This is a genomic window from [Flexibacter] sp. ATCC 35208 (assembly GCF_001975825.1).
In the GTDB taxonomy this organism is placed as follows: Bacteria; Bacteroidota; Bacteroidia; order Chitinophagales; family Chitinophagaceae; genus Chitinophaga.
This window is the reverse complement of sequence record NZ_MTKN01000055.1, coordinates 1,496-54,466: the sequence shown is the minus strand read 5'-3', so window position 1 is coordinate 54,466 and position 52,971 is coordinate 1,496. Positions and strand designations below refer to the sequence as shown.

Genomic DNA, 52,971 nt, shown 5'->3' with positions numbered 1-52,971 from the left:
ACTCGAAAAAGAACTAAGCTGAAGTTGCTGTTGATGAGGTAACATGCTATGATATATTGCTGATACCTCTAAGATAATTGAAAGGGAGCAGTAAACTTGCGTTTGCTGCTCCCTTTAATATTTAAGCATCTTGGGACTTTTTCAGTGCCCTCGTCTGCGACTGCCCCCTTTTTGTTTAAAATCAATAGCCTGCTAACAAAGACAGCAGGCTATTGATTTTATCTTACGTCGAACCAAAGACGCGTAATCAACTGATCCGCTCCCTGATGTGTAACTGCTGCTTTATAATTTACTCCATTCAGCGCCTGCTCTGCCGAAGGATAGGTAAGCCTCAAAGGAATCTTTCCACTCAGTACACCTGAGTAAGCAGGTGTCAGTACCGGGTAATCCAGTCTTCTCCACTCTGCAAATCCTTCCAGCCCTTCGCCAAACAGCGCCAGCCATTTCTGCTCACCAATTGATTTTCTGTAATCAGCGGCATCATATGCTACTGAAGTCTGCGCCAGGTAAGTCGCTACCGCTGCATCACCAATACTATACTGTTGCAGTGCCGCTGTGACCGCCTGCTTGTACAGATCTGCCGCATCGCCGCTCAGCAAACCTCTCTGTGCTGCTTCTGCCTTGATGAACAATAACTCAGCATAGTTGAAGATCACTGCTGGTGCTGTCGTAGCAGTGAACACCGCACCTACATCTGAAGTTTTGTTGAAACCCAGTTTGGATGCTGAATCCGTAGGCAAACCATTGGTAATACCTACTACTGCATTTGTATCTTTAGGGATTGCACCATATACACTCAGACGAGGGTCATTGAACGTATGGAGTAAATCAACCACGCTCTTGCTGATGCGGTAGTCACTACGCGTTTCCCTGTTCTTTGCTACCGGGTTCTGATTTGGAGAAGCCAGGTATGTTAGTTGTGCATTCTCACTATTTGCAGCAATCAATCCACTGTTGTCCGCACCGATTTCATCGAACACGGCTTTTGCTGCATCAAACTCCTGATCGGCTATTCTCAGTGCAATACGCAGACGCAATGAGTTTGCAAACTTCTTCCACTTATTCATATCACCATTATACAGCACATCGCCGCCGATGGCATCACCATTCGTATTGATCACGCTTACCGCTGCTTTCAGTTCGGCCAGTAATCCGATGTAAATATCACGCTGGTTATCGTACTTAGGGGTCAGGTATTTTTCAATATTTGCAGCCTGTGAATAAGGTACATCGCCATACAGGTCAGTCAGCACCTGGAAAATCCAGGACCGCATGATGACACCTACTGCACGATAATTCGGATTGTGCAGGGTATCGCCCAGCTGAATCAGCGTAGTGAAATCCTGTACACCCTGTGCATAAAAGTTATTCCAGATAGTCTGGATGCTGGTAGAAGCAGGAATGTATTTGTCCGGATCCGTGTATTGGATCTTTGCCCAGTACTGTACATACAGCAAACTTGTTTCCATAGCAGCATCTGTACCCCAGTAAGTATCTACATTCGCTTTGATACCATTGGTGAGCAGATAATCCGGCTGTGCAGATTCTGATTCATTCGGATTCTTGTTAATTTTTTCCAGCTGTTTGGAGCAGGATGTGAGCACCAGTGCAATACCAGATACCCATAGTATATATTTGAATAGTTTCATAATCTGATTTTTTGATGGTTGAATTAGAAGGATACTTTCAGGTTCACACCAATGCTACGTGTAGTAGGAATCTGCAGTGTTTCCAGTCCCTGTCCGTTACCAGTATTGAAGGCCGTTTCCGGATCAATGTTTGGTACCTTTTTGTCGATGTAGAAAAGGTTACGTGCAGTTACAGTCAGGTTCACACCCTGTAACCCCCACTTGTGCGCTATTTCCAGCGGCAGTGCGTATCCTACTCTTACCTCTCTCAGTTTGATAAAGCTGGCGCTGTACACACTGCTTTCGTTCAGTGAGCTGCTGTATACAGCTTTATAATAACGCTGTGCAGGCAGGATCGCTTCATTCTTTTTACCATCGGCAGTTACACCGTCGAAGATGATACCATCATGATATACAGTCTCGCCATTGGGTGCTGCAGATGTATGATTCTCCAGGCGAACCGCTGTACCCTGCTGGTTATTGTTAGTATAGTAATAAGGTAAACCACCATGTTCCTCATCTCTGCCCGGCATACTTGCTGCCAGTACACCTGTGTAGATACCGGTGTAGTTAGTACCTGACCAGATCTGGCCACCCTGGCGGGTATCGATCAGGAAGCCGACAGTGAAACCTTTGAAAGAGAAGTTATTGTTGATACTACCTGTCCACTTTGGCGTATAGTAACCCAGTACTTTTTTATTATCCGCTACCACTGGTGCACCACTTGCGCTTACGATAATTTCACCTTTGTCATTACGCTTATAAGCTTTACCATACAGGGCGCCATAGCGCTTTCCTTTGGATGCCAGTACCTGCATATTGCCTGAGCTACCCAGTACATAGTCATTCAGGAAACCTTCTTTGTCCAGCTCTATTACCTTGGAGATATTCTTTGCGTAGTTGATATTTACATCCCAACGAAAACCGGAGGCAGTCGTGATAGGTGTAGCACCCAGCATTACTTCCACACCATGGTTATTGATCTTACCAGCGTTCAGGATCTTCTTCAGATCACCGGTAGTGGCGCTTACATCAGCCAACAGGATCTGGTTGTAACTGCTGGAAGCATAGTAAGTCACATCTGCACGGAGGCGATCTTTCAGGAAACCTGCTTCGATACCGAATTCAGTAGATTGTGTTAATTCTGGTTTCAGATCTTTCTTCAGGTATTTATCATTCACAGTCTGCAACGGTAAGCTACCGAATGGCTGGCTGAAAGGATAGGTATTGATCAGGCTATAAGGATCGGTATCCTTACCAACCATTGCCCAACCACCTCTTACTTTCAGGTTAGAGAGTACATCGCTCTGAATGTGCAATGCATCGCTCAGTACCACACTTGCATTCACAGATGGGTAGAAGTAAGAATTATTTGCCGCAGGCAATGTAGAAGACCAGTCGTTACGCGCAGTCAGGTTCAGGAATGCCCAGTCCCTGTAAGCTACCTGTGCAGAAGCAAAAGCACTGTACACTCTCAGTTGGTTAAAGACATTTGTAGATACCAGTGGATCGCGGGAGTTATTCAAGGTATACAGATCTCTCACTGCCAGCTTAGGGGCCTGCTGAAAGTTGTTTTCATATTGATTGTTGCGGACGTTGCCACCCACCAAACCATCAATGGAGAAGTTTTTGTTCAGTTTCTTCCTGGCATTCAGGGTAAACTCAGCGTTGGTTTCGGTCACCTGATAGGCGTCTTCAGTATAAGAACCATAAGGCGTACCATTTGTATAGTACGCTACTCTGTACTTACGTCTATCATTATAGGTATCCGTACCAATGCGGAAGTTAGCAGAGAGCCAGCTGGCGATCTCATAGCTCAGACGGGCGTTTCCGAAGAAACGGTTACGTGCCTGACCTACTGTGTTTTCATACTGTATCCAGTATGGGTTACTATAGTAGCTATGGTTCCAGTTGAAATCTGTACCATCTGCATTTTTATAATTTCTGAGGAGACGGGTATCTACCTGACGGCCAAACCAGGTGAACTGCAGCGTCACACTGTTTGCACGTTTACCATCTATACCGGGCAGGTTGTCTGCATCAGCTTTTACATAGTTAGCATAGGTGCTCAATGTCAGCTTTGGTGTAAGGCGGTAAGTAGTATTCAACGCAAAGGAATTGCGGGTGATACCCGTGTTTGGCATAATGCCGGTTTGCTTTGTATTATTATAAGAGAAACGGTAATCTGCTTTGTCGCTACCACCGCTTACTGATATACCATTGTTCAGGGTATAACCGGTCTGATAGAAATCCTTTACGTTGTCAGGATGTGCAACGAAAGGCACTGCTTCACCATTGGAGAAGAACTGCGGAATGAGGCGGCCATCCATTTTAGGCCCCCAGCTTTCATCCACACCGTCGTTCACTCCACCTCCTTTACCATCTACATAGCTGAACTGTCCGCTGGAACCCTGTCCATAGCTGTTCTGGTATTTAGGCAGTACAAGTATATTTTCGAAGGTAGCGCTGCTGTTTACAGTTACGCCATACCCTTTCATGCCTTTACCGGTTTTGGTTTTGATAACCAGTACACCTCCAGCGGCGCGGGAACCGTACAATGCTGCTGCGTTCGGACCTTTCAGTACGTTGAGCGATTCGATATCGTCTGCGTTCAGATCGGCAATGGCATTGGCAAAGTCGCGGGCGGTACCGATACCTACACCAAGCTGACTATTATCAACAGGGATACCATCTACGATAAACAAAGGTTGGTTGTTACCCGCGATAGAGGTTTCGCCCCTGATCACAATACGGGAAGAACCCATACTACCCTGGCTACTGGTAACCGTCACACCAGCGATCTTACCAGTCAGCGCATTGACAAGGTTCGACTCACGGGCCTCGGCTATATCTTTGGATTTGAGTTCCTGTACGGCATATCCCAGGGAACGCTTTTCACGGCTGATACCGAGGGCGGTGACCACTACTTCCTGCAATTTGCTTTCGTTGTTTTCCAGCGCGAAATTCAGGGTACGGCTGGTGCCGGCAACCTGCTCAACAGGGGTAAATCCGATAAAAGAGATGCGGAGAGTATCTTTTGGAGATACGGTAATGGAATACTTACCATCAGCATCGGTTTGTGTACCATGATTTGTGCCTTTTACAGAAATGATAGCTCCTGGAATAGGTGTGGCATCGGTACGGGATGTGACAACCCCGGTGATTCGTGTATTTTGCGCCTGCCCCCATTGATATGCGAGTAGGAGAGCCAGTATGATACCGGCGATTCTGCGTAGTTGGTTATGCATTTTTGTATCAGATTTCAGGTAATTAATGGACATGACAATGCCTGGCCGGTTAGGAACCAGCAGTTGACATGACTCACAATAGCGTTGACTTAATTAATAATGAGTAGGAAAAATTGCTACTACTTATACAGACATTTAATCGACGATTGTTAAATACAGGGCGAAATTAAGAAGGATTCTATTAACCTACAAGTTTTATAGACTAAGTTGTTAAGATTTTTATAAAATTCATTCGCTTTTCAGGAATCCGGCTGACTCTAAAAGCTTACGGATATTGGGATTGTTGCTATAATTAGCAATAGGGGTTTTCAATTCTTTAGTGATCAGGCTCAGTTTGCTATACTTATTCCCAAATGCATTGGCGAAGGCATTTCCATAGATCAGGTTCATAAAACCGTGGTAGGGTTCAAAATGTCCATATCCCCTGTCCTGCCAGAATTTATCCATCTTGTCAGTGAAGGTTTGCAAGGCGGTGCCGAATTCGGACCCGGTAATTTTAGATACGGGCACTTTGCGTTTCTCGGCATCAATAACTTCTTTTTTAAATAGGGTGATATAGAAGTTGGACCCGTTATCTTTTTTAATTCCGTCCAGGGCCTCGTTCAATCCTTTATATCCATCTTCTATGCCATCGGCGCAATACATGAATACAGAATCGCCGGATGGACTTTTCTGCAGGGTCGTTACGAAGTACAGCCCATCAAATGACTGAAAGATCAGGTAGGTCCGGTCATTTTTCTCTACTTTTTTGATGATTTTCAGGTGTTCGGCTTCCAGATCGTTTGATTTTCGGCCACTGATGCCACCTTGTTTGGTAGCCGGATCGGTACGATCCAGTACAATTTCATCTCCGTTGATGGTCACATGGACCGCAGGCGTGGTGCCTGTGCTCCATGTATACCAATCCCCTTTTTGGGCCATAGCGGCCGATATAAAGAAAAATAAACCCAGACAGCTACTGATTATCTTTTTCATATCAGTTATTCACTTTTTTGCATGAGGTTATAGAGTATTTTCTTCTCTCCTTCATCCAGTTTTATGCCGGTTAATGAATCGGCGGGTACAAAGTGTCTTTTAAACGCAATGATTGCGGCACTCGTATCTTTCACATCATAACCAAAAAGACGCAGTGCTTGTTTAGTATTAAAATCCGCTGGCAGGGTTACGCCGGTAGTATCGTACCAGAGCCCAAAGCCTTTTTCGGCCAGTTGCTGCCAGGGGAAGTACCGGTTGGGGTCATTTTTGCGGGTAGGAGCGATATCACCATGACCAATAAAGTTGGCTGCCGGGATATTGTACCTATGTTTTAAAGTATCCAGTAAAACCATCAGACTATTGATTTGCTGAGGCTGGAAAGGTACGAATCCATTGTTATCCAGTTCGATGCCGATAGAACAGGAGTTCATATCAGTCACATTTCCCCATTTTGACAAGCCGGCATGCCATGCCCGGAGGTAATCATTCAGCATTTGCACCACAGTACCATCTTTACAGATCACGTAATGTGCACTCACGTTCGTGCGGGTCAGGGTAAAAGTTCTGAAAGTACTATCGCAGGTACCCTGTGCCGTATGGTGAATGATCACGTAATTAGGTTTACGCATATTGAAATTGGTGGTACCAATCCATTGTCCCGTAGGTTCTGCACGTAAGGTGCGGGCATAAGTTTTGGCTTGCTTGCGGTATACCTTGTTGGTAGCACCGTATGGAGCATGTGCGCAGCTGAATAAAATAGCCGGTAGGGCTAAGCATAGTAATAGTCTGACCTGTTTCATAGCTAACAAACATACAATTTAATTACCACGTTCTCTTAGTGCGTCTTCGCTATGATACCGATACTAAAAGGGTACCAAAAGGGCACTTCATTATCCTTAGGATATTGAGGTGCCCTTTTGGTGTTCTTTTGGTGACGAAGTAGTGTCGAACAAGCGTCGAAGACGCGTCGAACAAGCACTATAAAAAAAAGCCCCCTCAGTTGAGGGGGGCTTCCTATCTGTAATGATATTATTTTATCTTATTTAACCTCCTGGGTCATGGAATAAGGCACATCTTTATCAGAGATACCTCTGCTCTTATTTGGTGTAGCATCCATATCGAAGTCGATAGTTGCCCCCTTCATCAAAGCATTGTAATCCAGCCAGTTGTTAGTCAGGTTGGCACCATTGAAGGTGGCAGATCTGATATAACGGTTTTCTTCGCTGTTTCTTGGTGCATTGATCACGATCTCTTTTCCATTTTCCAGCTTCACGGTTGCTTTTTTAAACAAAGGCGCACCTACTACATACTGTGGCGCACCAGGTGTAACCGGGTAGAAGCCCAGTGCACTGAATACATACCAGGCAGAAGTCTGGCCATTATCCTCATCACCGCAATAACCATCAGGAGTAGCTGAATACAGGCGGTTCATGACCTCCCTCAGCCAATACTGTGATTTCCATGGAGCACCTGCATAGTTGTACAGGTAGATCATGTGCTGGATAGGCTGGTTACCATGTGCATACTGACCGAAGTTCATGATCTGCATTTCGCGGATTTCATGAATGGTGAAGTGGTAGTAGCTATCGTCAAATACCGGAGGCATAGCGAATACGGAATCCAGCATCTGAACGAAGGTTTCTTTACCACCCATCAGGTTGATCAGGCCCTGTACGTCGTGGAATACAGACCAGCTATAATGCCAGCTGTTACCCTCCGTAAATGCATCTCCCCATTTGGTTGGATTGAAAGGAGTCTGGAATTTACCATCCTCATTTTTACCACGCATTAATTTGCTCTCTGCATCATATACGTTGCGGTAGTTACGCGCCTGTTTAGCAAAACGTTCGATTTCTGCCTTTGGACGGTTCAGGGCAACTGCCAGTTTCCAGATAGTCCAGTCATCGTAGCTATATTCCAGTGTACGGGCAGTGTTCTCATTGATCTTCACATCATAAGGCACATAACCCAGTTTATTGTAATATTTTACGCCTTTACGGCCTACTGATTCCAGCGGACCTTCGTTGTTAGAGTTTTTAATGATCGCTTCGTACGCGGTGTTGATGTCGAAACCTCTTACGCCTTTCAGGTAAGCATCTGCAATCAGGGAAGCAGAGTTGGAACCGATCATACAATCGCGGTGACCAGGGCTCGCCCATTCAGGCAACCAGCCACTTTCTTTGTAAGCGTTCACCATACCTTCCATGATGTGAGCGTTCATAGAAGGGTACATCAGGTTGAAGAAAGGGAACTGGGCACGGAAAGTATCCCAGAAACCATTATCGGTGAACATATAGCCTGGCAGTACCTGGCCATTATAAGGGCTGTAGTGTACCACTGCACCTTTGGCATCGTACTCATAAAATTTACGCGGGAACAGCATAGAACGGTACAGGCAGGAATAGAAGGTACGGGTCTGGTCAGATGTACCACCTTCTACCTTGATACGGCTCATCTCGGTGTTCCAGGCAGCTTTTGCCTTGTCTTTGATAGCGTCAAAAGTGCTGCTGCCGATCTCCTGGTTCAGGTTCAATACTGCCTGCTCAGGGCTGATGAAGGAAGATGCCACTTTTACGTTTACCTGCTCACCTTTCACGGTAGAGAAGCCGATTACGGCACCTACGTGATTTTCCTGTGCTTCCGCAACACCTTTGCTCAGTACATCGTTCTTGAAGGTAGCAACATAAGTGAAAGGCTTGTCGAAAGTGAGTACGAAGTAGTTTTTGAAATTAGCAGGTACGCCACCGCTGTTTTTAGTGGTATATCCGATAATTTTGCGCTCTGACTGCAATACTTTGATGTAAGAGCCTTTGTCCAGCGCATCGATCACTACGAAAGCACTGTCTTCCTTACCATAGGTAAAACGGATAGCGGCAGCTCTTTCAGTTGGAGTGATTTCCGTGGTCACGTTGTGATCGGCCAGGTATACACTATAATAGTATGGTTTGGTTACTTCCGCTTTGTGCGAGAACCAGCTGGCTCTGTCATCTTCTTTGAATTTTACGGATTTCGTTACCGGCATGATAGCAAACTGGCCGTAATCGTTGATCCATGGGCTTGGCTGGTGGGTTTGTTTAAAACCACGCAGTTTGTCCGAATGGTAGGTGTACGCCCATCCGTCGCCCATTTTGCCGGTCTGCGGCATCCAGAAGTTCATACCCCATGGGCAGGCAATGGCTGGATAGGTATTACCAGTTGACAAGGAACCCTTTGAATCGGTTCCCATAAGTGGATTGACCCATTCTACCGGGTCTGAGACGCTGTTCACAGTCTGGGCCTTTGCAAAACAGGATGCCAGCAAAAGGGCCGGAATGATGAGTTTTTTCATGTTGAGAGTGTCTGGAATTTTAGCATGATAAAGGACGTAAAAATAAGTTTTCGCGGGGCAAAATACCATTTATTTTATAAATGGAAGAATAGCTGTACTGGCGTTCGGAGATAGGCTAAATTGTTTTAGCTAAAAAGAACTTTCTCCGGGAGAATATTAACTTTTCCTTAAAAAGTAAACTTTAAACCAACCGTATAGTCCAATATGGTCGTATTGTATAAGAGTATCAATTCATTGAAAATCCATCTTTCTCATGAATAAAAGATTTACGCTGGCCGTACTGACTGTAGGTACGCTGTGTGCAGGTTTTTTCACTGCCTGTAAAAAAGAAAGCAAATCCGGGAGTACAACAACCACGACCTCCGGCACTGCTACCTCCGACGAGGATTCGCTGAAATACCTGATGTACAACACCATGCAGGTGAGCTATGTAAATGGTGGTCGTAGTACGACGACTGACCTGCCTACCTACTACTGGTATTCCAATGTACCTACCATGAATCCACTGAGTAGCACCTATTCCACCGCTGATGACCTGCTCACAGCCATGAAAGCTTATTCTGTAGGAACGGGATCAACCGCACTGGACAGGTATAGCTTTCTGGACAGAACAGGGTCATTGTCCACCTCCCTGCAGGATGGGGTATCTGGTTCCCTGACAAAAGTGTCTGCTACCTCCGGCGATTTCGGGATGGAAGTGAGTTATGTATATGCTGATGCAAATAAGTCTACCACTTACCTGTACGTGCTTTATGCAGATAAGAACTCCCCTGCCGGTCAGGCCGGATTGGAAAGAGGCGACAGGATCACAGCGATCAACGGCGATACGGATATTGCCTATGATGGATCTTCAGGTACCAATACGACAAAAGTAACCAATGCCCTGTTTAACTCCACTTCTGTGAGTCTGACGGTGACAAAAAACACATCAAAAGTAACCGCCAGTTATTCACTGACTGCTGCTACTTACAATATTAACCCGGTGCTGTTTGATACCACTTATACCATCAATGGGTCTAAAGTGGGGTATTTTGTGTTCTATACCTTTACCAGTACCTATACCAGTAAAGGGGTGGCTTCACCGACCAAAACAGTCCTGGATGCCCTGTTTACCAAATTTAAAGCAGCGGGTATCACGAACCTGATTGTAGACCTTCGCTATAATGGTGGTGGTTCTGTCACCACGGCAGAATACCTGGATAGCGCGATTGCACCGGCCAGCGCTGCGGGCAAGACCATGTATTATTACCTGTATAATGATAAGCTGACGGCTAACCTGGATCAGGTGGGGCTGGAAGCCAGTGTGAACTTCCCGGCTACTACCGGCGGACTGGCACTGGATAATGTATTCTTTATTACATCAGGGAATACGGCTTCTGCCAGTGAGATGACGCTGAATAACCTGAAGCCTTATATGAATGTGCAGCTGGTAGGTACTACGACTTATGGTAAACCTTGTGGATTTATCACATTTACCTTGTCTGACTATGATAGTACCGGTAAAGAACAGTACCTGGCGGATCTGTATGCGATTAACTTTGCGACTGAAAATGCCAGCCATACAGGTGGGTATTATTCAGGTATTACCCCGACTGATTCCGCGGCAGATTATATCGGTGCAAGATGGGGAAGTTTGACGGGGGATGAGAATCTGTATAATATTCAGACTTATCTGACAACGGGTAGTTATCCGGCGAGTACTGGTGGCAGGTTGGCTACGGGTAGTAGTGAAGGGTTGAGGGTGTCAGGGACGTCGTTGAATACGAAGAAGTTTAGTGGGATGGTGGATTATAGGATAGGGAAGAAATTGAAATAAAAAATTATAGTTCTTTCAAAAACAAAACCGCTTTTGCCTACGGCAAAAGCGGTTTTGTTTTTGAAAGGGCCTGCGCCCGGCTAAAAAGAAGAGCTGCTTTGCTTCGGCACGGCCATGCTTTTTAACGATGCTGGTCATAGCGGTTTGGTTGGATTGACTGCTCCAGTTCCGCTATTTCATTAGGTGTCAGGGCCGCTGACTTAAATACTCCTGCCGCTTCTTCCAGTTGATTCTGTGTTCTGATCCCTACTACGGCGGCGGCGATAGCCGGCTGATGCAGTACAAACCGTAATGCCGTTTGCGCCAGTGTACGATCCTGCTGTGAGATGTTTGCAATTGCCAGCGCTGCTTTTGCCACAGCGGCAGCGTCATAGTTCAGGTACGGCTCCGGGTGCTTGCCGGCGAGTAAGCCTTTGGCCACTCCTCCCCTCGCTAATACCCCGATATTGTTTGATTTTAATAACTCTAAACAGGTCTCTTCCGGTCTGCGGTCCAGTAGGCTGTATTGCATCATTACACTCACGATATTGGAGCGGTTGATATATTCCCTGATCACATTCGGACGAATAGAAGAAATACCATAATACCGGATCTTCCCTGCCTGCTGCAATTCTTCAAAAGCAGCAATGGTCTCATCAATAGGATCCTCCATCATGCCCCCATGCAACTGGTACAGATCAATGTAGTCAGTACCCAGGCGGCGCAGGCTCTCATCTACCGATCTGAGGATATAAGCTTTGGACGGATTCCAATCCCACCCGCTTTTATCTGCTCTCCACTCGTTCCCTACCTTGGTAGCTACAACCGCCTTATCCCGTTTCCCTTTCAGCGCCAATCCCAGTTGTACTTCATTATCCCCATGATTGTAGAGATCCGCCGTGTCAAAGAAGTTAATCCCCTTGTCCAGCGCGCGGTGCACCAGGAAAGTGTTTTCTAATGTGTTCTCTCCCAGCGACATGCATCCAAAAGCGATTTCGCTGATCTGAAGGTCTGATTTACCCAGGGTATTGTATTTCATTCTACTAATTTAACTGCCCCCGCAAAAAAATAGCACCATTATTAAAAAAAATTCTACATTTTGCATATATATCCTCGGATTGTCATTCTGTCATTATATGGAACAAGTCCTCATTGGCAAGTGTGTTTATATTATCAATACAGGAAAAAACCTCTACAAGATTGGGAAAACCCAGGATCTGCAGAAAAGGCTTTCTTCCTATCATACTCACCTGCCCGTAATGTTCCGTGTGATCCGCCAATACCCTGCTGCCAATATGGATGACCTGGAAGAATGCCTACATGTAATATTCCAGCACAAAAGGGTAAAAGGTGAATGGTTCGAACTCCAACCCTCCGACCTCGTTATTTGTGACAACGTAGCCCGCAATTACGCCCTCAGCCGTATACATAAGCAAGCCAGACAATATGGACATATCCGCTACAGCGATGATCCCCTATTGCAGGTAATGGAAGCAAACGAAAAATACCTGCAGGATTATAGCCGGGTGGCACAGGATATAGACCTGGGTCTGAGTACGGACGAAGTATTTGAGCTCCACGAAGGAACTGTACCCAAAGCAGTGATAGAAACCGTACGCCGGTTATTAAAATACCGTACGCCTAACTCAGCCTTCCTGAGCAAATGGTTGCCGGTAGTGAACGAACTAAGCAAGGGTAGCTCAGAAGTTGCCATTCTGAATAAATACAAGGGACAAATAGGCCGCAATACGATCCAGATTATAAAAAGGATCCTCCGCAACCAGTTGTTTTAATGCCATTTTAAGCGGGTTTTAAGCCACACAAATTTACCTTCACATAAAATGTTAAACACGTTTTTAACGTTAAACTTATCGTATCCAGATCGATCTAATATTTAAACTCTGAGGCAAAATGAAGAATAGAATATACGTGTTGCTGACCTTGATAGCCCTGGTAAGTGTCGCAACAGTTGATAGTGCATCTGCACAACGTAGTCGTGGACATTGGGGCGGTGGCGGTGGAGGCCGTATCGCATTCGGTGGTGGCGGTGGAAGGATCGCTGTGGGTGGTGGCGCCAGGATCGGTGTCGGTATTGGTGCGGCTATTGTAGGCCCACGCATTTATGCGGGTGGTTATTACCGCTCTCCTTATTACGCGCATTATCCACGTCCATATTATCGTCCATACCGTTATTACGGCATGCCAATAGGATTCGTGGTGAATGTATTGCCTTATGGCTTCCTTTCTTTCAACACGGCATGGGGGCCTTACTACTATTCTGATGGATACTTCTATCAATCATATGTAGCCGAAGGTACTCAGCGTGAACAATACCAGGTAGTAGATCCTCCATTGGGCGTAGTGATACCAGGTTTACCAAATGGAGTAAATACGGTGGTGATTGACGGGAATACCTACTACGAAAAGAACGGTACTTACTACCAGGAAATCCTACAGGATAAACAAGTAAAATATGTGGTAGTAGGTAAGAACGGACAGCTGGATACAGGCAAAGCACAGGACGAACAACCTGCGCCTGCACCTGAGCCGGAGATATTGCAACAACTGCCAAATGGTTGCAGGGGAGTTGAAATAAATGGTCAGCAATTATACGTGTCTCCAGATGGTATGTATTACCAGGAAGTCACTAACGCAGACAGTTCCAGAGGATATAAAGTCGTTGGGAAGCTGTCAGCAGACAACTAAGTATCTGTTTACAATTTGAGACAAGTGGCATGGGTTTCCGTGCCACTTGTCTTTTTTAGTTTTATTCCCTTTCATATTTACATTAGTATTATTTACAGATATTAATTTCCTGTTACGAACTACTAATTCATCGCTAACCCCTATATTTTTTTCAAGGAAATTTTAGTAGCTTTAACATAACATTAAAGGTTTTTCCTTTGAAACATCTCAAATAACCAGATATCTTTTAAATTCTATGAAACCCACAACCAGAACACAGTACAAAACCAGGCAGGGATCTGAGAAATCAATAGTGTTGTTGCACCAATTTATCTTCGATCGTCATTAACATCGTATCAGGATAAATAACCATTACCGGAGTCGCTTTTTATTTTCACCAGGAATCGTCATAATATATTATGAGCTGCGAGAATAGATCTCTTTCAGCCATTTAACTTTCTGTAGCAGGAAGAACAGTTGTTCATGTGAGATCCAGGCCCGTTCAGCCTTTAATAAGTCTGCGCTATGAAAACAAATTCCAGTTCGTATAAACAGGATTGGATTACTATGTCCTGACGTCAACATAGTAGTCTGAAAGGCGCAACAGTCATATTAAAATAATCCAGGCACGCGGTATAGCATTACTATGATCAAACGATGATCATGGACCGGAACAGGCATGCCCGTTACCTAACTCAAATAACCTAGTATGAATATGTCTACAATTATCGGGATCACCCCGTTCGAAAACCCTGACGTTCACCTTGCCATTGCTTTGGCGAATGCGAAAGCCTTTCCTGTACTTCATTTAGGACGTAACAGACAGGTTGCGGAAACTGCATTGTCTGCACTGGCATTACAACTGTCACAACCATTCGGTGTATGTATTGTGCATACTAGTGTTGCAGATATTTCCCTCCCTGAGCAGGTATCAATGGTCATTGCACCCTATGGCATGAAATTAAAACTGCCAAAGAAAGTACAACTGTTTTACCAGGTGCATAGTCTTGCCGAAGCGAAGCTGGCAAAGAAAGAGAAGGCCGACGGTATCATCCTCAAAGGGAATGAAAGCGGTGGTAAAACAGGTGATGAATCATCTTATATTCTTTTTCAGCAGGTGGTCAAAGCAATGCCTGATGCCCACATATATGTACAGGGAGGCATCGGTATTCACACTACAGCTGCCCTTATAGCCACTGGCGCTACCGGGGTGGTACTGGACAGTCAACTGGCACTCTTTCCTGAATGTACAGCCCCTAAAGCATTAAAAAATGTATGCGAAAAACTCAATGGCAATGAGACCCGCATCATCGATCATTTCCGCGTACTGGTACGCCCCAACTCTCCGGAGCTGCCGGAAAACGCGACCATGGCCCAGTTGGAGCCACTGTTACAAACATTGGACCTGGATAAAGGTTTCCTGCCACTGGGTCAGGACATTGCCATCTCTATCGACCTTGTAAAGCGATATAAGAAATTAGGCAGACTCATCACCGGTATGCATCATGCCATTCGTGGGCATATCAGGCAGGCACAAACACAGCCTGTCATCAGTCCGAACAATGCACTGGCGAAGGAATTGAACATTACCTATCCCATTGCACAAGGGCCGATGACACGTGTGAGCGACGTGCCCGCTTTTGCTGCGGCTGTAGCCAATGCAGGTGCACTGCCATTCGTAGCCTTGTCTTTATTGAAAGGCGAATCAGCCAGAAACCTGATTCGCGAAACCAAACAACTTGCCGGTGACAAAACCTGGGGTGTGGGTATACTCGGGTTTGCACCGCAGGAGCTGAGAGATGAGCAAACTGCCTACATACTGGAAGAAAAACCGCCATTCGTGCTCATAGCCGGTGGCCGCCCCTCTCAAGCCAAAGCGCTGGAGCAGCAGGGTATTCAGTCTTTCCTGCATGTACCCTCAGCTTCATTGCTGGATATGTTTATAAAAGAAGGGGCCAGGAAGTTTGTGTTTGAAGGCCGCGAATGCGGAGGACACGTAGGGCCCCTGTCCAGCTTTGTGCTGTGGGAGAAACAGATTGACAGACTATTGCAGGAAGAAAGTGCGGGCCAGTTCAGTTTGTTTTTTGCTGGTGGTATTCACGATGCATTGTCAGCAGCTTTTATTGGTGTGATGGTCGCGCCATTGGCCACTAAAGGTGCGAAGGTAGGTGTATTGATGGGTACTGCTTATATCTATACGAAAGAAGCGGTAGAGACAGGTGCAATCCTGCAGCAATTCCAGGACCAGGCCATTGCACATAATCATACCGTTTTATTAGAAACTGCACCGGGCCATGAAACCCGTTGCCTGCACTCTCCTTTCGCTGATTATTTTAATAAGGAAAAAGAGCAGCTGGTAGCTGCGAATGTGGATAAAAAAGAGATCTGGACTCAACTCGAATCACTGAATGTAGGCCGCTTGCGTATAGCGGCGAAAGGTGTAGATAGAACGGATGAAGGTTTGGTAAAAATAGCGCCGAAGCAACAGCTGAGTGAAGGCATGTATATGATTGGACAGGTAGCCGCCATGCGCAATGAAACGGTAACGATGCATGCACTACATGAAGATGTGGCAGCGATGAATCAGACAATTATTGATAAAGCTATTTTGCCTGCACCGCTTACACAGCCGGAGAAAGCTCTGGATGTGGCCATCATAGGTATGGCTTGTATCTATCCGGGTGCGAAAAATATCGATGAGTTCTGGGCGAATATATTAAATGGTGTAGACTGTGTAACAGAGGTGCCGGATGAGAGATGGAACAAGGAATTGTATTTTGATAATAATTCGAATGATGGTGAGATGTCTCCTTCCAAGTGGGGAGGATTTATTCCGCGTATTGATTTCGATCCGATGGCGTTTGGGATTCCACCACAGTCATTGGCGGCGATAGACCCTACACAGTTGCTGGCTTTGCTGGTAGCAAAGCAGGCGCTGGATAATGCAGGGTATGGCGGAAAGGAATTTAATGGAGAAGATGTATCTGTGATTATAGGTGCAGAAGGAGGTACTGATCTGGCGAATAGTTATGGGTTCAGATCTACGTATCGACAGTATCTGGGTGAGCTGCCGGAGGAGTTGAAAGCAGTGTTGCCACGGATGACGGAAGATAGTTTTCCGGGCGTGCTGGCAAATGTGATCTCTGGTCGTATTACGAACAGGTTGGATCTGGGTGGACGTAACTATACGGTAGATGCAGCTTGCGCATCTTCGCTGGCGGCGATTGACCTGGCTTGTCAGGAGCTGGTATTGGGTAAGTCAGAAATGGTGCTGGCTGGTGCTGCCGACCTGCACAATGGGATTAATGACTACCTGATGTTTAGTAGTACGCATGCGTTGTCAAAGAAAGGACGGTGCGCAACTTTTGATAGTGAGGCGGATGGTATTGCACTAGGTGAAGGGGTAGCGATGATTGTGCTGAAAAGATTGTCAGATGCAAAAAGAGATGGAGATAAGATATATGCGGTGATCAAAGGTGTAGGTGGTAGCAGTGATGGTAAGAGTTTAGGATTAACTGCACCGAGAAAGGCAGGGCAGGTGAAAGCATTGGAACGTGCTTATGAGATGAGTGGAATCTCTCCGGCTACAGTGGGTTTAGTGGAGGCGCATGGTACCGGTACAGTAGTAGGTGATAAGACTGAGATCAGTGCGATCTCTGACATGCTGATTCAGAATGGTGCAGTGATCGGGCAGACCTACCTGGGCTCTGTAAAGACACAGATCGGGCATACTAAGTGTGCCGCAGGTTTAGCAGGATTGATCAAGGCTGCATTGTCAGTATACCATGGTGTGAAGCCGCCTACCTTACATATGAAGACGCCGAATAGTTTTTATAATCCGGCAAGCAGTCCTTTCCTGTTTAATGCGGAAGCCGGGTTGTGGCTGGATGATAAGCGTACGGCGGGTGTCAGCGCATTTGGGTTTGGAGGTACGAACTTCCATGCGGTGATTGAGAATGATGCCAGTGTACAGGATGCGCATACAGCGATAAAGACATGGCCGGCAGAGTTATTTGTATTCAGAGGAAATAGTCAGCCGTTGTTGAAAGCGGTGAGCAGCATACTCCAAAACAATGATAGTATATCACTGAAGGACCTGGCTTATAGTCTGGCAGTGTATAGTCAGGAGCCGGTATCCTTATCTATAGTGGCTACAAGTAGAGAAGATCTGATGATGAAATTAGATCTGGCGCTGGCAGGTGCTACTTCTAAAGATATTTATGTAACAGCGCCTGTAGAAGGGAAGGTAGCCTTTTTGTTCCCAGGGCAGGGTAGTCAGCGGATCAATATGGCGAGAGAGCTGTTTGTAGCTTTCCCTGTAATGAGACAGTTGCTGAAGAAACATCCTGCTTATGAGAAAGTGTTGTTCCCACCTGCGGTGTTTAATAATGAGGCGATCCGGCAACAGAAGGAACAGATCAAAGATACAAGGGTAGCGCAGCCTGTGTTGGGGATTGTGGATCTGGCCATGGCGCAATTCCTGCAATCATTGGGTATTGAGCCTGATATGGTGGCAGGGCATAGTTATGGCGAGTTGCCTGCGCTGTGTTTTGCAGGTGCATTTGCTGCTGAGCAGTTGGTGCCGCTGAGTGAGTTGCGTGCAAAAGCGATTTTGGGTGGCGTGATTGATGATAAGGGAATGATGGTGGCTGTGAGCTGTGGGGAAGATGTGTTGAAAGCATTTACGGGTGAGGGTACGGGTGTGTATCCTGTAAATCATAATTCGCCTGCGCAATGGGCATTGGCTGGTAAAACAGCTGATATTGAGGCGCTGATGGAAAAATTGAAAGAGGCGAAGATCTCTTACAAACAGATGGAAGTGGCTTGCGCATTTCATAGTCCGGTGATAGCGGGTGCAAAGGCGCTATATGAGACGGCGATCAAGGATGTGGATTTTGCACCTATTACAATTCCTGTATGGTCAAATACTACTGCACAGTTGTATCCAACACAACCAGCGGAGATCAGGGCTAGATTGGCGGAGCATATCGTTAAACCAGTATTGTTTGCAGAAGAGGTGGAACACATGTATGCTGCGGGTGCAAGGGTGTTTATCGAAGCAGGTCCGGGTAAGGTATTGAGTAATCTGGCAAAGTCAACTTTAGGTAAAGAGACGCTGGTGTTGCATACAGAAGATAAAGCACCGCATGCGATCACGCATTTGTTGAATACACTGGCAAAATATATTAGTACAGGTAGAGCGATCAATTTAGAGAAACTCTTTGATGGTCGTGATGTGCAGGTATTACAACTGGATAATCCTGCTCAATATAAGAAGAGTGCTACAGTATGGTTTGTAAATGGGCATATGGCAGTACCATCCGTGGGTAAGTTGCCGGCGCATGGTGCAATGCCATTATTGCAGCCATTGAAATTGAATATTGGCGCGGCGCCTGTAGTGGTAGCTCCTCCTGCTGGCAATGCAGAACATATGGTGCAGGAATATTTGAATAGTGTGAAATTGTTAGTGCAGGCACAGAGAGATGTGATATTGGGTTATTTGGGGCATACGCCGGCGGCAATGCCGATTGCCGCGTCGGTAGCGGCTGTGGCGCCGGTTACGCATGTGGCGGTTCAGGTTGCGGTACCTGCTGCGGCGGCTGCGGCTCCTGTTCCAGTTGCAACAAAGAGAGATACTAAACGCATCCTCATCGAAGTAGTCAGTGAAAAAACAGGTTATCCACACGAAATGCTCGGCCTTGAAATGGACATGGAAGCTGACCTGAGCATTGACTCTATCAAGCGCATGGAGATCATCGGGGAGCTCCGTACCAAAATGGGTGGTTTCAAATCAAGTGGTAAATCAGACGAAGCAGTTGTAGAACAACTGGCAGGTATCAAAACACTGAATGGACTACTGCAATGGATCGCTGAAAACGTAGATGCACAGAGCTTACCAGATGCTGGTGGTGTATCGCTGCAACACGCCATTGCACAACAACCTGTGGTCGATATCAAAGATACTATTTTGCAAATTGTGAGTGAAAAAACCGGTTATCCACAAGAGATGCTGGGCTTAGACCTCGACATGGAAGCGGATCTGAGTATAGATTCTATCAAGCGCATGGAGATCATTGGTGAACTGCGCACCCGATTGGGTGGTTTCAAAACCAGTGGTCAGAGCGACGAAGCTGTGGTAGAACAATTAGCGGGTATCAAAACGTTAAATGGGCTGTTGTTATGGATTTCTGGTAATATGGATCAACAACAGGCGGCTCCGGCAGCAGCTCCCTCCGCAGCTGCTGCGGCGCAAACATCGGTCACCTGGTCCGAAAGCGAAATCAAAAATATACTCCTGCTCACGGTAAGTGAAAAAACCGGCTATCCTACTGATATGCTGGGTATGGACCTGGATCTTGAAGCAGATCTCAGTATTGATTCCATCAAACGTATGGAGATACTGGGGGAGCTGAAAATAAAGATTGGCAGCTTCTCTCAGAATGGAGAAGATAAAACAGAAGCACTGGCAGGGATTAAAACGCTGAATGGTCTGGTGCGATGGATTGCTGAAAATGTAGGTGGTACTACTCCAGCGAGTCCTGCGCAGAACGTGAGTAATGCGAGTCCTTTGCACAACGTGGGTAATACGATTCCTGTGCAGAACGTGAGTAACGCGATTCCTGTATACAATACCGCCAATGCGATAGCTGCAGCAACAGCAGCAAGTCTTTCACGGTTGTGTTTCTCTTTGACACCTTCCGTTTTTTCACAGCAACCAGTTGCTATTAAAGATGCGAAGTTTGCTATCATGGACGATGGCAGCGCATTGCCTGCGGCTTTGCAAAGTTTGCTGGTTGAAAAAGGCGCCAGTGTTACGATCATAAAAGGTGAAGAATCTTTAGATGAATATCAGGGACTGATCATTCCAGATCTGCTTACAGCACCCGGCCGGCCTAACATCCTCACAGCATTTGACACCATCAAAAAGCTGAACCCTGAAAAAGCGAAATGGGTATATGCCATTTCCGGTGTACTGAATGGCGATGCCAAAGACTTGCGTAGTGTACAAGGTTATCCAGGTTTTTTAAAAAGCCTGGACAAGGAATGGGAAGCTACCAAGTGCCGTAGTATTACGCTGACAGGCCAGTTCCCGGCTGATCGCATTCCGGGTATGATCATCGATGAAATTCTACATCCTGATGAACCAGCAGAAGTAATTTATCACAATGGCAGCAGACATACTTTTAGTCTGATACCTTCACAATTACCCGTAGGTGATACTTCACAACTGCAATTGGATAAGAACAGCGTAGTACTGGTATTAGGCGGTGCACAGGGCATTACAGCAGAACTGATGATCCGCTTTGCAAAGGATTACCCTTGTAATTATATACTCGTAGGCCGCTCCGCTGACCCTCGCAATACAGTAGCTTCTCAATATGCATCTCTCACTACCAAAGATGCGATCAAAAAGCAATTGATTGCCGAAGGACAACTCACCAAACCGGCGGACATAGAAAAGAAAGCTTCCGATATACACAAAGCAAACCAGATATTATCCACTATCCATTCGCTTGAGAAAAATGGTGCGATTGTTATTTATCGCTCACTTGACCTGCGCAATGAACAGGAGATCAGTGCACTGATCGATCAGGTCTACAAAGACTATGGCCGGATTGATGGCGTAGTGCATGGAGCCGGATTATTGGAAGATAAACTCTTCCAGCAGAAGACTTCTGAATCATTCGAACGCGTGTTCACGACCAAAGTTACACCACTGAGAATACTGGCAGAACAACTGCGTCCGGATGTACAGTTTGTGATCTTCTTTTCCAGTGTCGCTTCTGTATATGGCAACCGTGGTCAAACCGACTATGCTGCTGCCAACAGTGTGATGGACCGCTATGCATGGGAGCTGCGCAACACCATCAAAGGGAAAGTAACAGCTATCAACTGGGGTCCATGGAAAGGCACTGGGATGGTGTCTCCTGCCCTGGAAAGGGAATATGAACGCAGAGGCATTGCCCTCATCCCTTTACAGGAAGGCATGGAGCTATTTGTAAACGAGCTGAAATATGGAAATGAGAGTCAGGTACTGATCATGGCTTAACCTTTAAAAACGTCCGCAGATATGAATGTAGCAATCATAGGGATGTCCGGTATCTTCCCCGGTGCGGGCAATATCCAGGCTTTCTGGCAGAACATTATACAGAAAAAAGACGCAATACAGGCGGTGCCTGAAAACAGGCTGGACGCCACCTTCTTTGATACGGAGACGATAGCGGTAGACCGTTTTTATTGTCGCAAGGGTGGGTTCATCGATGAATTTGCCACCTTCGATCCCATTCGTTTTGGCATATTGCCACTGGCGGTAGAGGGTACAGAACCAGAGCAGTTACTTACGCTGGCCCTTGCCCAACAAGCATTGCAGGATGCAGGCATATTGGATAAGCAAATCCCGCTGGAGAAAACAGGTATCATTATCGGGAAAGGGAATTATCCCGGTCCCGGTGCTACCAGAGCGATTGAAATAGTGCGTACAGGTGAGCAGATTGTACAACTCCTGCAAACTTTATTACCACATTTATCAGGTGCTGATCTTGAAAAGGTAAAGAAAGAGTTCCAGCAGAAAAAAGGTCGCTTTGGTCCGGATACAGCCATGGGATTGATTCCTAATCTTGTGGCTTCTTTGGTAGCGAATCGTTTGAACCTGGGTGGTGTAGCTTATACACTGGATGCCGCCTGCGCCAGTTCACTGCTGGCAGTAGATCATGGCCTACAGGAACTCAGCACCGGCAGAGCAGATATGATCATTGCCGGTGGGGTACATGTATCGCAGAATGCGCCATTCTGGAGCATCTTCACGCAACTGGGGGCGCTTTCAAGAAGACAGCAGATAAGACCTTTTGATCAACAGGCCGATGGTTTGCTGATAGGAGAAGGATGTGGTTTTGTCGTGCTGAAAAGATTAGATGACGCCATTGCTGATAATGACCGCATCTATGCTGTTATCAAAGGTAGTGGCATATCCAGCGATGGTGCCGGTACCAGTGTAATGAGTCCTGCTGTAAAAGGGCAAGCGGTTGCGATCAGGCAGGCATGGCAAAAAGCCGGAGTTTCTCTGGATGAAATCGGATATATCGAAGCACATGGCACAGGTACGCCATTAGGTGATAAAACAGAACTCGAAACACTGGCACAGGTGTTTGGTCAACATGCACATAAAGCAGGTATTGGTTCTGTGAAATCGATGATTGGTCATGCGATGCCGGCAGCTGGTATGGCAGGTTTGATCAAGACAGCGCTGGCATTGTATCACAACACCCTGCCTCCTACCCTGCACTGTGAAGAACCGGTAGCAGCTATGCAGAACACCCGGTTTGCACCCGTACAGGAAGCGACCGACTGGCAGGCGACAGGCTTGCCATTAAGAGCAGGGGTGAATGCATTTGGGTTTGGTGGTATCAATGCACACCTGGTGGTGGAAGGCTTTAATAGCTTACCTAAAGGCGTCTTCAATGGTATCACGCCTTCGCTGAAAGCAGATGTATTACTACTGGCAAGGAATAGTGGAGATGCATTGATCCGTGCATTGGAGAATAAAGAAACCGATCCGGGACAGGGTGATTACCGCATTGCATTGTTTGATCCTTCGCCGGAACGAATCAAAAAAGCCGTAAAAATTGTAGGCAGGAATACGCCGTGGAGAAATAAACAGGACATCTGGTTTACCAATGAGCCGTTGATTTCCAAAGGTGGAAAGGTAGCCTTCCTTTTCGCAGGTCTGGATGGATTGGGGGGCGGAGAAGTAGATAGCGTAGCAGCTCACTTTAATTTACCCGGTGCTGAGAGCAATAAAGACAGCGTATATGATTCTGCTATTACCCTGCTTGAAAGGAGCCGTATTATCGATACAGCCCTCAAACAAATGGGTATTCGTCCTGACCTGAATGCAGGACATAGTATGGGTGAATGGCTGGCTGGCCGCTCTGCGGGCATGGCTACGGAAGCTTCTATTCTTGAAATATTACAGGACCTGAACCCACAGGCATTAGAAACAGAAAATGCGAAATTTCTGGTAACCGGTATTGGATATGATCAGCTGCTTCCTTTACTGGAAGGGAAGAAAGACATCTATCTATCCATGGACAACTGTCCGCAGCAAGCGATTCTTTGTGGTACGGATGCAGCTGTTGCAGACTTCATTGAGATACTGAAAGTAAAGCAGATCTTCTATCAGGTACTGCCATTCCAGTCTGGCTTCCACTCTCCTTTTGTAGCGAAGAAAACAGATGTATTACTCGCAGGTATCAGCAAGATACAGTGGTTGAAACCTGAGATTCCGTTCTGGTCCGCTACTACGCTGGATCTGTATCCGGATACGTATGAGGCTATCAGGGATTTGAGTGTGGAGCATTTGATCAAACCGGTACGCTTCCGTGAACTGACCCGGAAATTATACGAGGAAGAAAATGTACGCGTGTTTATTCAGGCGGGTGCAGGTGGTTTGATTGGATTTGTAGACGATACATTAAAAGGTAAATCATATAGTGCGATCGCTGCGAATGTACCTACACGCGGTGGTTTGGATCAGTTACAACGAGTAATGGCTGCATTGTTTGTGGAAGGGAAAGCGGTAAATCTGGCATTTTTAGGGATTTCGCCGAAAGGCAAATCGGGTATGCCTTTGCAATTAGGCTCACCGTTTATTAAAGAACTGGATAGTTTAAAGGGATTATCCCTTCCTGCTCCTGCTATGAAGCCGGCATTTGCCACCGTTCGAAAACCTGTTTTACAGGCATTTCTCCAAAATGTAGATGAGATCACGGCTATCCAGGATGAAATCATTGCATTATTCAATGATCCGATCACTGTACAACCCATTTCTCATACACTCAATATTTCCCTGGAAAACACGCCTTACCTCATCGACCACGCATTGGTAAAACAAAAACCCGGATGGCCCATTAAAGAGGATATGGACCCCGTTATACCCATGACGATGATCTTTGAGCTATTTGGTGACGTGGCCCGTGCAAACGGACAGAATAGGGCTGTAAAACGCATTTACAACATACAGGTGTTCCAATGGATGAACGTGTCCTCTCCTTTCAAAGAAACCATTACCGGTAAGTGGGAAGGGAATGACACTGTGCACATGGACCTTCCAAATTATGCCAACGCCAGTGTGCAACTGACTAAACAATATCCGGTACCACCTGCAAGGGATTTTTCCATTGGCGCCTCATTAGGCAGTGAATTGTACAAAACACCTGAGCAAATATACGAGCGGCACATGTTCCATGGCCCCGGTTATCAGGGTATCAGGAAGATTGTGCACATGGGAGAAAAAGGTATCACCGGCATCATCGAAAGCAGCACGGGCAAAGGATCCTTATTAGACAACGCCGGCCAGTTGTTCGGACTGTGGTTACAGCTGATCTTAACGAAAGACAGGATCGCATTTCCCGTAAAGATCCATGAAATCGCTTTCTATGGTGATATGCAGGATCAATCCGGCAGCTTTGAATGCACGTGTCAGCTCACTGAACTGAATGACGAATTTGCGACTGCTGATTTTGTCATTAAAAAAGCAGGACAGATCTGGGCCATCGTTACCGGTTGGCAAAACAGAAGGCTTGAAATTGATGAAGCCCTCTGGCAGATCTCCATGGCGCCTTTACAAAATAAGCTGGCGAAAGAGATTGCACAGGGTGTATTCACTTTCAACAATGCTTACCAGCGTGTGGTATCATGGGATTTTATTCAGAAGCGCTACCTGAACCAGGCAGAAAAAGCATTTGTAAAAGGGTTGATGCCCATGAAGCGTAAAGAACGGATCATCAGTCGCGTGGCCGCCAAAGACGCTGTGCGGGCGGTGTTACAACACCATTGCTTCCCGATAGAATTTGAAATCAAAAACAATGCTGCCGGTGCACCTTATGTAGCAGGTGTGGAAGGTATTCAACTGAGTATCGCACACAAAGGCATGGAAGCCGTGGCGATTGCCCGTTATCACCAACCCGTAGGCATTGACATAGAAGAGATAAAACCACAGAGCGAAGGCTTTTGTGAACTGGTGTTCAGTGTTACAGAACTGGAGCTGTTGCCCCCTGAGAACCGCGATGAATGGATCATTCGTGCCTGGGTCGCCAAAGAAGCCTATGGCAAATACCTGGGCAAAGGGCTCCAGGGCAATCCAAAAGGATATACCATTACCGCTATCACTGGTGATGAACTGACTATTAACGATATCAACATTAAGACAATTAAACACAACAATTTTATAATCGGATGGACGCTATAGCTGCACACAAACTGAACAGCGAAGAGATCTTCGCCTTGCTGAAACAATTCATAACTGAGGTAATCGGAGAAGAGTTCGTAGAAGATATGGACATCACCAAAGAAAGCTCTTTTACACGGGATCTGGAAATGGACAGTATCGAGATCGTGTCCTTTTCAGAGAAAGTGAAGAGTCACTTTGGCGAACATGTAGACTTTACAGGATGGCTCTCCAACATGGACCTCGACCAGCTGATCAATCTCAGTCTGGGTGACATTATAAAATACATTGAACAATGCCAGTAATCAAAATCAATCACACCTCCGTTCATGTACAGGAAATGAACAAAGGTGCAAAGGAAACCATTTTGCTGATCCATGGAATGTTCAGCAATCTGTCCGTTTACTATTTCAACATTGCCCCAATTCTGGCCAAACAATTTCATGTAGTCATGTATGACCTGAAGAGTCATGGCATGAGCGGTAAGGAGAAAGATGGTTATGACCTGAACGCCCTCACCGACGATCTGTTAGCCCTGATGGAAACCTTAGAACTCAAAGCGGTACACCTGGTAGGTTATAGCTTCGGCGGACTGGTAGCCCTGCGCATGGCGAGCCGGTTCCCCGGTAGGGTCAGGAAACTTGCGGTCATCGAAGCGCCTGATCCGGGCGAAAATGAAAGACTGGGCATCATCGATATGTACAGCAAAGAGTTTCTGATCGACTACATCAACAACTTTACTGACACCACAAAGTTTAAGATGGGCAAGCGACAGCTGGAAAAAAACCATCGCATGTACGAATACCTGTTCAATGAAACATCCATCAAAGCTGACCTGCGCAAAGAACGTGGCTTCTTCTCAGGCAAAGAGATCGGGTATATCAAACAGGATACGTTATTGCTCTATGGCAAAGACTCTGACTGCGTACCCTCCGGACAAACTTTATATGACAGACTCACCCGTTCCAAGCTCGCTTTACTGAACGGGGATCATAATCTGCCGCTACAACAGCCGGAAGAAACGGCGTTACGATTAAAAGACTTCTTCGAAGGATGGCAGAGCAAATTCAGACAAATCAATAATAGAATATGGCAAGGTTTGCGTTTATAGTTCCTCCCTTACATGGGCATGTGAACCCAACATTGAGCCTCGGTGCTGAATTATTGAAAAGAGGGCACGAAGTAGGCTGGATCACCCTGGACCCCGCACTGGGCAATAGATTGCCAGCCGGTGGTCAGCTGCTGCTCGCCGAGTATAACGACGATAGCGAAGACTACCTGGAACAGATCCATAAAAAGAATGTATCCGGCATTGAAAGTATCAAGTTCCTTTACGAAGAGGTACTGATACCCCTGAACAGATTTATGTACGATGGCATCAATACCATCCTGGATAGCTTCAAACCTGATGTAGTGATCAATGACCACCAGCTATTTGCCGGTGCCATTGCGGCTTACAACAGGAATATGCCTTACGCTACTTCTGTGACTGCACCAGCAGCGATCAAGATGGTTGAAGACCTGCCCGGTGTACACGATTGGGAAGTAAAACAGATCGTAGGACTACAACAGGAACTCGGTGTACCAGGGAATACCGCTGTTGTACTTTCTGAAAAACTCACATTGGTATATACTTCAAAAGATTTCTTCGGTTATATGGACACACCGGAGCATTACAAGTTCATCGGCCCCGTGTTCAATAACCGGCATACTGTACCCCCTTTTAACTGGGAACAACTGTCGCAGATGGGTGCCCATCCAAGGATACTGGTCTCGATAGGCACTACATTCGATCACGCCTATAAAAAAGAATTCTTTGGAAAGGTCATTGATGCTTTTAACAACGAGACAGTGACAGTAATAGTCGTATCAGATGAAAGTCTCTTTGAGAGCTGGCCTTCTAATTTTATTGTGCAGGACCGCGTACCACAGCTGGATCTGTTGCCACACCTGGATGCCGTGGTTTGCCATGGAGGTCATAATACCGTGTGCGAAACGCTTTCGCATGGATTGCCACTGGTTGTGATTCCTATTGCTTATGATCAATCGCATGTAGCAGGTCAGGTCACACAGGCAGAGAGTGGTGTACGGCTGAACTTTAAACGTTTCAAGGCACCACATCTTCGTGAAGCTGTATTCGAGATCCTGAAAAACCCGGCGTATAAACAAGCCGCACAACGTATCCGGGATTCATTTGAACGTTCTGGTGGCGCCGCTACAGCAGCCGATCTGCTGGAAGACCTGGCGCCTGTCGTTCCCCCTTATGGTATGACGATGAACCAGGCATTTTACCGCAACAAAGTTTATTAATCTATCTTAAAAACCACTATCCTATGTCTAAATTCATGTTTGTAGTACCGCCCTTCTTCGGGCATATCAGTCCCACCCTCAGTGTAGGCAGCAGCCTGATTGCGAAGGGACATGAAGTGATATGGGTAGGCTTGAAAGAACTGGCTCCCGAGCATATTCCTGCAGGAGGAAAATTCATCGTACCACATGCAGAGCTGGCGGAATACCAGACTGCTATCCATCATATTTTACAAAAGCAGGACGAAGGTCCGAAACTATCTGGGGTAGAGACCCTGAAACTGGCTCTGGAAGAGACTTACCTCCCCTTCTGCCGTATTATGATCAATGGTGTAAACAGGGTAGCTGATGAGTTTCAGCCGGATGTGATTGTAAGTGATTGCATCACTTTTGCAGGTGCCATCTGTGCTCATCAAAAAGATATTCCCTGCGTAACGACTACACCTGTACCTCCTGATGTGACAGCAGATAGTATGCAGTCACCCAAGATCTTCGAATGGCAGCAGAACCTGATCAAAGGCCTGCATCATGAGATGGGCATTTACTCAGGCGAGTTTGCCATTCATTCAAGAGAGATGAATATTGTATTTACTTCTGAAGAGTTCTCAGGGTGTAAGGAACCTTTGCCACACATGCGTTTTATTGGACCTGTAAAGGGCAGACCGAATAATACACCGTTCGACTGGGATCGTTTATCAAGAGCCATCGGACCAAAGGTATTCGTGTCGTTAGGTACATTATTGGTAGATATCAGAAAGGAATTTTTTGGCAAACTGATAGAAGCATTTGCCAATGAACCATTGACCATCGTTGCAGCGACTGATCCGGGGATTTTTGAAACCTGGCCGGACAACTTCATTGTACAGGGCTATGTACCACAAACACAACTGATGCCGCATATGGATGCGGTAATCTGTCATGGTGGTTTCAACACGGTGAACGATGCTTTCCTGAATGGGTTACCTATGCTCATCACTCCCATCGCATACGATCATTTCCACACTGCATCACTCATTGAAAATGCAGGGTGTGGTATCAAGCTGCGCTACAAGCGGCTACGGGTCAGCGATCTGCGGGATTCTATGTGGGAAGTTTTACAAAATGAAAAATACAGAAAAGGCGCACAGCACATCAGAGATACATTTATACAGGCTGGAGGAAACGATAAAGCGGTAGAGCTATTAGAAACTTTTGCACAACGCACTAAAGCAAGGTTAACTGCATGAAAAGAAAATTACTCTTTCCCGAAAGGCTGATGTTGGGAGATGGCAACACACCTTTCAATGTCGTATCTGCTATCCGTATCAAAGGGTCAATCTCAGAAGAGAACCTGGTACATGCACTGGCTTGTATTCAGGCCAAACATCCTTTGCTCAGGGCAAACATTATCGATGACCACTATGTAGTGCAGGAACAACCTGGTACCATTCCTTTGAAGATCGTTCATAGCACTGATTGGATCACGGTCACTTTAGCAGAACTGGCCCAGCCTTTTGACACGGCTACCGCACCACTGGCAAGAGTGACCTGGATCAGAACACTGCATTATTCAGACCTGGTGCTCTCGCTGCATCATTGTCTTTGTGATGGCGGGGGCCGGTGGGCATTGATGAAGGAAATCATCGCCCTGCTGGATAATCCTTCAAAGGATATTGGCATGCATCGTTCTTTATTGACAATTGAAGATATTATTCCTGCAGCGCAACGTACAGGGTGGCCATTAATGAAAGCAAAGTTAGTAGGCGGCATTGTTAAATATGGTTCTCAACTACTGGCCGCGCTGGTTTCCACAAAAGGGAAGTCAAAAACCAACCGTGAAAAGGACTACCTGTTACACTGGAAACTGGATGAGGGCATGACATCCGCACTGGTACGTCAGTGTAAGGCCATGGGTGTTACCGTGAATACCGCCCTCTGTGTAGCACTGGCCAGTGCTTTCAGAAAAGTAAAGGGAGAACAGGGTGCTGCTAAGGTGACCTGTCCCGTAGATATCCGGAAGTATGTACCGGCTATTACCAAAGATTCCATCTTCTCCGTAGGTCTTTCCATTACACTGGAAATTCCGGATGAACACACCCGGCCTTTCTGGACAAGGGTGCAGCTGTTACAGCCCATCGCTACTGACAAACAGAAAAGACTGGACACTTCTATGGTACATGCCCTGGAATATGCACATTCCGCTATTCCACACATGATCAAATTCCTGACGTATGGCAAACTCAATTATAACCTGATGTTTTCCAACATGGGACAACTGGATATTGATGAGCACTGGCGAACCTTTGATATCGAAACAGTATTTAGTCCCGCCGTGATCGGTCCTTTTGCTAATCCGAATACAGTATTGACCTGTACATATAAAGGGCAGATGGATTTCACATTTATTTCCAATGATGACTTTTTAGCACTGGACGATGCCCGGGCTATTAAAGACGCTCTCCTCAAAATATTAAAAGAAGTACTACCCAGCACCACACCAATTTTAACCATATGAACAGAAAATTAACTGTTGGAGAGAGGGTCATGTATGTATCCTCTGAGGCACCTGTGAATTGTATATTTCCCGTAAAAATCAAAGGGCAGATCAATCAGGAAAGACTGGAACAGGCCCTGCTGAAGTTGCAGCTAAAACATCCGCTATTGAGAGTGGTGATCAGAGAAGATGAAAAAGGAGCGCCTTATTATGTAACAGATACGCAGATCGCGCCGATTCCTATTGATATACGTGAACGTTATACAAACGAGGACTGGCAACAGGTGAGTGTGGATGAGTGGTACCGGCCGTTCGAGGTCACTAAGGGGCCACTGGCAAGGGTGGTTTGGCTGAAATCGGATATGGTTTCGGAATTATTGCTGGTTTGTCCACATTGTATTTGTGACGGGAGTTCTATTCTGACATTGTTGCGGGAGTTGCTGATGGGGTTGGATAATCCTTTGTTGGATCTGCCGCCTTATCCTTCTTTTGAGCATATATCTGAGTTATTGCCTTTATCGCTGTTGGATAATAAAAAATTCAAACTCCGGGCCAGCGTGATTGGGAAGATAGCGGGATTGGTATTGTGGTTGAAAACGCGGGGATTAAAGCCGGTGACCAGCAGGGGGTATTTATTAAACTGGAAACTGAGCCAGGAGTTGAGTAATACGCTGGTATACCGGTGTAAGGAGGAAGGGACTTCTCTTTTTGCGGCCATTTCAGTGGCTTTTCTGGAAGCCTTTAGGCAGGTGAGAACATCGCAGGCGCATAATAAGCTCATTTGCCCGGTAGATATCAGGAGATTTGTACCTGAGATCGCGCAGGATGAACTGTTTGCATTTGCACCTATTGTAGAATTATCTGCGGATACCAGTGCCCTGAACGATTTCTGGTCCAAGACCCGGAGTTTTAAGAATGACCTGATGGCGAAGATTGACAAGATCAATATCCACGAGTTATTATACATGGGGGAGCATTTTCATAGTTCCCTGCCCAGGATGGTGACATTTTTGAAAACGACAGATGGTACGCATGATGTGACCTTATCAAATATGGGGAAATTACACCTACCGGAGAGTTTTGAGACTTTCGAGCTGGAAACGGTGTATAGTCCGAGTGCCGGTTTTCCCTGGCGCAATCCGAATACATTGGTGGCTTCTACCTACAAAGGGCTGCTTGATTTTACATTTATTTCCAACGAGGCTTTCCTACCTGAAAGTGATGCCCGGGCGATACAAATGAAGGCGATCAGTATCCTTCAGGAGAAAAGCCGTATAAAACAAACTTATGGGGTCAAGGGATAAATTGCTAAAGACCTTCACACGTAAACAATTATATATTTATTTCATAACCAACCTGCTGATCAATGCCGTTGTACCCTACTTTGGGTTCGACGACAGGCATGCAGTCAGTTTATTCAGGGGAGCGCATTCCATGGCGCGTTTTCTGATTCCCATGGCGATCTTTCTGCCATTTGGGATTACGTTCGACATATTAAAGAAATACTTTACGCTTTTGGAGAAAGAGGGGTTGGCATTTATGTTGCCTTCTCACAATTCAAAGTTGTCATTTATGCTAAGAATGGCTGGTGTCAATGCTTTGGCAACGGTAATTGTGGTTACGGGGGCTATGTGGATCATCCATGTGAGTATGCCAGCAGGGTATAGTTTTGAGGGAACCTGGCTGGCGATTATTTCAGGGGTGATAGCAGGTGGATTGGCGATCCTGTTTACCTGGTTGCCGCTATATGTAGTGAAAAAACTGCCGTCTGCGTAATATTACATAATTTAGTGACTGTGATGCCCGTTATTAACCCGATAACGAGCGTCGCTATCATTAAATTCACATGGATGAAAAGGTTTCTAGCATTTTTCATGCTCCTGCTCCCCATAGCACTGAGCGCACAGACAAAACTTTCCGCTAATATAGCAGAAGACTTTTCCAATAGGGTAGCAGAACGCTATCAACAAAAGAATCATCAGGCCGAGCTTTTCATTGCCGACCAGCTTTCCAAGAGCGGGACCGGCGGGTTGGATATTGATAAGACCATGACCGATCTGAAAAGTGATCCGGCGGCATTGGATGAATCCCTGAAGTTTTTGTTCCAGTATAATGACTGTAACCGTCAGACCCTGATTGCGTATTTCCGTGAGATGGGGGTGCTGAGTGGCAGCGTGTTTCCACTGGCGACTTATACAGTGAATAAGTATAAGAATGAAAGTAAGACATTGATTGAAGAGAAAGCGACTATTATAAAGATGGGCGCAATGCCGGTAGCTGCAGCAACACCACAGCCTATTCCAGCTAAGAAACCAGCAACTGCCAGGAAGGTTTCTTCTGAAGAGGAAGCTACGACTGTATCTCATGAAAATGATAATACCCCTACAGCGGCATCTGCGGGTGTTGCAGAACCAGGTGATTCTACTGCAGCGACTGCTGCTGCAGGTGGAGAAGATTATAACTGGGATGTACGTACACTTTTCAAACTGCGTACCCCTCAGGAACTGGAAAATCTGTATGGGAAAGAGAATGTAGTGTATCGTGGTACTACAGACCTGGCAGGCAATGATGCGGGTAATGCATATTTCGTATTCCCTGATACTGACAATGAAATGCAGGTGATATTTGATGGTGATAAGAGTCCGACTATTACTTTTACAAAGCCACATGCTAAGTGGAAATCTCCATTTGGAATTAAAGTAGGTGATCCTTTGGATAAGGTGGTGAAGGTGAATGGCCGTGATTTCAAGATCAATGGTTTTGAGTGGACAGATGGTGGGATTGTGAATAGCTGGGAAGGTGGACAAATTGCGGGCAAAGGAGTGTTAGTGTTGTTTAAGGCGAATAATTCCGGTGATCCGAATATGTATGATAAGGTGACGGGCGATAAGAAGGTGAAGACGGATATGGGGGTGTTGAAGAAGTTGGAGGTAGTGGTGGATAAGATAGAGTTTAAGAGTAATTGAGTTTAAGCGTTTTTATAAATAGGAAAAGCGTNNACGCTTTTCCTATTTATAAAGGGTATATCGACGCCTGTAGGCGCCGATGGACCCTATACCAGCAGGTGATTATCTACTGCATATTTTATTAGCATGGCGGTGTTCTTTACTTCCAGTTTTGCCAGCAAGTTCTTCCTGTGGCTATTTACTGTATCTGCACTAATGAACAACTTCTCCGCTATTTCAGGATTTGTATTGCCTTCGGCAATTAATGATAGGATTTCTTTTTCCCGCCTTGTCAGGTGATGCTTTTTCCCTTCCCCTAACAACTGACTCACTCCCGGCGAGAAATAGGTTCCCCCATTATACACCGTATGAATCGCTTCCAGCAATTCTTCCCTATCCGCATCTTTCATCACATACCCACTCGCTCCATGGGCCATCATCTCAGTTATATATTTCACATCCCGACAGGAGCTTAATGCCAATAGCTTTATGGAAGGATGCGTTACTTTTATAGCCGCACACAAATCCACCCCATCAATATCAGGCAGACATACATCTGTAAGAATTAAATCAATAGCATGTGCTGAAACGAATGACAGGCAGGAGGCACCATTGCGGGCTTGTCCGGCAACGGTGATGTCGGGTGCGCCCTTTAGCAATGCACGCAGCCCTTCCAGGATCAATGGATGATTATCCACAAAATACAGGCGGATCATGGGTTTTCAATTATATGTAATTTACCAAAAAACCGGGTCTTTAAGAAAGCAGGATACACCTGTCCCAGGCGGGCTCCGTATCCTTATCCAGTGCGGCAATCAGCACCAAACCCACTCCGGCGACACCTTCCAGTACACCTTCCTTTATTTCATATTTTCCATCACCATAAAATCCTATACCGGCAGGACTATCATATATATCAATCGTATGTTGTAACCATTTTTCGGCTCCCTGCTGAAAGAGTTTTTCCCCTGTTTCACGGTAAGCCCGGTTGAAGATATGGGCGATGCCCGCACTCCCATGACAGATGCAGGTGTCGTGCACGATGCCGTTCTGAACATCCCTGTTTTGTACGCTGTGGGCCAGTATTTCGTATGCCGGGTTGGTGTATCCGCCATACAGCAGCGTCATGGCAACCGGCAGATCGCCATAACACCAGCCCATACGGCTATGGCTGGCAGTAAGTGCGGTTCCTGCGTTGTTCACAAGCGTTGGATATAGTGAGGGAGAACCGGGGGGATTACTCACTGATAGTAGCCAGTCCAGACTCTTTTCTACCAGATTACCGGCATCAATACCTTTTGCCTTTATCCTTGATAATATACCAACAATGGCAGGCATACCATGGGCCATACCCAAATTGTAACAAGGCTCATCAGGCAAAGAAGGTACTGTTTGCCTGGAAAAATGATCTTCCCAGGTAATGCCGTTTGGGAGATGAGTGGCAGTATTTGCTAATGCTATTGCGATTTCTGATAACCGTGGGTCTGGCGTTTCTTTTTCCAGAAAATATAATGCTATACCCAGCCCTTCGTGAAGGAAATCGTATCGCTTATTGTTCAGGTCTGCTATCATCTGGTCGCCCAGTAGCACATCTACTTCAGAGAAGATCTCGTCCATATCACCATCCACAAAACCCTGGTTCATGAGGTGTTGAATACACCATACTTCGCCGGCAATGCCATTGCAATGCGTAGGCAACAACGCATGGGATGACATCGCTTCTATACTGCTGAGTATAAGCGCATGTACCTTTTCAAGGTATTCTTCTTTTCCGGTGAGTTGGTAGTAGTAGGCGTAGAATAAAGCACAACCGGTGTGCCCTCCCAGTAATCCGGGTTGATGATCTGTTTTGAGGAGTTGGTCTAGCTGCAGACTGATGTCTTTCAGGATATGGGTTACTCTTTTCTGATACATATCCGTAAACTACGAAAAGGGGCTCACTTTATGGCAAGCCCCTTTTCCAATACTCAATATCTGCAGGAGTCAATACTGCAAATGGAGAGTACATGACTTGCGTTTTGAGTGCATACCGCACTACCTGATTCGGCTTTGTCCTTTTTGGTGCCTTGCAGGGATGCGATTTTCACTTTGCTTAAGTTCAATTTTTTGGTGGATTCCTTTTTCATGAGATGCTTTTTTAAGGATGATTAACGAACTGTTGGCGTGCACTTAAAAAAGCTGCAACCAGTGACGAGCGTGGGCTTTTTTTCTTCAGGTTGCCGGGCTTTCAGGTTCGCAATGTGGATCTTGCCGAGGGAGAGCTTTTTAGCTGTTTGCTTTTTCATGGTTAATAGAATTTATTAAAAGATAAAGAGAATATACTCAGTCGCAGGGCGATTTTGACAACTTATTGTCCAGTTGGAAAAATTTCCCCCTTTCAGGGTATCTTGCAGCTAAGACAATAATGTTATCTTACTATACTTAGCCCATCCTATATGATCACCGTCAAGGACTTTTATTTAGTACGAACTCCTTTACAGTCTATACAGTTCTTAGATCAGTTTCAGCAAATTGATATGGCGGCACTACCTGCCAAATTGTTTTCCCTGTTCCAAGATCCGACTTTGCAGGAATCGATTTATATCGCTTCGCCGGAGTTGTACCAGGAGCTCATGAAGTGGCTGCAGGGTGGCACAGGTAGTGAGAAAATGTGTATGGCGCTATATAGGTATGTGCTAAGAATGAGTACGCGGTGTACGCCGTATGGCTTGTTTGCAGGGTGCGCTACGGGGTACTTTTCGGATGTTACTGCTATTAAAATCGGTCAGGAGCATAGGAAACATTGCCGACTGGATATGAACTATGTGGCAGAGCTGGCAGCGATGATCACACAGTTGCCCGAGGTAAAGGTGCAATTACGGTATTTCCCTAATAATTCTATTTACCCGGTAGCGGATACTTTCCGGTATGCAGGGTTTACGGTGAAAAATAAATTCAGAAACTACGAACTGGCGGCGGTAAGCAGGAGTCCATATCTGGAAACACTATTGTCTGTAGCTGGCGCTGGCGCAACGATCGATCAATTGTGTGCAGCGATTGTGGACGAGGAGATTATGGAGGAGGATGCGCGTGAGTTTATAGATGAGCTGATTGTAAATCAGCTATTAGTAAGTGAACTAGAACCGACAGTCACAGGCGATGAATTCTTTTCTTACTTATTAAAGCGGTTATCCACATTATCAGGTACGGAGCAGATCGCTCATACTTTACAACAGATTCAACAATTATTGTCAGATTCGGCTGCGGGTGTGGATAAGTACCTGCGTACCCATGCTTTGGTGCAGGAATTATTACCTGATACGAAAAGTAAAGACCTGGTACAGACGGATCTGTTTCTGGCAACTACACAGAATACAATTAGTTCTTCCTTAATCAAAGACTTGCAGGACCAGGTATTGCCGTTGTGGAAAATGGCGAAACCGAATACCAATTCGGATATGACCAACTTCATGAACCGCTTCAGAGAGCGGTATGAAGACCAGGAAATACCACTGGCGTTAGCGTTGGATAATGAGGCGGGTATTGGATATGCCCATAGTCAGTCGGATCATACTCCATTGATTGATGACCTGGCCATCACTACAAATGAGGAGCAGACGAATATGCAGTGGAGTAAGTTCCGGAGTTTTCAGCTGGAGAAACTGCATGTTTGTATGCAACAGGGGCTATCATCACTGGAGTTGACAGATGCAGATCTGGAAACGTTGAAAAACCCGGTGCCCGTGGTGTTGCCATCCAGTATGTACCTGATGGGGAGTCTGCATGGCAGTAGTGCCGAGGCGATAGATAATGGGGACTATCTGTTTGAGTTCAATGGTTTCAGTGGCCCTTCTTCTGCAAATTTATTAGGTCGGTTTTGTCATGGAGATGCACAGTTATTGGCGCATGTTCGTGAATGTTTACGGGAGGAAGAACAACAGGATCCAGCTGTAATTTATGCAGAGGTTGTGCATTTGCCGGAAGCGAGAACGGGGAATATCCTGCTGCGTCCTCAATTGAGAGCATATGAAATTGTGTATCTCGGTAATGGTAGTGTACCGGCAGAAAATCAATTTCCGATTACAGATCTGATGATCAGTGTGCGTCAGAATAAAATCGTGTTGCGCTCTAAGAGATATAATAAACGAGTGATTCCAAGACTAAGTACGGCGCATAATTTTGCCCGGAATAGTCTGCCGGTGTATCATTTTCTCTGTGATCTGCAATCGCATATGGCGGCTGGCTGGCAATGGCATTTGCCGGTACAACCGGCTTTTTTACCGAGGGTAAGTTATAAAAAAATCGTGCTGAGCAAGGCGACCTGGCATTTGAAAAAGGGAGATGCTATAAAGGCTTTGCACCTGCCTCGGTACATTACCATTATGGAAGGCGATAATGAGCTGTTCATAGATATGGAGAATGCCGTGAGTGTGAAACTGCTACAGACAATGCTGGAAAAGAAAGAGAAGATCACGTTGCAGGAAGTGATTGGAACGCCGGATCAATGCTGGATTCAGGGTGCATCAGGACGATTTACGAATGAGTTGATTATCCCTTTTGCGAATAAAGTAACGGTTGCATCAACTTTGCACACTAACGGGTCTGAGCCTGCACGTAGGTTTATCACAGGTAGTGAGTGGCTCTATATCAAACTATATGGAGGCAGCAAAACAACAGAAGATATGCTGACTACTGTAGTAGCGCCACTGATTGCACAGGTGGAAGCAGCACAGCTGGCGGATAAATGGTTTTTTATAAGGTACAATGATCCGGAACATCATATCCGGTTACGGTTTCACAATAACAGTGATCCCACCTTCTGGCACCAGATCCTGCACTTGCTGCATGAACAGCTGGGCCAGTATCAGAAACAGGAATTAATCTATAAAGTACAGACAGATACCTATGTGAGAGAGGTGGAAAGATATGGGGCAGCTACCATGGAGTTCAGTGAACATGTGTTTCATGCAGATAGTAAAGCAGTACTAAATTGTATCTGCCAGCTGGAAGGTGAAGAAGGTGAACGCTACAGATGGCTATTAGGTGCCAGAGGTGTAGATGTATTATTACAGGATTTTGGGTATGATCTGGCCAGAAGAGCGGGTATCATGAAAGCCATCAGGGAAGGTTTCTTCCAGGAGTTTGGCGGCTCACAGGATTTACAAACACAATTGAATAGTAAGTATAGACAAGAGATGCGGCAGTTGAGTAGCTTTCTCGATCCCAGACAGGATGTGGAGAATGGCATTGAGGGATTGTTTGATGAGCGATCTGCTTTTATCAGGGAGATGATTCCTGCCGATATTGCTGCTGACGATTTACTACCTAGTTATATCCACATGTTTTTGAACAGGATCTTATTAACAGGGCAGCGCAAGCATGAACTGGTGTTGTACCATTTTCTGAGTAAATATTATGACTCGCAACTGGCGATTCAGAAGAAGGCACGGGGCTGACTAAAAGTAAAATGAAGGCGCTGAGAATTGCGTAAAAGCCATTTCGTCTCCATCACCTACCCGAGAGGGGGTACCTTTTTAGACAGCCCCATAGCATTTATTTTATTACGCCTGCAGGCACTTTGCCATCTACCTTGCCTAAGTCGAGTTTCAACAATTCAGCAATGATAGGGGCTACATCAGTGACGTTCATTTCTTTGACATGTCCACCCTGTTTGATACCAGCACCATAAGCGACAAAGCCGGTCTGAATTTCTTTGAAGTCAGGATAGTAGCCATGGGTACCACCTTTAGCGGGCTTGATGAATTCTCCTTTCTTTGAACTACCAATCGTTACATGACCTAAAGCTGTAATAGCCATAGCCGCATTGGGATCAGCACCTATTTTATCCAGTTGCTGACGATCTAAGATCCTGAACATTTTCTGCTGGTCAGCGGGTAAGGCTTTCAGTATGGCGATCACTTTATCCACAGTTGCTTCGTCGTTCTTATCTTCCAGGTGAAGGAAAGCAGAACCGCCGCAGGCGTGGAATTGCGCCTTGATAGCGTTTTTAACCAATAATACATTTGGATTAAAAGACTTTTCAATATTCACAAACCCATGGTCACCGGTAACGATGATGGTCGTGTTATCGGCAATACCAGCTCTCTTCACCGCTTCCAGAATAGTACCGATGGCTCTGTCAGCACCGGATACTGATTTTCTGACAAGGTAACCGTCACGACCAATCTGGTGTTCGTAGTGATCAGTACATGGGAAGTGCAGGGTAATGAAAGCTGGTTTATATTTCTGAATCAGGTAACCGCTGATTCTGGCAATGTTTTCATCAAAGATCAATTCTCCGTTGTTCATCGCCCAGTCATCTTCCTGTATTTTGCCCGTAGCGCTATCTTGTACTTCCTGCCAAAGCGTGGATGGATTTCCATATTCAGCCATCGCTACCCTTCTGTCTTTGTTTTTGTCCAATGGCCATACATCAGGAATGTTATAATCAACCGGTGCATGTACTGTTACGGGCCAGATCACACTGGCAGATTTCTTCCCAGCTTTGTGTACGGCATCAAAGAGGGTTGGTACTTTCAATGAATCGTAATAGAAATACCATACACCGGTCGCCCCCTTTGGCTCGTAAGGAGTGTTGTAATAAATACCGTGCTTCATTGGTGTAACACCTGTGATGAGAGAGGTGTGATTGGGATAGGTTACAGTTGGAAATACGCTGTTGACACCATCCGCATAGGCCCCGCTATCTTTCATCATACGCAGGTTTACCATTCCCCAGGAAGCGTCCTGGTAAAAGTCGGGTCTAAAGCCATCAATGGTTATTAAGATGACATGCTCCGCCTGTTGGGCGAAGGTGGTGAATGCCAGCATGAGTAATGCGGGAACGAGTAATATCTTTTTCATAATAGATAAATAACTCCTCTATGATAAGCATACCGCCAGCATTTGGGCGTAATTCATAATTACTTAACAATGGTTTTCTTCTTCTTATACCTGCGGTTGTACCAGATCAGAGTACGGGTCACTGGCAGTAAAACCTGGATCTACCCTTTATAGGGCAAAGATTGGTCTGAGTGAATTGATCTTACTGAGCTGGCTTAGGTAGCGCCGCTCATCATATCCGTAGTGTTCGAAACCTGGTGCATTCTTCATAGACAGGGCTTTCAGATTCGACATTGGCAATGGATTTCGTTTACCCAAGCTACAAAAAGGTTATTTCCCGATACAGAACTTGCTGAAGATAAAATCCAGCTGGTCCTCATTTGTGATCTGTCCGGTGATCTCACCAAGGAAATGCAGACAACGTCTGATATCCAGCGACAGCAGGTCTCCAGGCAACTGATTGTCTAATCCATTCTTTACATCGATGAGGGACTTCATCACTTCCTGCAGGGCTGCATGGTGGCGGGCATTGGTCACAATGGTCGCTTCCGTGTTGATATCTCCACTCATGACTTTATGTACCAGACGGTTTTTCAGGTCTTCGATATGCTCATGCTGGCGGGCGGAGATATACAAGATGTCTTCCATGCCCCTGAATTTGGATTTATTGGCTTCCAGTCCGGCGATATCAGTTTTATTCCCTACCAGCAGGTAGTTGATATTATCTTTTTTAAAGGCACCGATCTGTTCATGCAGGTCTTCAACACTGGTCTGGTTCACATCAAACATGTATAACACTACACCGGCCTCACGAATTTTCTCCATGGTCTTTTGCACACCGATACTTTCAATAGTGTCATTGCTTTCGCGGATACCAGCTGTATCGATCAATCTGAACAGGATGCCCTGGATATTGAGGATTTCCTCGATCGTATCGCGGGTAGTGCCGGCTATGTCACTTACAATAGCACGGTTTTCATTGAGCAGGGTATTGAGCAGGGTTGATTTTCCGGCGTTGGGTTTGCCGACGATGGCAGTGTTCACGCCATTCTTAATCACGTTCCCCATCTGGAAGGAATCAGCCAGGTGCTTGACCACCTGCATCGCTTCGCTGATGAGTTTATAGAATGAGGTACGGTCAGCAAATTCCACATCTTCCTGACTGAAATCCAGTTCCAGTTCAATCAGTGCAGAGAAGCTGATGAGTTGTTCTCTGAGCGCGAAAAGTTCTTTTGAGAATCCACCTCTCATCTGTTGCATGGCTGTCTGGTGGCTGGCGGCAGAGTTACTGGCAATCAGGTCGGCTACAGATTCTGCCTGGGTCAGGTCCAGCTTGCCATTCAGGAAGGCACGCATGGTATACTCACCGGGTTTTGCCATTCTGGCGCCGGCACGAATACAGGCATCGATGATTTGTTGTTGGATGTAGGGAGAACCATGACAGGAGATTTCCACGATGTTTTCACCGGTGTAAGAGCGGGGCGCTTTATAAAGGCCCACGACTACTTCATCAATGGTACGACCATTCTCCACGATGCTACCGAAATGTAAGGTATGGCTGGCCTGTTTATGCAGGTCTTTGGCTGGAAAGAGCTGGTTGCAGATATCAATGGCATTGGCTCCATTGAGGCGCAGTACAGCAATAGCGCCTACACCGGCGGCAGTAGCGGGGGCTACAATAGTATCATCATATCCTGTAAGATTATTCCCGAGCATCATAATTTCATTTGCAAATCAGACGGCAATATACCAATAAATAAAAACACCCTGTCATGGCTAGGCCGTGACAGGGTGTTTTCTATTAAGCGTACGTTAGTACTACTCTTGCAGTGTGAAGCGGATAGGCAGGTTGAACTGAACTGATACCTGACGGCCGTTCTGTTTACCAGCTTTCCATTTAGGCATGATTTTCACCACGCGGATAGCTTCTTCTTCAAGACCACCACCTTTCGCAGCACCTACAGTTTTCACATCTTTGATGTTACCTTCTGAGTCTACTACGAACTGTACGAATACAGTACCTGAGATCGCATTTTCCTGTGCTACGCGAGGATAGTGGATGTTTTTGCTCAGGAACTTCGCGAGTGCTTCTTCACCACCTGGGAAGGTAGGAGGCTGTTCTACGAATGTGAAGATCTCTTCTTTAGCCGGAGCTGGAGGAGCTTCTACCACACCTGTACCTTTACTGTCTTCCAGCAATCCTGGGTCGATACCATTAGGATCACCTTCTACTGTTTTAGTACTTACAGCTTTATCTTTCAGGTCCTCTTGTTTAGGTGGCACCTCATCTGGTGGCACTTCACTATCTTTTTTGATAATGGGAGGCGTGAACTGCACTGAAGGCTTCACCGGTGGCGGTGGAGCTGGTGGAGGTGGAGGTGGAGGAGGTGTTTTTGGATCATCTGGGATCTTTACGTCCTCCATCTTGATTGTTTCGATAACGGGCTTGTTAGGGTTATCCCTTTCAGCCTTCATTATCGCTGTATTGATAGCGTAACCTACGATAACAAGCAACATCAGCGCTGCGCTGCCGATGAGGGCATTGCGCACCCTTTTGTTGTATTGTCTTCTAAGGTCATAAGCTCCATATTCCTTATTCCTGTTCTCAAACAGGATATCCAGAAAGTCGGAGTTTAAGATTTTAGCGGTATCCATTGTTTCAATTTTTAAGATGGATGCAAAAGTTAGTTAGTTCCTCAATTACTGGTTGCCGCCACCACCGCCGTTAGCAGCTTCTGTCTGATGGATCCAGGTTTTATCCTGGTCACTGATGTCGACAGTAGCGTAACGTTGAATACGGTTGATAGCCATTTCATCCAGGATGTCTACAAAGTTCTTATACTTGGCATCATCATCTGCCTTGATAATCACTACAACATCTTCAGGCTCACCTTTTGCATTTCTCAATTTTGCAACATCATCCCGCTTTTTAATGATAACATCGCGGATGCCATCTTTATTAGCAAAGCTAGTCGCCTTGAAAAAATCAGGATTAGCAGAGGCACTTGGGTCCTGTGCTAAGCCTTCATAATAGTATACTCGATTGTCTTTTCCAAGCAATATAGTGAGGGCTGTACTTTCCTTAACCTTGTTTTGCTCTTCTTCATTCTTTGTATCCTTCGGCATGATCAAGTCCATTGTTTTGGGCTTGCTCATGGTAGTAGTCAACATGAAGAAGGTGATCAAGAGAAAGCCGAGGTCCACCATCGGAGTCATGTCTACACGGGTAGAATGCTTTTTGGATTTGGTACCCTGGTGTTTCTTCCCACCGCCACTACTGCTGGTATCCATTTCTGCCATAGTAGCTCTTTTTTTTAGTTTTCAAAAGCAACTCAGCGCCTCAGCACTGCCTGCCGTTTACTTTTCTATTCTTCTTTCTTGTCACCGCCTTGTGCACGAGCCAAAGCAGCAGCAGTACCTGGAGGTGGTGCCTCAAGGTTAGTCACCAGATTCAGCTTCTGAATACCTTTCTTTTTGAAAGTATCCAGCACGTCCTTGATCTTAGGATAAGGGGTGCTATTATCAGCCTTTATACAATACTGCAATCTGGGGTTACCACCCTGTGCAGATCTTGCATACTCGATCCATACTGCTACCTCATTGTTAGCGGAATCAGTAGGGATACCTGTTTCGAGACCGGATTTCTTACGTTCTGCTGTTTTCAGCGCGAGGTAAGATTTGAGATTCTTCAGCTCAGTACCAACACTGGAACCGATAATGAAGTTGTTCATCTCTTTTGCATCCAGACCCAATTTATACTGGGTATTCAGGTCTTCGATCAGTCTCTGACGTTTAGGCTGGCCATCCATACTAAAGAATACCCTTCCATTCTCGTCAATTGTTAACATGATTACATCGGAATCAGGCAACAATTTGGTGTTGATTGAAGACGGAGTTACCACAGTTACCGGTTCATCCGGCTTAAACTTAGTCGCCAGCATGAAGAACGTGAGCAGCAGGAAAGCCACATCACACATCGCGGTCATGTCAACCAGCGTGCTCTTCCTAGCCATTTTAACTTTTGGCATCTTTACTCCTTTTTGGTTTACTTATAAGATTCAAAACCGCATTTTTTCCACACAAATAATTAAAAATTATTTGTGGTTCGCAGCGAAGCTCTGAGTTAAAGTAAAGCCAGACTCGTCGATAGCGTAAGTGATGCTATCAATGTTTGTAGTAAAGTAGTTATACATGATGATCGCAACTGCTGAAGTAGAGATACCCAGAGCGGTGTTGATCAACGCTTCAGAGATACCACCTGCCAGTTTACCAGAATCCGGAGCACCAGAAGCTGACATCGCAGAGAAGGATTTGATCATACCCAATACTGTACCAAACAGACCTAACAGGGTAGCTACGGAAGCAATAGTGGACAGGAACACCAGGTTCTTTTCCATCATAGGCAGTTCCAGGGAAGTTGTTTCTTCGATCTCTTGCTTGATAGCCTGAATTTTCTGCTCAGTATCCAGCTCAGTGTTAGTGATCATTTCTTTGTACTTCTTCAGACCAGCTTTCAGTACATTACCAACGGAACCTTTTTGTTTGTCGCACTCAGCCAGAGCAGCGTCAACATTTTTGTTAGCCAGGTGATATTGAACCTTTCTTACCAGCTCAGCACCGCTAAACTTACCTTTCGCTCTGGAGATATAGAGGAAACGCTCGATTACGAAAGTGATACAAATCAGTAATACAGAGATCAGGATAGGTACGATGATACCACCCATGTAAACTGTACCAAACCATTTGCCTAATCCTTCTTCAACCGGATGTGAGTTTTCGTTGATAATACCACCCTGGAAGTTGTTAGGATTACCTAATACAAACATGTAAAAAAGAATACCTATTACGATACAAACAGGCACAGCCAGCATTGCAAATGCATTGTTTGATTTCTTAGGTTGATGAGATGAATTCGCTTTGGCAGAAGCTGCAGTCACAGTTGTTTTAGTCTCAGCCATGTTGATTGAATTTTAGTGTTAAAGATTAAACTATTGTTTTTTTGTTATTTCTGCAATGTTAAATACGTGATTCGCAAAGTTATACGGTTGACTTAAAAAAACAAGTGCAGCTCAAAAAATCTCACAAAATTTAATCTCCCTCCCCAAAAGCCCGCCTGTGGCAGACTTTATGCATTCCGATTTTTGTTTGAGCGACACTTAATTTGTTTAAATACAAAATATATCAAAGATTGGGGCATTCCCCTGAAGAAATACTATCCCTGGAACCTGAAATTTATTGATTTTATTCAAAGTTGGACGCACAATTTAAGAAATATTTTAAATGTTCCAACAGAAATTTTATCTCATTTCTCTTTCTAATTCCCGCTACCAATGGCACTTTGCGTCAATTTGCCCTTATTGATGGTTATCTTGCCGTTGTGCCCTTCAGTCATTCACATATAGTTCCCACCATTCTCTCCGATTCTCATAAGCGTATTCTTTTGATGAAAGACCCTGTGCTCGTGGATATCACTGAATCCTAATCATAGCCTAATATAAATATAAAAGCTACCATATCAATAAATTTACTCATAATCTCTGGCTCCCGCTATTACTTTAACATACCTTTAAACAATTATTCCCCCACATAGGCCAAAACTTCCATTCCTAAAGGTATTAAAGCGTTTATGGATTTCCCGCATAAGTTACTGCTTAATATGTTTATTTGCAACTTACTTTTCTAAAAAAACAGCTAAATCAAGAACAACCACTTAATAACTATCAATGAATAAACGTTTTATCCGCTCCTCTGCGGCTTTCTTTTTCAGTTCCTTTCTGCTGATTACAGGGACTTTCAGCCCTGCTGCAGCCCAAAGAAGAAAAAAACATGAGGGTAACACCACACCCACCGACTCCACTGCACGCCCTCCACTGCCTGCTAAAAGTGGTCCTAAAACCGCACCAAAAAAGTTCAGTGATGTCATCACAGCCAGCGCCAGAACGGATTCCGGACTGTTCATTATCTACAAACAAGATGATAAAATCTTCTTCGAAATACCCGATTCCATTCTGGGAAGAGATATCCTCGTAGTAAACCGTATCTCTAAATCTGCTGCCGGCCTGCGCTCTTCTATGTATGGTTATAGCGGTGATGAAATAGGGGAAAATGTGATCCGCTTTGATAAAGGTCCAAATGACAGGATATTCCTGAAAAACATCTCCTACACTGAGATTTCAAAAGATTCCAGTCAACCGATGTTCCAGGCCGTGATGAATTCTAATATCCAACCTATTGCAGCGGCCTTTGATATCAAAGCTTTCTCCGACAGCGCTCACAATAGCGTGATTGACCTCACAGATTACATCCAGGGTGATAATGATATCTTCTTCTTTGATCCGCGTACCAAGTCAGGACTTAAACTGGGCGGGGTACAGCCTGATAAATCTTATATCGTGGATGTGAAGTCTTACCCCATCAATACGGAGATCAAAACGGTGAAAACCTATTCCAAATCCGGTGGTGGTCAGGGCCCTGGAGGTAACTCTCCAAGTGGCAATGCTACGCTGGAACTGAATACTTCTATGATCCTTCTGCCTGCTACCCCGATGAAGAGCAGGTACTTTGATCCACGCGTTGGTTTCTTTACTACCTCTGTGACTGACTTTGATGCTGATCCACAAGGTGTGAAAAGATTATCGATGGTCACCCGCTGGCGCCTGGAGCCCAAACCGGAAGATAGAGAAAAGTATAACCGCGGGGAACTCGTGGAACCCGCGAAACCCATCATATTCTACATAGACCCCGCTACTCCTAAAAAGTGGGTGCCTTACCTGATTCAGGGTGTCAATGACTGGCAAACTGCATTTGAACAGGCAGGATTTAAAAATGCGATCATTGCTAAAATGGCCCCTACCCCAGCGGAAGATTCTACCTGGAGCCTGGAAGATGCCCGTTTTTCAGCAATCGTATACAAGCCTTCTGATATTCCTAATGCAAGTGGTCCGCATGTGCATGATCCCCGTTCCGGTGAGATCCTCGAAAGCCATATCAACTGGTATCACAACGTGATGCGCTTATTGCGTAACTGGTACTTTGTACAATGTGCGCCCAACGATCCAAGAGCACGTAAGATTGAATTCGATGATCAGCTGATGGGTGAACTCATTCGCTTTGTTTCTTCTCATGAAGTAGGACATACCCTGGGCCTCCGTCATAACTTCGGTTCCAGCTCTGCATACCCTGTGGAAAAACTGAGAGATAAGGAATGGGTCAGGGCTAACGGCCACGCCCCCTCTATTATGGACTATGCACGTTTTAACTATGTTGCACAACCAGGAGATGGAATTACCGGTGCTGACCTCTACCCTCGTATTAACTTCTATGATAAGTGGGCCATTGAATGGGGATATCGCCAGATTCCTGGTGTGACTGATCCGACTGCAGAACAGCCTATCTTGAATAAATGGACCATCGAAAAACTGAAGGATAAGAAATATTGGTTTGGTACTGAAATGAATCCTGACGATCCAAGATCTCAGAATGAAGACCTGGGTGATAATGCTATGAAAGCAAGTGAGTATGGTATTAAAAACCTGCAGCGCATTATGCCTAACCTCATTACATGGACAAGTTCTCCAAATGAAGGTTATGCTAATCTCAGCGAATTGTACAAAGAGATCAATACACAGTTTGGCAGGTACATGGGCCATGTGGCTAAAAACATAGGTGGAATATATGAAACGCCAAAAACTGTAGAGCAGGAAGGTGGCGTATATGCCGCTGTTCCCAAAGCAACACAGCAGGAGGCCGTAAAGTTCTTACAACAACAATTATTCACCACGCCAAAATGGTTACTTGATAAAGAGATCCTGAGCCGTACTGGTAATAACGCCACTGCTATCATCAGTGCCCGTCAGAATCCAATTCTTCAACGCATCATGAGTTCCGGTACATTGACAAAACTGATCAACTCAGAAGCAAATGAAGGCAACAATACATATACAGCTATTACCCTGCTGACCGATCTGAAAAAAGGAATCTTTAGTGAACTGACTACACATCAGGCAATCGACGTATTCCGCAGGAACCTGCAAAAGAATTATGTGGATAACCTGGTGGGCCTGATCAGTGAACCACCTGCCAATTCCGGTGATGGAATGATGATCGTGATTGGTCCAGCCACCAGTATTTCTGCTACACCTGCTGATGTAAGCAGCATTGCACGTGCACAACTAGTTGCATTGAAAGGTGAAGTGAAAGCTGCTGCTGCAACAGCCGGAGATAACATGAGCCGTTATCATCTGAATGATTTGTATGAGAAGATTAACCAAGCTTTAGATCCTAAATAAGATCTTATCACTGATACTATAAAAACGCTTTCTGTCATTGGCAGAAAGCGTTTTTTTTTGAGTTGTAGCATTTACATTATATTTATATCACTGAACCTCAAAAATGTGAAAGAACGCACTTCAAAAGTCACCATTTACGACATAGCTAAGTCGCTAAATCTCTCTGCTTCCACGGTCTCAAGGGCACTGCAAAACAATACCCTGATTAATCAGGAGACACGTGAAAAAGTAAGACAGACTGCCACTGATATGGGTTATGTCCCCAACTGGATCGCATCCAGTCTTCGAAAGAAACGCTCCAACATTCTGGGGCTGATTGTTCCACGTACTTCCATGTATTTCCAAAGCACTGCTATCAGCGGTATCCAGCACGAAGCACATAAATATGGCTTCAGCATTGTGATTGGTCAATCTGATGATACGGTTGCGATGGAAAAAGAACTGGTGCAAACCTTTTATTCTTTAAGAGTAGATGGATTACTGGCGGTTTCTTCGATGTTTACCACCACGTTTGAACATTTCAATCCCTTTATCAAGAACAACATTCCACTGGTATTCTATGATCGGGTACCAGCCGACTTCAATGGTTATACCATTACGGGTGATGATTTCAGGGGAGGGTACCTGGCAACGGAGCACCTGATCAAACAAGGATGCAAACGTATTGCTCATTTTTCGGGTATTCTGACGTGTAATTTGTATCAGCAACGATTAAGTGGTTATAAGGCAGCTTTAGCGCAATATGGCCTTCCTTTTGACGAATCCCTGATATATGTGCATAACCTGACTGCTGATGCAGCTGTTACTGCTGCCAGACAGTTATTATCTCAGGAAGTATTACCGGATGGATTATTTTCTACGAATGATACTTCGGCTATAGCCTTCATCCAGGAGGCGAGACAATTTAATATTCAGATACCGGAACAGATTAAGGTAGTGGGTTATTCCAATGACGCATCATCCCGCATTATTTCTCCTTCGCTAAGTACGATAGAGCAATCCGGTTATTCAATGGGGCAAAAAGCTGTAGAGATTTTAGTGCAATTGATCAACCAGGATGAGACGGTGAAGATTACGCAGAATTTTGTATTTCCTGTTGAATTAATAGAACGAGCTTCCAGCAAGGTATAAAATGAAAAAAGCCTCTGAATAAATTCAGAGGCTTTTTCAATAAATATGGCAGCTACCTACTCTCCCGCATTGTGGTGCAGTACCATCGGCCATAAGGGGCTTAACTTCTCTGTTCGGAATGGGAAGAGGTGAACACCCTTGGCAAAACCACCATAAGATCTTGAAGATCTTTTGTTACCATTACGGTAACGCAATAAGTTGCATATTGGGAAAGTTATAATACAATATAAATAAAATTAAAGCTTACGGGCAATTAGTACTACTCGGCTTCGATGTTACCACCCTTACACCTGTAGCCTATCAACGTCGTAGTCTCCGACGGCCCTTAAAAGTAAACTCATCTTGAGGTTGGTTTCACGCTTAGATGCTTTCAGCGTTTATCCTTTCCGTACATAGCTACTCGGCACTGCACCTGGCGGCACAACCGATACACCAGCGGTACGTACGACCCGGTCCTCTCGTACTAAGGTCATGTCCCCGCAATTTACTAACGATCACAACAGATAGGGACCGAACTGTCTTGCGACGTTCTGAACCCAGTTCACGTGCCACTTTAATCGGCGAACAGCCGAACCCTTGGGACCTTCTCCAGCCCCAGGATGTGACGAACCGACATCGAGGTGCCAAACCTCCCCGTCGATATGAGCTCTTGGGGGAGATCAGCCTGTTATCCCCGGAGTACCTTTTATCCTTTGAGCGATGGCCCTTCCATGCAGAACCACCGGATCACTTTAGCCAGCTTTCGCTCCTGCTCGGCTGGTCAGCCTCACAGTCAAGCACCCTTTTACTAATGCGCTCTGCGTACGATTACCAACCGTACTGAGGGTACCTTTGCGAGCCTCCGTTACTTTTTAGGAGGCGACCACCCCAGTCAAACTACCCACCAAACAATGTCCCCGTTGCCGGGTTAGACTCTAAACAACAGAAGGTTGGTATTTCAACGTTGACTCCACAACTCCTGGCGAAGCTGCTTCATAGTCTCCCAACTATCCTACACATCTGTGGTTCAAAATCAATGTTAAGTTGTAGTGAAGGTTCACGGGGTCTTTCCGTCCCGTTGCGATTAACCGGCATCTTCACCGATACTACAATTTCACCGAGCTCGTGGTAGAGACAGTGTCCAACTCATTAGACCATTCGTGCAGGTCGGAACTTACCCGACAAGGAATTTCGCTACCTTAGGACCGTTATAGTTACGGCCGCCGTTTACTGGGGCTTCAGTCAGAAGCTTTGGGTTGCCCCGAACATCCTTCCTTAACCTTCCAGCACCGGGCAGGTATCAGGCTCTATACGTCATCTTTCGATTTTGCAGGGCCCTGTGTTTTTGTTAAACAGTTGGTTGGACCATTTTACTGAGACCGCATTACTGCGGTACGCCTTATCCCGAAGTTACAGCGTCAATTTGCCTAGTTCCTTTACCACGGATCACTCGAGCGCCTGAGGATACTCTCCTCGACTACCTGTGTCGGTTTACGGTACGGGCTGCTATAACCGAACCTTAGAGGTTTTTCTTGGAAGTCTGATTAGAGACACTATCAGTGCGGCCGAAGCTTTACTGTACTATCAGGTTCATCATTCTCTGCGGATTTTCCTACAAAGAATATAACTACACCCTTTAACGCACTATTCCGTAAGTGCGCGGTCTGTTCACTACTCCGTTACCCCATCGAAATTATAGCAGGTACTGGAATATTCACCAGTTTGCCATCAGCTACGCCTCTCGGCTTTGCCTAAGGACCCGACTAACCCTGATCCGATTAGCGTTGATCAGGAACCCTTAGTCTTACGGCGAATAGGTTTTTCACCTATTTTATCGTTACTTATGCCTACATTTTCTTTTCTAAACGCTCCAGCATATCTCGCGATACACCTTCAATGCAGTTTAGAATGCTCCCCTACCGATTATCTTACGATAATCCTAAAGCTTCGGTTGTATGTTTGATGCCCGATTATTTTCCGTGCTTAAACCCTCGACCAGTGAGCTGTTACGCACTCTTTAAATGAATGGCTGCTTCCAAGCCAACATCCTGGCTGTTATAGGATTTAAACTGCGTTTGTTCAACTTAACATACGATTAGGGACCTTAGCTGTTAATCTGGGTTATTTCCCTCTCGGCCATGGACCTTAGCGCCCACAGCCTCACTCCCGTAGATAATATCATAGCATTCGGAGTTTATTAGGGTTTGGTAGGCGGTGAAGCCCCCTAGCCCAATTAGTAGCTCTACCTCTATGATAACTCTGAATACGAGGCTGTTCCTAAAAACATTTCGGGGAGAACGAGCTATCTCTCAGTTTGATTGGCCTTTCACCCCTATCCACAGGTCATCCCATAGCTTTTCAACGCTAATGAGTTCGGTCCTCCAGTTTGTGTTACCAAACCTTCAACCTGCCCATGGATAGATCACAAAGTTTCGCGTCTACCCCCACTGACTATATTGTCGCTCTGTTAGAACTCGCTTTCGCTACGGCTCCGCAACTTAAGTGCTTAACCTTGCCAGTGAGGAGTAACTCGTAGGCTCATTATGCAAAAGGCACGCCGTCACCCTTTAACAGGCTCCGACCGCTTGTAGGCGCACGGTTTCAGGTACTATTTCACTCTTCTGTTCGAAGTACTTTTCACCTTTCCCTTACGGTACTGGTTCACTATCGGTCTTTAGGGAGTATTTAGCCTTACCAGATGGTGCTGGCAGTTTCACACAGGATTCCTCCGGTCCCGCGCTACTCAGGATACTACACGTCCATCAGAATTTCCGTCTACAGGGCTATCACCTGCTATGGCTCATCTTTCCAGATGATTCAACTTGATCTGACTTTCTAAAAGTAGTCCTACAACCCCGTGGCAGCACGCCACCACGGTTTGGGCTCTTCCCCGTTCGCTCGCCACTACTTAGGGAATCATTAATTTATTTTCTTTTCCTGCAGGTACTTAGATGTTTCAGTTCCCTGCGTTGGCCTCCTTTCGGATAATACACCTTCAGTGTACTGGGTTGTCCCATTCGGAAATCTACGGATGTAACGATCGTTTGCATCTCCCCGTAGCTTATCGCAGCTTACCACGTCCTTCTTCGCCTCCTAAAGCCAAGGCATCCGCCATGCGCCCTTATTCGCTTTAAATATCTT

32 protein-coding genes and 2 rRNA genes are annotated in these 52,971 nt (G+C 45.6%); 16 read left to right on the top strand and 18 right to left on the bottom strand.

Annotated elements, in window-relative coordinates; translation table 11 throughout:
- Positions 1-218: 218 nt before the first annotated feature.
- From BW716_RS26830 to BW716_RS26810, 5 genes are all read right to left on the bottom strand, one after another.
- The gene (locus BW716_RS26830; protein WP_083728791.1) at positions 219-1,649 is read right to left on the bottom strand and encodes a SusD/RagB family nutrient-binding outer membrane lipoprotein; all 1,431 of its coding nucleotides are present in this window, start codon (positions 1,647-1,649) and stop codon (positions 219-221) included.
- Positions 1,650-1,672: 23 nt separating this feature from the next.
- Positions 1,673-4,876 (bottom strand): SusC/RagA family TonB-linked outer membrane protein, encoded by a 3,204-nt coding sequence (locus BW716_RS26825; RefSeq protein WP_083728793.1) that lies wholly within the window; start codon positions 4,874-4,876, stop codon positions 1,673-1,675.
- Positions 4,877-5,104: 228 nt separating this feature from the next.
- Positions 5,105-5,851, bottom strand: coding sequence for a hypothetical protein (locus tag BW716_RS26820; protein ID WP_143709059.1), 747 nt, complete (start codon positions 5,849-5,851; stop codon positions 5,105-5,107).
- A gap of 5 nt (positions 5,852-5,856) precedes the next feature.
- Complete coding sequence (locus BW716_RS26815) at positions 5,857-6,651, bottom strand: N-acetylmuramoyl-L-alanine amidase (RefSeq protein ID WP_083728787.1); 795 nt, start codon at positions 6,649-6,651, stop codon at positions 5,857-5,859.
- A 239-nt stretch (positions 6,652-6,890) separates the two neighbouring features.
- Positions 6,891-9,179, bottom strand: a complete 2,289-nt coding sequence (locus BW716_RS26810) for a GH92 family glycosyl hydrolase (RefSeq protein WP_083728785.1) — start codon at positions 9,177-9,179, stop codon at positions 6,891-6,893.
- A 253-nt stretch (positions 9,180-9,432) separates the two neighbouring features.
- On the opposite strand from BW716_RS26810, the gene BW716_RS26805 reads away from it, so the two are divergent.
- Entirely contained in the window at positions 9,433-10,995 is a 1,563-nt protein-coding gene (locus BW716_RS26805) for a S41 family peptidase (RefSeq protein WP_083728783.1), read from the top strand.
- A gap of 121 nt (positions 10,996-11,116) precedes the next feature.
- Here the strand turns inward: BW716_RS26805 and BW716_RS26800 are convergent, their stop codons facing one another.
- On the bottom strand, positions 11,117-12,013 hold the full coding sequence (locus BW716_RS26800; RefSeq protein WP_083728781.1) for an aldo/keto reductase: 897 nt from the start codon (positions 12,011-12,013) through the stop codon (positions 11,117-11,119).
- A gap of 97 nt (positions 12,014-12,110) precedes the next feature.
- On the opposite strand from BW716_RS26800, the gene BW716_RS26795 reads away from it, so the two are divergent.
- The 12 genes from BW716_RS26795 to BW716_RS26740 all read left to right on the top strand — a co-directional run bounded on the left by BW716_RS26795 (position 12,111) and on the right by BW716_RS26740 (position 33,631).
- On the top strand, positions 12,111-12,767 hold the full coding sequence (locus BW716_RS26795) for a GIY-YIG nuclease family protein (protein ID WP_083728779.1): 657 nt from the start codon (positions 12,111-12,113) through the stop codon (positions 12,765-12,767).
- A gap of 118 nt (positions 12,768-12,885) precedes the next feature.
- The gene (locus tag BW716_RS26790) at positions 12,886-13,680 is read left to right on the top strand and encodes a DUF6515 family protein (protein WP_083728777.1); all 795 of its coding nucleotides are present in this window, start codon (positions 12,886-12,888) and stop codon (positions 13,678-13,680) included.
- 694 nt (positions 13,681-14,374) lie between these two features.
- Complete coding sequence (locus BW716_RS26785; RefSeq protein WP_235643955.1) at positions 14,375-21,709, top strand: type I polyketide synthase; 7,335 nt, start codon at positions 14,375-14,377, stop codon at positions 21,707-21,709.
- Between the two features lie 21 nt (positions 21,710-21,730).
- The gene (locus tag BW716_RS26780; RefSeq protein WP_083728773.1) at positions 21,731-25,906 is read left to right on the top strand and encodes a type I polyketide synthase; all 4,176 of its coding nucleotides are present in this window, start codon (positions 21,731-21,733) and stop codon (positions 25,904-25,906) included.
- On the top strand, positions 25,894-26,190 hold the full coding sequence (locus BW716_RS26775; RefSeq protein ID WP_083728771.1) for an acyl carrier protein: 297 nt from the start codon (positions 25,894-25,896) through the stop codon (positions 26,188-26,190). The genes BW716_RS26780 and BW716_RS26775 overlap by 13 nt, the downstream gene beginning before the upstream one ends.
- Positions 26,181-26,996: an alpha/beta fold hydrolase gene (locus tag BW716_RS26770; RefSeq protein ID WP_083728769.1), complete on the top strand. Its 816-nt coding sequence runs from the start codon at positions 26,181-26,183 to the stop codon at positions 26,994-26,996. Before BW716_RS26775 ends, BW716_RS26770 begins: the two co-directional genes overlap by 10 nt.
- Positions 26,975-28,195: a glycosyltransferase gene (locus BW716_RS26765; RefSeq protein WP_083728767.1), complete on the top strand. Its 1,221-nt coding sequence runs from the start codon at positions 26,975-26,977 to the stop codon at positions 28,193-28,195. Before BW716_RS26770 ends, BW716_RS26765 begins: the two co-directional genes overlap by 22 nt.
- Before the next feature lie 23 nt (positions 28,196-28,218).
- Complete coding sequence (locus BW716_RS26760; RefSeq protein WP_083728765.1) at positions 28,219-29,418, top strand: glycosyltransferase; 1,200 nt, start codon at positions 28,219-28,221, stop codon at positions 29,416-29,418.
- Positions 29,415-30,686, top strand: coding sequence for a hypothetical protein (locus tag BW716_RS26755; protein WP_083728763.1), 1,272 nt, complete (start codon positions 29,415-29,417; stop codon positions 30,684-30,686). The genes BW716_RS26760 and BW716_RS26755 overlap by 4 nt, the downstream gene beginning before the upstream one ends.
- The gene (locus BW716_RS26750) at positions 30,683-31,969 is read left to right on the top strand and encodes a condensation domain-containing protein (protein WP_083728761.1); all 1,287 of its coding nucleotides are present in this window, start codon (positions 30,683-30,685) and stop codon (positions 31,967-31,969) included. The genes BW716_RS26755 and BW716_RS26750 overlap by 4 nt, the downstream gene beginning before the upstream one ends.
- The gene (locus BW716_RS26745; protein ID WP_143709058.1) at positions 31,953-32,441 is read left to right on the top strand and encodes a hypothetical protein; all 489 of its coding nucleotides are present in this window, start codon (positions 31,953-31,955) and stop codon (positions 32,439-32,441) included. Before BW716_RS26750 ends, BW716_RS26745 begins: the two co-directional genes overlap by 17 nt.
- 74 nt (positions 32,442-32,515) lie before the next feature.
- A complete protein-coding gene (locus BW716_RS26740; RefSeq protein ID WP_143709057.1) occupies positions 32,516-33,631 on the top strand; it encodes a hypothetical protein in 1,116 nt (371 codons plus the stop codon).
- An 86-nt stretch (positions 33,632-33,717) separates the two neighbouring features.
- Here BW716_RS26740 and BW716_RS26735 read toward each other — a convergent pair whose 3' ends face one another.
- The 3 genes from BW716_RS26735 to BW716_RS36960 form a co-directional block, all read right to left on the bottom strand.
- Positions 33,718-34,326 carry a response regulator transcription factor gene (locus BW716_RS26735; protein ID WP_083728755.1) on the bottom strand — a complete coding sequence of 203 codons (609 nt, stop codon included), beginning with the start codon at positions 34,324-34,326 and terminating at the stop codon, positions 33,718-33,720.
- Between the two features lie 40 nt (positions 34,327-34,366).
- Entirely contained in the window at positions 34,367-35,524 is a 1,158-nt protein-coding gene (locus BW716_RS26730) for a lanthionine synthetase C family protein (RefSeq protein ID WP_083728753.1), read from the bottom strand.
- Between the two features lie 233 nt (positions 35,525-35,757).
- Complete coding sequence (locus tag BW716_RS36960) at positions 35,758-35,895, bottom strand: hypothetical protein (protein ID WP_179091285.1); 138 nt, start codon at positions 35,893-35,895, stop codon at positions 35,758-35,760.
- Between the two features lie 150 nt (positions 35,896-36,045).
- Here BW716_RS36960 and BW716_RS26725 point away from each other — a divergent pair, with 150 nt between their 5' ends.
- Complete coding sequence (locus BW716_RS26725) at positions 36,046-39,045, top strand: lantibiotic dehydratase (protein ID WP_083728751.1); 3,000 nt, start codon at positions 36,046-36,048, stop codon at positions 39,043-39,045.
- Between the two features lie 97 nt (positions 39,046-39,142).
- Here BW716_RS26725 and BW716_RS26720 read toward each other — a convergent pair whose 3' ends face one another.
- The 7 genes from BW716_RS26720 to BW716_RS26695 all read right to left on the bottom strand — a co-directional run bounded on the left by BW716_RS26720 (position 39,143) and on the right by BW716_RS26695 (position 45,390).
- A complete protein-coding gene (locus BW716_RS26720) occupies positions 39,143-40,453 on the bottom strand; it encodes an alkaline phosphatase family protein (protein WP_083728749.1) in 1,311 nt (436 codons plus the stop codon).
- Positions 40,454-40,600: 147 nt separating this feature from the next.
- Entirely contained in the window at positions 40,601-40,726 is a 126-nt protein-coding gene (locus BW716_RS38520) for a hypothetical protein (protein WP_255373907.1), read from the bottom strand.
- A gap of 36 nt (positions 40,727-40,762) precedes the next feature.
- Complete coding sequence (mnmE, locus tag BW716_RS26715; RefSeq protein WP_306460913.1) at positions 40,763-42,151, bottom strand: tRNA uridine-5-carboxymethylaminomethyl(34) synthesis GTPase MnmE; 1,389 nt, start codon at positions 42,149-42,151, stop codon at positions 40,763-40,765.
- Between the two features lie 99 nt (positions 42,152-42,250).
- On the bottom strand, positions 42,251-43,087 hold the full coding sequence (locus BW716_RS26710) for an energy transducer TonB (protein ID WP_083728745.1): 837 nt from the start codon (positions 43,085-43,087) through the stop codon (positions 42,251-42,253).
- Positions 43,088-43,132: 45 nt separating this feature from the next.
- On the bottom strand, positions 43,133-43,732 hold the full coding sequence (locus BW716_RS26705) for a biopolymer transporter ExbD (RefSeq protein ID WP_083728743.1): 600 nt from the start codon (positions 43,730-43,732) through the stop codon (positions 43,133-43,135).
- Positions 43,733-43,797: 65 nt separating this feature from the next.
- Positions 43,798-44,460, bottom strand: a complete 663-nt coding sequence (locus BW716_RS26700) for a biopolymer transporter ExbD (RefSeq protein WP_083728741.1) — start codon at positions 44,458-44,460, stop codon at positions 43,798-43,800.
- A 66-nt stretch (positions 44,461-44,526) separates the two neighbouring features.
- A complete protein-coding gene (locus BW716_RS26695) occupies positions 44,527-45,390 on the bottom strand; it encodes a MotA/TolQ/ExbB proton channel family protein (protein ID WP_083728739.1) in 864 nt (287 codons plus the stop codon).
- A gap of 765 nt (positions 45,391-46,155) precedes the next feature.
- Here BW716_RS26695 and BW716_RS26690 point away from each other — a divergent pair.
- Complete coding sequence (locus BW716_RS26690; RefSeq protein WP_083728737.1) at positions 46,156-48,720, top strand: zinc-dependent metalloprotease; 2,565 nt, start codon at positions 46,156-46,158, stop codon at positions 48,718-48,720.
- Between the two features lie 105 nt (positions 48,721-48,825).
- Complete coding sequence (locus BW716_RS26685) at positions 48,826-49,851, top strand: LacI family DNA-binding transcriptional regulator (protein ID WP_143709056.1); 1,026 nt, start codon at positions 48,826-48,828, stop codon at positions 49,849-49,851.
- A 43-nt stretch (positions 49,852-49,894) separates the two neighbouring features.
- Here BW716_RS26685 and rrf read toward each other — a convergent pair.
- A 5S ribosomal RNA gene (rrf, locus tag BW716_RS26680) occupies positions 49,895-50,006 on the bottom strand.
- A 78-nt stretch (positions 50,007-50,084) separates the two neighbouring features.
- Positions 50,085-52,965: ribosomal RNA gene (locus BW716_RS26675) — 23S ribosomal RNA — on the bottom strand.
- Positions 52,966-52,971 lie beyond the last annotated feature (6 nt).

Bases quoted from the DNA above. Each gene is read 5' to 3' on its own strand.
- BW716_RS26830 (WP_083728791.1), bottom strand. From the start codon at position 1,649: ATGAAACTATTCAAATATATACTATGGGTATCTGGTATTGCACTGGTG.
- BW716_RS26825 (WP_083728793.1), bottom strand. From the start codon at position 4,876: ATGCATAACCAACTACGCAGAATCGCCGGTATCATACTGGCTCTCCTA.
- BW716_RS26820 (WP_143709059.1), bottom strand. From the start codon at position 5,851: ATGAAAAAGATAATCAGTAGCTGTCTGGGTTTATTTTTCTTTATATCG.
- BW716_RS26815 (WP_083728787.1), bottom strand. From the start codon at position 6,651: ATGAAACAGGTCAGACTATTACTATGCTTAGCCCTACCGGCTATTTTA.
- BW716_RS26810 (WP_083728785.1), bottom strand. From the start codon at position 9,179: ATGAAAAAACTCATCATTCCGGCCCTTTTGCTGGCATCCTGTTTTGCA.
- BW716_RS26805 (WP_083728783.1), top strand. From the start codon at position 9,433: ATGAATAAAAGATTTACGCTGGCCGTACTGACTGTAGGTACGCTGTGT.
- BW716_RS26800 (WP_083728781.1), bottom strand. From the start codon at position 12,013: ATGAAATACAATACCCTGGGTAAATCAGACCTTCAGATCAGCGAAATC.
- BW716_RS26795 (WP_083728779.1), top strand. From the start codon at position 12,111: ATGGAACAAGTCCTCATTGGCAAGTGTGTTTATATTATCAATACAGGA.
- BW716_RS26790 (WP_083728777.1), top strand. From the start codon at position 12,886: ATGAAGAATAGAATATACGTGTTGCTGACCTTGATAGCCCTGGTAAGT.
- BW716_RS26785 (WP_235643955.1), top strand. From the start codon at position 14,375: ATGTCTACAATTATCGGGATCACCCCGTTCGAAAACCCTGACGTTCAC.
- BW716_RS26780 (WP_083728773.1), top strand. From the start codon at position 21,731: ATGAATGTAGCAATCATAGGGATGTCCGGTATCTTCCCCGGTGCGGGC.
- BW716_RS26775 (WP_083728771.1), top strand. From the start codon at position 25,894: ATGGACGCTATAGCTGCACACAAACTGAACAGCGAAGAGATCTTCGCC.
- BW716_RS26770 (WP_083728769.1), top strand. From the start codon at position 26,181: ATGCCAGTAATCAAAATCAATCACACCTCCGTTCATGTACAGGAAATG.
- BW716_RS26765 (WP_083728767.1), top strand. From the start codon at position 26,975: ATGGCAAGGTTTGCGTTTATAGTTCCTCCCTTACATGGGCATGTGAAC.
- BW716_RS26760 (WP_083728765.1), top strand. From the start codon at position 28,219: ATGTCTAAATTCATGTTTGTAGTACCGCCCTTCTTCGGGCATATCAGT.
- BW716_RS26755 (WP_083728763.1), top strand. From the start codon at position 29,415: ATGAAAAGAAAATTACTCTTTCCCGAAAGGCTGATGTTGGGAGATGGC.
- BW716_RS26750 (WP_083728761.1), top strand. From the start codon at position 30,683: ATGAACAGAAAATTAACTGTTGGAGAGAGGGTCATGTATGTATCCTCT.
- BW716_RS26745 (WP_143709058.1), top strand. From the start codon at position 31,953: ATGGGGTCAAGGGATAAATTGCTAAAGACCTTCACACGTAAACAATTA.
- BW716_RS26740 (WP_143709057.1), top strand. From the start codon at position 32,516: ATGAAAAGGTTTCTAGCATTTTTCATGCTCCTGCTCCCCATAGCACTG.
- BW716_RS26735 (WP_083728755.1), bottom strand. From the start codon at position 34,326: ATGATCCGCCTGTATTTTGTGGATAATCATCCATTGATCCTGGAAGGG.
- BW716_RS26730 (WP_083728753.1), bottom strand. From the start codon at position 35,524: ATGTATCAGAAAAGAGTAACCCATATCCTGAAAGACATCAGTCTGCAG.
- BW716_RS36960 (WP_179091285.1), bottom strand. From the start codon at position 35,895: ATGAAAAAGCAAACAGCTAAAAAGCTCTCCCTCGGCAAGATCCACATT.
- BW716_RS26725 (WP_083728751.1), top strand. From the start codon at position 36,046: ATGATCACCGTCAAGGACTTTTATTTAGTACGAACTCCTTTACAGTCT.
- BW716_RS26720 (WP_083728749.1), bottom strand. From the start codon at position 40,453: ATGAAAAAGATATTACTCGTTCCCGCATTACTCATGCTGGCATTCACC.
- BW716_RS38520 (WP_255373907.1), bottom strand. From the start codon at position 40,726: ATGTCGAATCTGAAAGCCCTGTCTATGAAGAATGCACCAGGTTTCGAA.
- mnmE (WP_306460913.1), bottom strand. From the start codon at position 42,151: ATGATGCTCGGGAATAATCTTACAGGATATGATGATACTATTGTAGCC.
- BW716_RS26710 (WP_083728745.1), bottom strand. From the start codon at position 43,087: ATGGATACCGCTAAAATCTTAAACTCCGACTTTCTGGATATCCTGTTT.
- BW716_RS26705 (WP_083728743.1), bottom strand. From the start codon at position 43,732: ATGGCAGAAATGGATACCAGCAGTAGTGGCGGTGGGAAGAAACACCAG.
- BW716_RS26700 (WP_083728741.1), bottom strand. From the start codon at position 44,460: ATGCCAAAAGTTAAAATGGCTAGGAAGAGCACGCTGGTTGACATGACC.
- BW716_RS26695 (WP_083728739.1), bottom strand. From the start codon at position 45,390: ATGGCTGAGACTAAAACAACTGTGACTGCAGCTTCTGCCAAAGCGAAT.
- BW716_RS26690 (WP_083728737.1), top strand. From the start codon at position 46,156: ATGAATAAACGTTTTATCCGCTCCTCTGCGGCTTTCTTTTTCAGTTCC.